General features: G+C 65.1%; 49 protein-coding genes and 1 pseudogene (2 of these 50 only partly in view). 21 read left to right on the top strand and 29 right to left on the bottom strand.

Annotation, left to right across the window (positions count from 1 at the left end; translation table 11 throughout):
- The 4 genes from P5W99_RS30590 to P5W99_RS30575 form a co-directional block, all read left to right on the top strand.
- Positions 1–573: the end of an acetamidase/formamidase family protein gene (locus tag P5W99_RS30590; protein ID WP_434665394.1), read on the top strand. Its footprint begins 1,719 nt before the window's first position; 573 of the gene's 2,292 nt are visible here — the last part of the coding sequence; its start codon lies off the left edge, out of view; it ends in the stop codon at positions 571–573.
- A 160-nt stretch (positions 574–733) separates the two neighbouring features.
- Positions 734–1,099: a tlde1 domain-containing protein gene (locus P5W99_RS30585; RefSeq protein WP_421028019.1), complete on the top strand. Its 366-nt coding sequence runs from the start codon at positions 734–736 to the stop codon at positions 1,097–1,099.
- Complete coding sequence (locus tag P5W99_RS30580; protein ID WP_421027551.1) at positions 1,096–1,458, top strand: hypothetical protein; 363 nt, start codon at positions 1,096–1,098, stop codon at positions 1,456–1,458. The genes P5W99_RS30585 and P5W99_RS30580 overlap by 4 nt, the downstream gene beginning before the upstream one ends.
- Positions 1,459–1,613: 155 nt before the next feature.
- On the top strand, positions 1,614–2,210 hold the full coding sequence (locus tag P5W99_RS30575; RefSeq protein ID WP_421027550.1) for a glutathione S-transferase family protein: 597 nt from the start codon (positions 1,614–1,616) through the stop codon (positions 2,208–2,210).
- A gap of 56 nt (positions 2,211–2,266) precedes the next feature.
- On the opposite strand, the gene P5W99_RS30570 is transcribed toward P5W99_RS30575, so the two are convergent.
- Both P5W99_RS30570 and P5W99_RS30565 read right to left on the bottom strand, forming a co-directional pair.
- Positions 2,267–4,513, bottom strand: a complete 2,247-nt coding sequence (locus P5W99_RS30570) for a molybdopterin cofactor-binding domain-containing protein (protein WP_434664819.1) — start codon at positions 4,511–4,513, stop codon at positions 2,267–2,269.
- Position 4,514: 1 nt separating this feature from the next.
- Positions 4,515–5,036 (bottom strand): (2Fe-2S)-binding protein, encoded by a 522-nt coding sequence (locus P5W99_RS30565; RefSeq protein ID WP_434664818.1) that lies wholly within the window; start codon positions 5,034–5,036, stop codon positions 4,515–4,517.
- 211 nt (positions 5,037–5,247) lie between these two features.
- On the opposite strand from P5W99_RS30565, the gene P5W99_RS30560 reads away from it, so the two are divergent.
- Positions 5,248–6,138 carry a LysR substrate-binding domain-containing protein gene (locus P5W99_RS30560; protein WP_421027547.1) on the top strand — a complete coding sequence of 297 codons (891 nt, stop codon included), beginning with the start codon at positions 5,248–5,250 and terminating at the stop codon, positions 6,136–6,138.
- 42 nt (positions 6,139–6,180) lie between these two features.
- Here P5W99_RS30560 and P5W99_RS30555 read toward each other — a convergent pair whose 3' ends face one another.
- Positions 6,181–7,071, bottom strand: a complete 891-nt coding sequence (locus tag P5W99_RS30555; protein WP_421027546.1) for a LysR substrate-binding domain-containing protein — start codon at positions 7,069–7,071, stop codon at positions 6,181–6,183.
- 207 nt (positions 7,072–7,278) lie between these two features.
- Here P5W99_RS30555 and P5W99_RS30550 point away from each other — a divergent pair, with 207 nt between their 5' ends.
- The 3 genes and pseudogenes from P5W99_RS30550 to P5W99_RS30540 all read left to right on the top strand — a co-directional run.
- A complete protein-coding gene (locus P5W99_RS30550) occupies positions 7,279–8,640 on the top strand; it encodes a nucleobase:cation symporter-2 family protein (protein ID WP_421027545.1) in 1,362 nt (453 codons plus the stop codon).
- A gap of 81 nt (positions 8,641–8,721) precedes the next feature.
- A complete protein-coding gene (locus tag P5W99_RS30545; RefSeq protein ID WP_421028018.1) occupies positions 8,722–10,116 on the top strand; it encodes an amidohydrolase family protein in 1,395 nt (464 codons plus the stop codon).
- A gap of 66 nt (positions 10,117–10,182) precedes the next feature.
- Positions 10,183–10,314 (top strand): annotated as a pseudogene (locus P5W99_RS30540) (DDE-type integrase/transposase/recombinase); the annotation flags it as partial.
- Between the two features lie 205 nt (positions 10,315–10,519).
- Here the strand turns inward: P5W99_RS30540 and P5W99_RS30535 are convergent.
- Positions 10,520–10,822, bottom strand: coding sequence for a DUF4148 domain-containing protein (locus tag P5W99_RS30535; RefSeq protein WP_421027544.1), 303 nt, complete (start codon positions 10,820–10,822; stop codon positions 10,520–10,522).
- Positions 10,823–11,162: 340 nt separating this feature from the next.
- Here P5W99_RS30535 and P5W99_RS30530 point away from each other — a divergent pair, with 340 nt between their 5' ends.
- The 3 genes from P5W99_RS30530 to P5W99_RS30520 are packed head-to-tail and all read left to right on the top strand — an operon-like array spanning position 11,163 to position 17,231.
- Entirely contained in the window at positions 11,163–14,375 is a 3,213-nt protein-coding gene (locus P5W99_RS30530; RefSeq protein WP_434664816.1) for an efflux RND transporter permease subunit, read from the top strand.
- Between the two features lie 9 nt (positions 14,376–14,384).
- Positions 14,385–15,677, top strand: coding sequence for an efflux RND transporter periplasmic adaptor subunit (locus tag P5W99_RS30525; protein ID WP_421027542.1), 1,293 nt, complete (start codon positions 14,385–14,387; stop codon positions 15,675–15,677).
- A 12-nt stretch (positions 15,678–15,689) separates the two neighbouring features.
- Positions 15,690–17,231, top strand: coding sequence for an efflux transporter outer membrane subunit (locus P5W99_RS30520; RefSeq protein ID WP_421027541.1), 1,542 nt, complete (start codon positions 15,690–15,692; stop codon positions 17,229–17,231).
- On the opposite strand, the gene P5W99_RS30515 is transcribed toward P5W99_RS30520, so the two are convergent.
- From P5W99_RS30515 to P5W99_RS30490, 6 genes are all read right to left on the bottom strand, one after another.
- The gene (locus tag P5W99_RS30515; protein ID WP_434664814.1) at positions 17,206–18,621 is read right to left on the bottom strand and encodes a heavy metal sensor histidine kinase; all 1,416 of its coding nucleotides are present in this window, start codon (positions 18,619–18,621) and stop codon (positions 17,206–17,208) included. The two genes, P5W99_RS30520 and P5W99_RS30515, sit on opposite strands and share 26 nt — an antisense overlap.
- Positions 18,621–19,298 carry a heavy metal response regulator transcription factor gene (locus P5W99_RS30510; protein ID WP_421027539.1) on the bottom strand — a complete coding sequence of 226 codons (678 nt, stop codon included), beginning with the start codon at positions 19,296–19,298 and terminating at the stop codon, positions 18,621–18,623. Before P5W99_RS30510 ends, P5W99_RS30515 begins: the two co-directional genes overlap by 1 nt.
- Before the next feature lie 327 nt (positions 19,299–19,625).
- The gene (locus P5W99_RS30505; RefSeq protein WP_421027538.1) at positions 19,626–20,564 is read right to left on the bottom strand and encodes an MBL fold metallo-hydrolase; all 939 of its coding nucleotides are present in this window, start codon (positions 20,562–20,564) and stop codon (positions 19,626–19,628) included.
- Between the two features lie 41 nt (positions 20,565–20,605).
- Positions 20,606–20,950 (bottom strand): zinc ribbon domain-containing protein YjdM, encoded by a 345-nt coding sequence (locus tag P5W99_RS30500; protein WP_421027537.1) that lies wholly within the window; start codon positions 20,948–20,950, stop codon positions 20,606–20,608.
- 59 nt (positions 20,951–21,009) lie between these two features.
- Positions 21,010–21,198 carry a ribbon-helix-helix protein, CopG family gene (locus P5W99_RS30495; protein ID WP_421027536.1) on the bottom strand — a complete coding sequence of 63 codons (189 nt, stop codon included), beginning with the start codon at positions 21,196–21,198 and terminating at the stop codon, positions 21,010–21,012.
- Positions 21,199–21,346: 148 nt separating this feature from the next.
- On the bottom strand, positions 21,347–21,790 hold the full coding sequence (locus P5W99_RS30490) for a hypothetical protein (RefSeq protein WP_421027535.1): 444 nt from the start codon (positions 21,788–21,790) through the stop codon (positions 21,347–21,349).
- A gap of 278 nt (positions 21,791–22,068) precedes the next feature.
- On the opposite strand from P5W99_RS30490, the gene hyfB reads away from it, so the two are divergent.
- The 7 genes from hyfB (at position 22,069) to P5W99_RS30455 (ending at position 30,103) form a co-directional block, all read left to right on the top strand.
- The gene (gene hyfB, locus P5W99_RS30485; protein WP_434664812.1) at positions 22,069–24,078 is read left to right on the top strand and encodes a hydrogenase 4 subunit B; all 2,010 of its coding nucleotides are present in this window, start codon (positions 22,069–22,071) and stop codon (positions 24,076–24,078) included.
- A complete protein-coding gene (locus P5W99_RS30480) occupies positions 24,075–25,025 on the top strand; it encodes a respiratory chain complex I subunit 1 family protein (RefSeq protein WP_421027533.1) in 951 nt (316 codons plus the stop codon). The genes hyfB and P5W99_RS30480 overlap by 4 nt, the downstream gene beginning before the upstream one ends.
- Positions 25,026–25,685 carry a formate hydrogenlyase gene (locus tag P5W99_RS30475; protein WP_421027532.1) on the top strand — a complete coding sequence of 220 codons (660 nt, stop codon included), beginning with the start codon at positions 25,026–25,028 and terminating at the stop codon, positions 25,683–25,685. It abuts the gene before it with no gap.
- Positions 25,678–27,138: a hydrogenase 4 subunit F gene (locus P5W99_RS30470; protein WP_421027531.1), complete on the top strand. Its 1,461-nt coding sequence runs from the start codon at positions 25,678–25,680 to the stop codon at positions 27,136–27,138. Before P5W99_RS30475 ends, P5W99_RS30470 begins: the two co-directional genes overlap by 8 nt.
- Before the next feature lie 3 nt (positions 27,139–27,141).
- Positions 27,142–28,704 (top strand): NADH-quinone oxidoreductase subunit C, encoded by a 1,563-nt coding sequence (locus P5W99_RS30465; protein WP_434664809.1) that lies wholly within the window; start codon positions 27,142–27,144, stop codon positions 28,702–28,704.
- Positions 28,701–29,219 (top strand): NADH-quinone oxidoreductase subunit B family protein, encoded by a 519-nt coding sequence (locus P5W99_RS30460; protein ID WP_421027529.1) that lies wholly within the window; start codon positions 28,701–28,703, stop codon positions 29,217–29,219. The genes P5W99_RS30465 and P5W99_RS30460 overlap by 4 nt, the downstream gene beginning before the upstream one ends.
- Before the next feature lie 155 nt (positions 29,220–29,374).
- The gene (locus P5W99_RS30455) at positions 29,375–30,103 is read left to right on the top strand and encodes a DeoR family transcriptional regulator (RefSeq protein ID WP_421027528.1); all 729 of its coding nucleotides are present in this window, start codon (positions 29,375–29,377) and stop codon (positions 30,101–30,103) included.
- Between the two features lie 72 nt (positions 30,104–30,175).
- Here the strand turns inward: P5W99_RS30455 and P5W99_RS30450 are convergent, their stop codons facing one another.
- The 13 genes from P5W99_RS30450 to P5W99_RS30390 all read right to left on the bottom strand — a co-directional run bounded on the left by P5W99_RS30450 (position 30,176) and on the right by P5W99_RS30390 (position 46,454).
- Positions 30,176–31,213, bottom strand: coding sequence for an ABC transporter permease (locus P5W99_RS30450; protein WP_421027527.1), 1,038 nt, complete (start codon positions 31,211–31,213; stop codon positions 30,176–30,178).
- Positions 31,214–31,285: 72 nt separating this feature from the next.
- Complete coding sequence (locus tag P5W99_RS30445; RefSeq protein ID WP_421027526.1) at positions 31,286–32,806, bottom strand: sugar ABC transporter ATP-binding protein; 1,521 nt, start codon at positions 32,804–32,806, stop codon at positions 31,286–31,288.
- A gap of 85 nt (positions 32,807–32,891) precedes the next feature.
- On the bottom strand, positions 32,892–33,896 hold the full coding sequence (locus P5W99_RS30440) for an autoinducer 2 ABC transporter substrate-binding protein (protein ID WP_421027525.1): 1,005 nt from the start codon (positions 33,894–33,896) through the stop codon (positions 32,892–32,894).
- 93 nt (positions 33,897–33,989) lie between these two features.
- A complete protein-coding gene (locus P5W99_RS30435; RefSeq protein ID WP_421027524.1) occupies positions 33,990–35,048 on the bottom strand; it encodes an ABC transporter permease in 1,059 nt (352 codons plus the stop codon).
- A gap of 39 nt (positions 35,049–35,087) precedes the next feature.
- On the bottom strand, positions 35,088–36,026 hold the full coding sequence (gene rbsK / locus P5W99_RS30430) for a ribokinase (RefSeq protein ID WP_434664806.1): 939 nt from the start codon (positions 36,024–36,026) through the stop codon (positions 35,088–35,090).
- Positions 36,027–36,148: 122 nt separating this feature from the next.
- A complete protein-coding gene (locus P5W99_RS30425) occupies positions 36,149–38,536 on the bottom strand; it encodes an aldehyde dehydrogenase family protein (protein WP_421027522.1) in 2,388 nt (795 codons plus the stop codon).
- Positions 38,537–38,549: 13 nt separating this feature from the next.
- Positions 38,550–39,554, bottom strand: a complete 1,005-nt coding sequence (gene deoC / locus P5W99_RS30420; protein ID WP_421027521.1) for a deoxyribose-phosphate aldolase — start codon at positions 39,552–39,554, stop codon at positions 38,550–38,552.
- Between the two features lie 160 nt (positions 39,555–39,714).
- Positions 39,715–41,370 (bottom strand): FGGY-family carbohydrate kinase, encoded by a 1,656-nt coding sequence (locus tag P5W99_RS30415; RefSeq protein ID WP_434664805.1) that lies wholly within the window; start codon positions 41,368–41,370, stop codon positions 39,715–39,717.
- Positions 41,371–41,422: 52 nt separating this feature from the next.
- A complete protein-coding gene (locus P5W99_RS30410) occupies positions 41,423–42,151 on the bottom strand; it encodes an SDR family oxidoreductase (RefSeq protein WP_421027519.1) in 729 nt (242 codons plus the stop codon).
- A gap of 25 nt (positions 42,152–42,176) precedes the next feature.
- On the bottom strand, positions 42,177–43,433 hold the full coding sequence (locus P5W99_RS30405; RefSeq protein ID WP_421027518.1) for a sugar ABC transporter permease: 1,257 nt from the start codon (positions 43,431–43,433) through the stop codon (positions 42,177–42,179).
- 11 nt (positions 43,434–43,444) lie between these two features.
- The gene (locus tag P5W99_RS30400) at positions 43,445–44,269 is read right to left on the bottom strand and encodes an ATP-binding cassette domain-containing protein (RefSeq protein ID WP_421027517.1); all 825 of its coding nucleotides are present in this window, start codon (positions 44,267–44,269) and stop codon (positions 43,445–43,447) included.
- A 69-nt stretch (positions 44,270–44,338) separates the two neighbouring features.
- The gene (locus P5W99_RS30395; protein ID WP_421027516.1) at positions 44,339–45,397 is read right to left on the bottom strand and encodes an ABC transporter substrate-binding protein; all 1,059 of its coding nucleotides are present in this window, start codon (positions 45,395–45,397) and stop codon (positions 44,339–44,341) included.
- A 160-nt stretch (positions 45,398–45,557) separates the two neighbouring features.
- Positions 45,558–46,454 carry an AraC family transcriptional regulator gene (locus tag P5W99_RS30390; protein ID WP_421028017.1) on the bottom strand — a complete coding sequence of 299 codons (897 nt, stop codon included), beginning with the start codon at positions 46,452–46,454 and terminating at the stop codon, positions 45,558–45,560.
- Between the two features lie 391 nt (positions 46,455–46,845).
- Between P5W99_RS30390 and parS the strand changes: the two genes are divergently transcribed.
- Both parS and P5W99_RS30380 read left to right on the top strand, forming a co-directional pair.
- Positions 46,846–47,364, top strand: a complete 519-nt coding sequence (gene parS, locus P5W99_RS30385; RefSeq protein WP_421027515.1) for a type II RES/Xre toxin-antitoxin system antitoxin — start codon at positions 46,846–46,848, stop codon at positions 47,362–47,364.
- A complete protein-coding gene (locus P5W99_RS30380; RefSeq protein WP_434664803.1) occupies positions 47,361–47,843 on the top strand; it encodes an RES family NAD+ phosphorylase in 483 nt (160 codons plus the stop codon). Before parS ends, P5W99_RS30380 begins: the two co-directional genes overlap by 4 nt.
- A gap of 199 nt (positions 47,844–48,042) precedes the next feature.
- Here the strand turns inward: P5W99_RS30380 and P5W99_RS30375 are convergent, their stop codons facing one another.
- The 5 genes from P5W99_RS30375 to P5W99_RS30355 all read right to left on the bottom strand — a co-directional run bounded on the left by P5W99_RS30375 (position 48,043) and on the right by P5W99_RS30355 (position 56,399).
- Positions 48,043–49,317, bottom strand: a complete 1,275-nt coding sequence (locus tag P5W99_RS30375; RefSeq protein ID WP_421027513.1) for a haloacid dehalogenase-like hydrolase — start codon at positions 49,315–49,317, stop codon at positions 48,043–48,045.
- A 141-nt stretch (positions 49,318–49,458) separates the two neighbouring features.
- On the bottom strand, positions 49,459–50,670 hold the full coding sequence (locus tag P5W99_RS30370) for a PLP-dependent aminotransferase family protein (RefSeq protein ID WP_434664801.1): 1,212 nt from the start codon (positions 50,668–50,670) through the stop codon (positions 49,459–49,461).
- Between the two features lie 105 nt (positions 50,671–50,775).
- The gene (gene amaB, locus P5W99_RS30365) at positions 50,776–52,275 is read right to left on the bottom strand and encodes an L-piperidine-6-carboxylate dehydrogenase (protein WP_421027511.1); all 1,500 of its coding nucleotides are present in this window, start codon (positions 52,273–52,275) and stop codon (positions 50,776–50,778) included.
- Between the two features lie 82 nt (positions 52,276–52,357).
- The gene (locus tag P5W99_RS30360; RefSeq protein ID WP_434665389.1) at positions 52,358–55,315 is read right to left on the bottom strand and encodes an FAD-binding and (Fe-S)-binding domain-containing protein; all 2,958 of its coding nucleotides are present in this window, start codon (positions 55,313–55,315) and stop codon (positions 52,358–52,360) included.
- 37 nt (positions 55,316–55,352) lie between these two features.
- Positions 55,353–56,399: a DUF1338 domain-containing protein gene (locus P5W99_RS30355; RefSeq protein ID WP_421027510.1), complete on the bottom strand. Its 1,047-nt coding sequence runs from the start codon at positions 56,397–56,399 to the stop codon at positions 55,353–55,355.
- 146 nt (positions 56,400–56,545) lie between these two features.
- Here P5W99_RS30355 and P5W99_RS30350 point away from each other — a divergent pair, with 146 nt between their 5' ends.
- Entirely contained in the window at positions 56,546–57,463 is a 918-nt protein-coding gene (locus P5W99_RS30350) for a LysR family transcriptional regulator (protein WP_434664800.1), read from the top strand.
- Between the two features lie 50 nt (positions 57,464–57,513).
- Here P5W99_RS30350 and P5W99_RS30345 read toward each other — a convergent pair whose 3' ends face one another.
- Positions 57,514–57,671, bottom strand: partial view of an NAD(P)/FAD-dependent oxidoreductase gene (locus P5W99_RS30345; RefSeq protein WP_421027508.1) — the final stretch only. The gene runs 1,111 nt beyond the window's last position; only the last 158 of its 1,269 coding nucleotides appear in the window; the start codon falls outside the window, past its right edge; it ends in the stop codon at positions 57,514–57,516.

Raw genomic sequence — 57,671 nt, 5'->3', positions numbered from 1 at the left:
ATTGCAGTGGCGCCGGCCCAGAATGGGTTGATCGACTCCATTCCGCCTTCGAGCTTCGCGGGCAACCTGGACAACTGGCGCGTGACGCGCGGGGCCAGCGTGTTTCTGCGCGTGGCCGTGCCTGGCGCGTTGTTCTCGATTGGCGACCCGCATGCGTCCCAGGGCGACTCAGAGCTATGCGGCACCGCCATCGAATGCTCGCTGACCGGCGATTTCCAGTTGGTGCTGCACAAGAACGGCGAGATCGACCCGAACGCTCCCTTCGCCGACTTGACCTACCCGCTCGTTGAAACCGCGAACGAGTGGATTCTGCATGGCTTCAGTTCTCCGAATCATCTGACCGAGTTCGGGCAAAAGGCGCAAAGTCACATCTACATGAAGTCGACGCTCGACGAAGCCATGCGCGACGCGTTTCGCAAGGCCCGCCGGTTTCTCATGTCCGTCAAGAAGCTCAGCGAGGACGAGGCCGTCACGCTCATTTCGGTTGCCGTCGACTTTGGCATCACGCAGGTGGTCAATGGCAACTGGGGCGTGCATGCGATTATCAGGAAGTCTCTGTTCACGGGCAGGTGATTCGGTGTGTTTGCCTGAATCGCATTGCGAAAAACTGAGTATGCGCATTGAGTTTCGCCCTCCCCGTGGCTCATGTGACGGTGCAAACTGGCAGACTGAGCATCTTTTGAGATACGCTGCGGCGTATTATTTCCGCTCCTGAACCAATTTGGAACTGCTGATGCCGTGGACATACAATCAGCGAACGGGTGAATTGAGTCGCAATGGCACGCTTTATGGGCGAGGCTATTCGGGTCATGGTATCGGCCGCGATAACCCGACGATGGAACGAATAGCCAATACCGGCCCGATTCCCGCAGGAACATACTCGATTAGCGCGCCGTTCATCCACCCGCACTCCGGGAGCTACACGATGCGGCTAACGCCAAACAACGGGACGAACACGCACGGTCGGTCCGGCTTGATGATCCACGGCGACAGCGTTGCGCGCCCAGGCACGGCATCGGAGGGCTGTGTCGTTTTGAATCGTGCTCTGCGCAACCAGATTTGGTCCAGTGGAGATCATACGCTGGAGGTCACGCGATGAAACGCATAATTTTTGCGTTTGTTCTCACCGTGCCCGCGCTGTGCGTGGCGAAGTCGCCGCCTTGCGCTCATTGGCCGACTAAAATGGCCGAAACTGTGCTCATTGATGCAGGCCTGCTCACTCCCGAAAAGCTGGACGACTCGAAGACAACAGCAGTCCGACTCGCATCGGAAAAGACAGGCAAGAATCTGTATCAGCAGGTCTATGACATCACGTTTCATGAGACGGGCGGCCGCACGATTGAGGTCATCACGTCAAGCAAGGCGTCCTCCGAAGAATGTTCGATGGGGAGCGTGGACGTCTTTGTCACTTCCCACAAGTTCAACAGCGACGCTCCAATCAAGAAAGAAGCTCGTTGATTGGCCATTTCGCGCGCACCATGCCCTCAGAGGCATGGACTCGCGCGCTCTATCTTGCAATCGACATTTTCATACTTCGGTGCGTTTGCCTGAATCGCCGCAAAATCCCGCCTTCCGGTACTATTTCGACTCCCGTCCTGCTCCGGAGACAAGCCGTGATTACGCTTTTCCATGCTCCGCATTCGCGCTCGTCGCGCATGATTTTCCTGCTCGAAGAACTTGGCGCACCGTATCAAATCAAGTCCGTCGATATTCGCCGGGGCAACGGCACAGGCGCCGTTGACCCGGCCAATCCGCATCCGCACGGCAAGGTGCCGGTTATCGAAGACAATGGCGCGGTGGTGTTCGAAAGCTCCGCTATTGCCTGCTATCTCACGGACAAATTCCCGGATGCGGGCATCGGCCCGGTGGTGGGCTCGCCGTTGCGCGGCGCGTATCTCACCTGGCTGGCCTATTACGCGGGCGTAATGGAACCCGCGTGGGTCGGCAAGTTCATGGGCATCACGCCGCCGCGCGGCACGGCGGGCTGGGTCGATCCCGACGAAGTCATGGTGCACGTCAACCGCACGCTGCAAAATGGCCCGTATTTGCTGGGCGAATCCTTTTCCGCCGCCGATATTCTGGTCGCCACCACCTTCGCGCTGTTCATGGGCAGCCCGCTGCTCGAACGCACGACATTGCTGGAGGATTACGTCCAGCGCGTCACCAGCCGCCCCGCCTTCGCGCGTGCGCAGACCCGCGAGAATGGCTGAGAACGGCTGGCATGCGTGCTCAAGGCAAGGGTTCTCCTTGCCTTGAGTGCATTCCCCTACGCGTGCATCTGCAAATCGAATGGCGTCTCGCGCAGGCGCTTGCCCGTCAAGCTGAACACCGCGTTGGCAATGGCCGGCGCAACCGACGGGCCCGCCAGTTCGCCCACGCCGCCAGGCTTGCTCACGTCGCCCTGCACGATATGAATGTCGATGTCAGGCATGTCGCTCATCCTCATTACGCGGTAGGTGTCGAAGTTGCTCTGCTGCACGCGGCCGTTGCGAATGTCGATGCGATCGCTCGTGGCATGACCGAGCCCCCACATCAGGCCGCCATAAATCTGCTCCTCCACACCGCCCGGTGACACCGCAATGCCGCAGTCGGTCACGCAGGTGAGCTTCTCGACCACCATGCCATCGCCCTTGCGCGCCACGCGTGCGATCACGGCGATGTAACTGCTATAGGCCTCGTTGGTCGAGATGCCGAGCGCCGTGCCGGCCGGCAGGGGCTGCCCCCAGCCCGCGCGCTTCGCGGCTTCGCGCAGCACCGCAACGTGCCGCGGCCGCTGGCGCATATGCGCGATGCGAAACTCCAGCGGGTCGCGGCGCGCGGCATGCGCGGCTTCGTCCATGATGGATTCCACGGCGAACACGTTCGGGATATAGCTCACCGCGCGATACCAGCCCGTGGGCACGCCCGTCTCATGGCGCACCCAGCCGATGTCGCGATGCGGCGCGCTATAGGCGAACTCCCACTTGTTGATGGCTTCGGTCGTGCTGTAGTCCATGCGGTCCGCGCGGTCGAGGTATCCCGGCTCCCACTGCTCGGGCGAGGCCGGCGAAACCGCGCGCAGTTCCAGCGACGCAAGCTGCCCCTTCGAATCGACCACGGCCCGCGCACGGTGATGCGTGGCCGCGTGGTAATACAGCGCGCGCATTTCGTCCTCGCGGCTGTTCATCAGCTTGACCGGCTTGCCGGTCTTGATCGCGAGCCACGTCACTTCCAGCAGCCAGTACTTCGATTCGCGAGCGCCGAAGCTGCCGCCCGAAACCAGTTCGTTCAGCGTCACCCGATCCTCAGGAATGCTACCGATAACCTCGGCAGCCTCCCGCGCCGAAGACGGCACCTGCAATCCGCCCCAATATTCGATGCCGCCGTTTCTGGCCCAGGCAGTCACATTGACCGGTTCGAGCGGATTCGCGGCCTTGTACGGCATCGAGTACGACGCTTCGATCATTTTCCCGCCCGCCGCTTTGGCCGCGTGGGCCGCTTTGGCGTCGCCGTTCTGGACGGTCGGCACCACGCGCGCAGCGGGATCATTCAGCCATGCGGCCTGGCGCGCCGCCAGCGTGCTGCTGTCGAACGACTCGAAGGGGCTGTCGTCCCATTCGATTTGCAATGCCGCCTGGCCGCGATGCGCGGCCCAGTAATCGTCCGCTAGCACGGCCACGCCGGCCTGATTGCCGCCGAGAATATCGGGCCGCGCGGGAATCCGCAGCACGTCGCGCACGCCCGGAATGGCGAGCGCGGCCTTCGCGTCGACGCTGCGCACGCGGCCATCGATCATGGGCGCGCGCGTGACCACGGCCACGAGCATGCCTGGCAGCGACACATCGATGCTGTACCCGAAGCTGCCGGTGGTCTTCTGCGCGGCATCGCGCTTCTTGCGCAGCTTGCCCACATACTTGAACTCGCCGGGCGCCTTGAGCGCGACGTCTTTTGGCGCGTGCAGCTTCGCCGCGCGGGCGGCGAGCGAACCGTAGGTCGCGCGGCGGCCGCTCGCGGCTTCCACCACGTTGCCGTTGTCGGTCGTGCATGCCGATGCCGGCACACTCCACTGCTGCGCCGCAGCTTCGATCAGCATCGCGCGCGCCGTCGCGCCCGCGCGGCGCAAACGCTCGTATTCGAGCGAGACGCTGGTGCTGCCGCCCGTCGAAAACACTTTCCAGAGCGGATGAATGTACTGCGCAAAGAACGGATCCTCGGGCGTGATCACCTCCACGCGGAACGGATCGACGTCGAGTTCCTCGGCCACCACCGCCGCGAGCGCGGTACGCGTGCCGGTGCCGGAATCGTGCTTGTGGACGACGAGCTTGATCGTGTCGTCGGGCAGCACGCGCACCCATGCGTTGGGCTCGAATTCGCCGCGCTGCGGGTGCGGGTCGCCGCTGATGGTCGGCTCTGCTGCCGCAGCGGCGTGCGCCTCGGGCAGCACGAAACCCACCGCGAGGCCCGCGGCCAGCAGCGCGGAGCCCTGCTTCAGGAAGCGTCGGCGCGCCGCGCCGCGTTGATCGTCGTGGCGCATTTCACGCCTCCTTGCCGGCGTGTTCCGGCGTGGGCGTGGCGGTGGAGGTCACCACCGCGTTCAGCGTGGGGTCGCCCGAAGCGGCCCGCTTGATCGCGCGATGAATGCGTCCATACGTGCCGCAGCGGCACACGTTGCCCGACATCGTCGACACGATGGTGGCGTCGTCGGGCTTGCCATCCTGCGCGAGCAGCGCCGCTGCCTGCATCAACTGGCCCGACTGGCAATAGCCGCATTGCGGCACGTCTTCGGCAATCCACGCGAGTTGCAGCGGATGGCGTCCGTCGTGAGGCAAGCCTTCGATGGTCGTGATGCGCCGCCCGTCCGCCGCCACCGCCGGCAGCATGCACGAGCGCACCGCAGCGCCTTCCAGATGCACCGTGCACGCACCGCATTGACCCTTGCCACAGCCGAACTTCGTGCCGGTGAGCTTGAGGCGGTCGCGCAGCACCCAGAGCAAGGGCATGTCGTCCGGCACATCGTCGATCGTATGCCGGGTATCGTTCACCACTATCGAAATCACGCGCTGTCTCCCACGTTTTCCATGTTATTCCCGAAGTTTTTTCCGCCAGGTTTTTCCCGCTGGATTTTTCCCGTATCGTTGCGGCTTCGGGACGCTTTCAAATCGCTTCGCGTTTTCCAGCGCGTGCCCGCAGACACGGCTGCATTATTGAAAGCCGCCGCGCCAGAAGCCAGCGATCATTTCGTCGATCCTCTGTTAGCCGGACTAACACATGCTCAAGCGCTACCCCTCGATCCAGTCGATGCAGGCCTTCCTGCAAGCGGCGAAAGTCGGCAGTTTCTCGAGCGCCGCGCGCCAGCTCTCGCTCACGCACAGCGCGATCAGCCAGCAGATCCGCTCGCTCGAAGATTTCATCGGCCAGCCGCTGTTCGCGCGCGTGGGCGGGCGCATCGCGCTCACCGACGCGGGCACGCTGTTCGCCAATCAGCTTTCGGCGGGGCTCGAGCAGATCGACCGCGCGATCTCGACCGTCAAGGGGCGGCCCGCCGGGCCTTCCATTACGCTCGACGTCGACCCCGAACTCATGCAGGGATGGTTTCCCTCGCGCTTGCCCGCGATCGTCGAGGCGCTCGACGGTGTCTCGCTGACCGTGCTCTCCGCGTCGCGCTACGACCGCTTCGCGTTCGAGCATGTCGATCTCGCGCTGCGCTACGGGTATGGGGAATGGGAAGGCGTGGACAGCACGCTGGTGTGTCACGACCGGCTCGCGGCCATGGCCTCGCCCGCGCTGCTCGAGCGCCACGGCCTCACGCTGCCGCTCACGCCCGAGCAGGTGCTGACGCTGCCGCTGCTCGGCTACACCAAGCGCTCGTGGATTCCCTGGCTGGAAGAGTCCGGCCTGCCGGGCGTGGAGCCCGACAGCATCGCGGTGCTGGACAATGCGGCGGGGCTGGTGGCCGCGCTAGGCTCGGGGATGGGCGCGGGGCTCGCGCGCGGCCTGCTCGCCGCCGATGCGCGCCGCGAAGGGCGCATCGTGACGCTCAACGCGGTGGAGCTGCCCACCCACTACAACCTCTACGCGCTGTGGCCGCGCGAGCGCGCGGTCCTCGTGGCGCCGCTGGTGAAGGTGATCGGCGAGCTGGTGGCGCGCACGCTCGCATGAATGTCGTCCATCCGGAACTCCGGAACGCTTCTGGATCGAGCCTCAACGCTCCATCTCGGCGGCCACTTCGCGCACCGTGTCGAGAAACGCGTGCAGCACGGGCGAGGTGTCGTCGGCGCGGTAGCGCGCGTGCAGCGAAACGTCGAGATCGGTCTGGGCAAGCTTCACGAACACCACGCCACCCGTTGAGATCTGCTGCGCGGAGGTCGGCAACAGCGCCACGCCAAGCCCCTCCCTCACGAGCGAAAGCAGCGTATGCACCTCCACCACCTCGTGCACGATCTGGGGCGTGAAACGCGCCTTCACGCAAGCGTCCTGAAGCGCGCGCGCGAGCTGCGACTGGCGCAAGCCGAATGAAATGAAGCGCTCGTGCGCGAGCTCGCCAAGGGCGATCTGCTTGCGCGCTGCCAGCCGATGATCGGCCGGCAGCACGGCCATCGCCGTATCGCGGCCGATCGCTTCGCAGCGAATCGCGGGATCGTCCTGATACAGACGAAAGAAGCACACGTCGAGCCGCTTCTCCTTGAGCGCCGAGATCTGCTCCACCGGCGTCATTTCGTTGAGCGTCCAGCGCACCTGCGGATGGCGGCTCGCGAACACGCGCAGCGCGCGCGGAATGGGCGCGACCATGGCCGAGCTGATGATGCCCACCGCGAGATTGCCCATTTCGCCCCGGCCCGCACAGCGCGTGAGATCGATCGCGCGCTCGAACTGCGCGAAGATCAGCGGCACCTGCTTGCTCAGTGTTTTCCCTGCCTCGGTCAGTTCGACGCGATGCTGCGAGCGGATGAACAGCGCCGTGCCCAGCTCCTCCTCAAGCAAACGAATCTGCTGGCTCAGCGGCGGCTGGGAAATGTGCAGCCGTGCGGCTGCGCGGCCGAAATGGAGCTCGTCGGCAAGCGCCGCGAAGTAACGCAAGAGACGCAAATCCATGGGGGTCCATATCGCAAACGTATCAAGATCGAAGGGAAAAAATATTGTACAGAGCGATTTCGTCTTGTGAAACTTCGTCGCAAGCTGCACCCGTTTCTCTCTGGGGAGACCGCGCCCGATTAGTTTATTGCAATCGCAGCATGACTAGAAGTCCGAATTAACTGGCCGGCACGGAATCGGCCGGAATCGAAAATCAGGAGACATGTCATGAACACCGCTTCACATCCCGTCGATAAAATTCTCCCCTGGCGCCAGATGCTCACGCTCGGCATGCAGCATATGCTGGTCGCCTACATCGGCGCGATTGCCGTGCCGTTGATCGTGGCCTCGGCGCTCAAGATGTCGCCCGCGGACACCACGGTGCTCATCAGCACCGCGCTGTTCTGCTCCGGCATCTCGACGATCTTTCAAACCGTCGGCGTCTGGAAGCTTGGTGTGAAGCTGCCGATCCTGCAAGGCGTGGCGTTCAGCAGCGTCGGGCCCGTGATCGCCATCGGCCTCACGCCCGGCATCGGCTTCACGGGAGTGTGCGGCGCGGTGATCGGCGCGGGCCTGTTCACGGCATTCGCCGCGCCGCTGGTCGGCCGGCTGCGGCGCTTCTTCCCGCCCGTGGTGACCGGCTGCATCGTCACCGTGATCGGCATGCAGCTCTTTCCGGTCGCGTATCAATGGGTGGGCGGCGGCGACACCAAGAGCGCGGACTTCGGCTCGCTGCCGTTCCTCGGCGTCACGCTGCTGGTCGCCACGGTGATTCTTCTGATCAACCGCTTCGGCTCGCCGTTCGTGCGCAATCTTTCGGTGCTGATCGGGCTTGTCGTGGGCACCGGGCTCGCCGTCGCGCTCGGCATGGGTCATTACAGCAACGTCGCCGCCACGCCCTGGTTCACGCTGCCCGTGCCGTTCTATTTCGGCAGGCCCGAATTCTCCATCGTGCCCATCGCCACCATGGCCGTGGTGATGATCGTGCAGATGGTCGAGTCGATGGGGCTGTTCGTGGCGATCGGCGACATCGTCGACAAGGAAGTGAGCGAGGAAGACGTCGTGCGCGGCCTGCGCGCCAATGGCGTGGCCAGCGCGATTGCCGGCATGTTCGCTGCGTTTCCGTTCATCGCCTTCATGGAGAACGTCGGCCTCGTGATCCTGACCGGCGTGCGCAGCCGCTGGATCGTCGCGACGAGCGGCGTGCTGATGTGCGCTGTCGCGCTCGTGCCCAAGGTCGGCGCCGTCGTGGCGGCCACGCCTTCGGCCGCGCTCGGCGGTGCGGGCATCGCCATGTTCGGCGTGGTGGTGGCCGCTGGCGTGCAAACGCTCGCGAAAGTGGACTTCGAGAACAATCGCTACAACGTGCTGATCGTAGGCTTCACGATTGCAACCGCGTTGATTCCGGTGATGATGCCGCAGGTGTTCGGCCACATGCCCGAATGGTCGCTGCCCTTCCTGCACAGCGGCGTCGTGATCGCCTGCCTCGTTTCCGTCATGCTCAATGCGCTGCTGAACGGCGTACGTCCCGCCGAACGCACCGGGCACGAGCACGCCGATGCGGCTTGTGCAACGATGGCGCGTGACTGATGCGCGCCTGACACTCACCGGCTCGCGCGAGCGCTACGCGTGCTCGCGCTTCGCCCTCAACACACATAATAAGGATGCCTGATCGTGAACCCAACAACGCCGCCGCCCCAGTCGATTCTGATCCGCAACCCCGCCGCCGTCATGAGCGGCCGCGCCGGTGACCAGGCCCGCCTCGGCCAGGCCGATCTGCGGATCGCCAACGGCCGGATCGAATCGATCGCGCCCAATCTCACGCCGCTTGCCAGCGAACGCGTGATCGATGCGCGCGACTGCGTCGTCTATCCGGGCTGGGTCAACACCCACCATCACCTGTTCCAGAACCTGCTCAAGGCCGTGCCTTCTGGCATCAACGCCGATCTTCAGGACTGGCTCGCCGCCGTGCCGTATCCGCGTCTCGCGCGCTTCACGCCCGAGCTCGCGCGCACGGCTGCGCGGCTCGGCATGGCCGAGATGCTGCTCTCGGGCGTGACCACCTGCGCCGATCATCACTACCTGTATCACGCGCACGGCACCACGGAAACCGGCGACCTGCTGTTCGAGGAAGCCGATGCATTCGGCCTGCGCTTCGTGCTGTGCCGAGGCGGCGCGCTGCAATCGGCGGGCGATCACCCGGGCTTTTCGAAGACCGTGCTGCATCCGGAAACACTCGACCAGATGCTCGCCGATATCGAGCGCCTCAAGTCCCGCTATCACGATGGCAGCGCGGCCTCGATGCGCCGTGTGGTGGTCGCGCCCACCACGCCCACCTTCTCACTGCCGCCCGAACTGCTTCCGGAGCTTGCGCGCGCCGCGCGCGGGATGGGGCTGCGCATGCATACGCACCTCTCGGAAACCACGCGCTATGTCGACTTCTGCCGCGAGCGCTTCGGCAAGCTGCCGGTGGAGTTCGTGGCCGAGCACGACTGGCTCGGCCACGACGTGTGGTTCGCGCACCTTGTCCATCTCGAAGCCAGCGAGATTGCGATGCTCGCCGAATCCGGCTCGGGGGTCTCGCATTGCCCGGTCAGCAACGCGCGCCTCGGCAGCGGCATCGCCCCCGCGCCGCGCATGGCCGCTGCGGGCGTGCCGGTGTCGCTCGCCGTCGACGGCGTGGCGTCCAATGAATCGGGCAGCATGACCCACGAGGCGAACTTCGCGTGGCTCGTGCATCGTGCCGCGCATGGCGCGGCGGCGACCACGGTGGAAGAAGTGGTCCATTGGGGCACGGCCGGCGGCGCACGCGTGCTCGGGCTCGATGCCGTGGGCATGCTCGCCCCGGGCCAGGCCGCCGACCTCGTGCTTTACGACCTCAACGCGCTGCGCTTCGACGGCTTCCATGACCTCGCGGTCGCCCCCGTCGCGGCGGGCGAGCCGGTGCGCGTGCGTCACAGCATCGTCAATGGTCGCGTGGTGGTGGAGAACGGCGAGATTCCTGGCCTCGATCTCGAGGCGCTGCGCCGTGATGCGGCGCAGGGCGTGCGGGAACTGCTGGATTGAGTGTGCGATGGGGCGGGCGCAAGCGTTACGCGCTTGTGCTCGCCTGTGTCATGGATTCAATGGCGGCTTCGTGCGGCGGTGGATCGGAGCGGCCAGACGGTAGACTTCATGCTCCTGGCTAAGCGCGAAGTGGCAGCGGCGAAGGCCTTTTTCAGCAAGGCAATCAAGCATCAGGGCCGGCCGCCGGAGACGGTCACGCGAGAGCGGAGAGATCGAACTGCCCCTTGCGAATGCGATGCCATTTCTACACGAGCTATCGCGAACTCGCCACCTATTTGCACCATATCCATCTAAATGAGCGCCGCCGAATTCCGGGTTGGCACCCGCAAGTGCGCAGCACTTGCACGGCGCCACCAGGCTCAATTGCCGGCGTTGATGACTGTCCATCGGCGCCGGTCGCGGCTTATCTGCCCGAGTCCGACGTGCCTGACATGGCTACGCCGCCGACCGCACCCGCACTGTGATTTGCATTTTCTTGCGCGACGATGGCCTCGGCGTGCTGGATGTCGTTCGGATAATTGATATCCGACGCCTCTGGGCGATAGCCAGCCTGCTCGACACGTACGAGATCGGCTTTGACCTGAGCTCGCGTGACCGGCCCGTTATTCGCGCTGGCCGTATTCGCTACGGCGTTCGACTGGGCAAACGCGCAAACCGGGGCGGCCAGCGCGCAGGAAACGAGCAATGCGGAAATGAGTGCTTTCATGATGTTCACCTTTGCATGAGTGGCCGCTGCATCTGGAAGTGAGACAGCTCCGGCCCGCCTTCGAATAAACAGGTTGGCCGGCACCAGGATGGCCGGCCCCCGCGAAGGTTGACTGCATTCTGGCCACCCGGCGCTGACCCAAAGCTGACGCGCGCATTACGACTTTGTTATCTGCGCAGATGACAAATCCGTAATGTGCGGGTCAGCACGAGGTAAGCGCCCCATTCCCATACTTGCACCCGCTTTTCACCGATTGCGCCGCCCGTCGGCCAGACGCAGCGCCAACACCTGCGGCCCCGGGCGTTTCAGTTCCTGCTTCAGCCTCAAACCGGACACCGTCATGTGGATCGTCAAACTGGCGCTCAGGCGCCCCTACACGTTCATCGTGCTCGCCGTGCTGCTCTTCATCCTCGGGCCGCTCGCGATCATGCGCACGCCCACGGACATTTTTCCGAACATCGACATTCCGGTCGTCAGCATCGTGTGGACGTACAACGGCTTTTCGGCCGAAGACATGGCGCATCGCATCACCTCGAACTACGAGCGCGCCCTTACCTCGGACGTCGACGACATCGAGCACATCGAATCGCAGTCGCTCAACGGCGTGTCGGTCGTGAAGGTGTTCTTCCACCCGGGCGCCGACATCAATCGCGCCATTGCCGAAGCAGCCTCGAACTCCGCATCGATCCTGCGGATACTGCCACCCGGCACGCTGCCGCCGAACATCATCACCTACAGCGCCTCGACGGTGCCCGCGCTTCAACTCGGCCTCTCCAGCGATAGGCTGCCCGAGCAGTCACTCTATGACCTCGGCAACAGCTTCATCCGCACACAACTTGCCACGGTGCAGGGGGCGGCTGTGCCGCTGCCCTATGGAGGCAAGATCCGCCAGATCATGGTGCAGCTCGATCCGAAGGCGTTGCAGGCCAAGGGCCTCGCGCCCATCGACGTCGTGAACGCCGTCAACGCACAGAACCTGATCCTCCCAGGCGGCACGGCCAAGATCGGCACGCGCGAATACAACGTGGAGATGAACGGCAGCACGCAGACAGTCGCGGCGCTCAACGACCTGCCCATCAAGACCGTGAAAGGTGACGTGGTCTATGTGCGGGACGTTGCGCACGTGATCGACGGCTATGCGCCGCAGACCAATATCGTGCGCGCGAACGGCAAGCGCGCCGCGCTGCTCACGGTGCAGAAGACCGGCAGCGCCTCCACGCTCACGATCATTCAGCAGGTCAAAGCGATGCTGCCGAAAATCTCCGCAGGCCTGCCCAGTGCGCTCAAGATCACGCCGCTCTCCGACCAGTCGCTGTTCGTGAAGTCCGCCATTTCGGGCGTGGTGCGCGAGGCGCTCATTGCCGCGTGCCTCACGGCTGCGATGATCCTGCTCTTTCTCGGTAGCTGGCGTGCCACGCTGATTATCGCGGTGACGATTCCGCTTTCCGTGCTCACCTCGCTGATCGCGCTTTCCGCGCTCGGCCAGACCATCAATATCATGACGCTGGGCGGGCTCGCACTCGCGGTGGGTATCCTCGTGGACGATGCCACCGTCGCGATCGAGAACATCACGCATCACCTCGAACGCGGCGCGCCCTTGCACGATGCGATCCTCAACGGCTCAGGCGAGATTGCCGTGCCGACCTTCGTCTCGACGCTCTCGATCTGCATCGTGTTCATACCGATGTTCCTGCTCACGGGCGTCGCGCACTATCTTTTCGTGCCGATGGCCGAAGCCGTGGTGTTCGCCATGTGTGCTTCGTACTTCTTCTCTCGCACGCTCATTCCCACGCTCGCGATGTATCTGCTGCGCGGCCGTTCCCACAACAGCGAGCCTGCACGAGGGCTCGCCGGCAAGCTGAGCCGATTCCAGCAGGGCTTCGAACAACGTTTCGAAGCGGTGCGCAGCCGCTATTGCGCTGTACTGCAAGGGGCCATTGCTCGTCGCCGCCGTTTCGTCGTGATATGGCTCGTCATCTGCCTGAGCTCGCTCGTGCTCCTGCCATTCACGGGACGCGACTTCTTCCCCGCTGTCGATTCGGGCGAAATCCGCCTGCATCTGCGCGCGCCCACTGGCACGCGCATCGAAGAGACCGCACGCATCACCGACGAAGTGGAAGCGAAGATCCGCACCGTGATTCCTGCCTCCGAACAGGCTTCGGTGCTCGACAACATCGGCCTGCCGGTAAGCGGCATCAACCTCACGTACGACTCTTCGGACTCGATCGGCCCCGAGGACGCGGACATCCTCGTCACGCTCACGCCCAAACACAAGCCCACCGCGCAATACGTGGCGACGCTGCGCAACGTGCTCGATACGTCGTTTCCGGGCGTGACCTTCTCGTTCCTGCCGGCCGACATCGTGAGTCAGATCCTCAACTTCGGCCTGCCCGCACCCATCGACGTGCAGATCGTGGGCAACAAGCTGGCGCAGAACCGCGTTGTGGCGAATCATCTGCTCGATCAGATGCGTGGCGTGCGCGGTCTCGTGGATGCGCGCATTCAGCAGCCCGGTGACGAACCCACGCTCAATGTGAATGTGGACCGCACCAAGGCCATGCAGGCCGGGCTCACGCAACGCGATGTCGCGCAAAATCTGCTGATCGCGCTCTCGGGCAGCTCGCAGACCACGCCGAACTTCTGGCTCGATCCGAAGAACGGCGTGAGCTACCCGCTCATGGCGATGGTGCCGCAGTACGACATTCATTCGCTGCAGACACTCGCCAATATTCCCATCACGACGCAGCCCGTCACCGCCAATCCGCAGAACCAGCTCGGTTCGCTTGGCACGGTCTCGCGCAGCGAACAGGAAGCGGTGGTCTCGCACTACAACGTGCAGCCCGTGCTCGACATCTTCGCCTCCACGCAGGGGCGCGACCTCGGCGGCGTGGCCTCCGATGTGACGAAGCTCGTGAATGCCGCGCGCGCCCAGTTGCCGCCGGGCTCCTCGATCGTGATACGCGGCCAGGTGCAGTCAATGAATGCCTCGTTCAGCGGCCTGGTACTCGGCCTCATCTTCGCGATCGCGCTCGTCTATCTGCTGATGGTCGTGAATTTCCAGTCGTGGCTCGATCCGCTCATCATCATCAGCGGCCTGCCCTCCTCGATGGCCGGCATTGCCTGGATGCTCTTCGTCACGCAGACGACGATTTCCGTGCCCGCGCTCACTGGCACGATCCTGTGCATCGGCATCGCGACGGCCAATAGCATTCTCGTGATCAACGCGGCGCGCGAGTCGCTCGCCGCAGGCATGGCGCCGCTCGACGCCGCGCTCGAAGCCGGTTTTAACCGCTTTCGACCAGTCGTGATGACGGCGCTTGCGATGCTGATCGGCATGCTGCCGATGGCGCTCGGTCTCGGCGATGGTGGTGAACAGAACGCGCCGCTCGGACGCGCCGTGATCGGCGGCCTTGCGATCGGCACGCTTTCAACGCTCGTGTTCGTTCCCGTCGTGTTCGGCATGGTCCACGGCTGGCTCGCGAAACGCCGCGCGGCGCGGGCCGGCAACTCCGATGCCGACTCCAACACCGATACCGTCACTCACGTTCAATAAGGAATTCAAATGACCACGCAACCTCCGCCCGAGGATCGCGGCGCCGCGCACGACCCGGATGCGCATGCCGGCTCCGCAATGCCGCCCTCGCCTTCATCATCTACAGCGCCTTCGTCGGGCAGGCGCAAACGTCGTGCACTTGTGCTCGGCGCGGGCTGCCTCGTTCTCGCGCTGCTCGCGGCTGGCATCGTACCCAAGCTCTCCGCGCACAAGGCGCAGGCCGCGCAGGTGGCGGTCCAGCGCGAGCTGATCGTCTCGACGATTACGCCCAAGCCCGCGCCCGCGACTCAGGACCTGCTGCTGCCCGGCGCGGTCACGCCGTGGGCCGACGCATCGATCTACGCACGCACGAGCGGTTATGTGCAGCACTGGTACGCCGATATCGGCGCGCACGTGAAGGCAGGCCAGAGGCTCGCGCAGATCGACACGCCCGAGCTCGACGCGCAATTGCAGCAGGCGCGCGCCGACGAGGCAACGGCGCAGGCCAACTACCGCTTTGCGAGCAGCACCGCACAGCGCTGGCAGACGATGCTGCAGACGCAGTCGGTTGCGCAGCAGGACGCCGATGCGAAAACGAGCGACGCCGCCGCAAAGCTCGCCACGCTGCAGGCCGCGCAGGCCAATGTTGCGCGGCTTCAGGAGTTGGTCGCTTACCAGGACGTGACGGCGCCGTTCGATGGCGTCATTACTGTGCGCAACGTCCAGGTGGGTGCGCTTGTGACCGCTGGCGGCACGCCCGGTCTTGCCACGATGCCCGGCGAACTCTTCCACATAGTGCAGACCGACCGGCTGCGCGTCTACGTAGACGTGCCGCAGGATGACGCGGGCCTCGTCACGCCAGGCACCGCTGTCTGGATCACAACGCAGCAGTATCCAGGGCGCCGCTTTCCGGCGATAGTCGCACGCAGCGCCAACGCAATCGATCCGGTGAGCCGCACGCTGCACGTGGAAGTCGATGTCGACAACCACGATGGGGCGCTCATGCCTGGCGCCTATGCCCAGGTCCATCTCGCGCTCACGACCGCCACGCCCGCGCTCGAATTGCCGGTGAGCGCACTCTTGTTCCGCCCCGACGGCGTGACCGTCGCCGTGGTCGATACCCAGACCAAAGTGCAGTTGCATCAGGTGAGCATCGGCCGCGACTTCGGCACGTACGTTGAAATCGCCACCGGACTCGCCCCCACCGACCGCGTCATCAACAATCCCGGCGATGCCATCGCGAACGGCCAAAGCGTGCGCATGGCGGTCAGTTCCACGGGCACACCCAGCACGGCTACGGGTTCGCCGCACGGCAAGGCATAAGCGAGGTCCATCATGTTCGACATTTGTGCCGCCCCTGTAAGCACGATTCGCAAGATCGTCGCGGCCTGCACCGCAGCAATGCTTGCCGCCTGCACGACGCTGCCGCATTACAGCGCGCCCGAAGTCGCCGTGCCCGCGCGCTACGCGAACGCGCCACAGTCCACGTCCGGCTGGGCCGTTGCGGCGCCCGCCGACGGCAAGCCGCGCGGTCCCTGGTGGACCATTTTCCACGACGCGGAGCTCAACCAGCTCGAAGCGCGCGTAGACGTTTCGAACCAGACCGTGAAGCAGGCTGTCGCACAGCTTCAGAGCGCCCGCGCGATGGTCGATTATCAGCACGCAGGTTACTCGCCCACCGTCACGGCGGGCACTACTGTGCAGCGCTACCGCACCTCGCAGAACGTCGTGGACCGCTCGCTTGCGGGCAAGACGATTCCCGACTATTCGGTGGGCGTGGGTGCGAGCTGGGAGCCTGATCTGTTCGGCCGTGTGAAGGACGCCACGGTGGAGGCGCGCGACAACGCCCAGGCGAGCCAGGCCGATCTCGAATCGGTGCGCCTCTCGGTGGCGAGCGATCTAGCTTCCGACTACTTCGATCTGCGCTCGCTCGATCGCCAAAAGAAGCTGCTGGACGATACCGTAACCGCGTATAGCGCCGCGCTGCGCATTGTCCAGCAGCAGCTCGCGGACGGCGCCATCGATGCCTCGGCGGTCGCGCAGGCGCAGACGCAGCTCGAAAGTGCGCGCACGGCAGACCAGGACATCGACGTGCGGCGCGCGCAGCTTCAGCATGCGATCGCGACGTTGATCGGCGTGCCCGCTTCGACATTCGCCCTGCCACCGCTGGTCGAGCCAGCTGATGTGCCGTCGATTCCCCCGAGCGTGCCGTCCGCGTTGCTCGAACGGCGCCCCGACATCGCCGCCGCAGAGCGGCGCGTGGCCGCCGCCAACGCACGCATCGGCGAGGCGCATGCGGCCTTCTATCCTGACCTCACGTTATCGGCATCGGCCGGACTCGAAAGCACGTTCTTCGCGCCATGGCTCACGGCGCCCAGCCTCTTCTGGTCACTCGGTGCGCAACTCGCGGGCACGCTGTTCGACGGCGGCAGGCGCGAAGCCACGCTCAAGGGCGCCAACGCGCAATACGACGCGTCCGTTGCCGCTTACCGGCAAACGGTGCTCACGGCGTTCCAGCAGGTCGAGGACAACCTGAGCGCACTCGGCACGCTCGCGGGCGAAGCAGACAGCCAGAAGCGCGCGACAGCCGCCGCGCAACTGTCGCTGAAACTCACGACCAATCGCTATCAGGCGGGCGCCGTGAACTATCTCGACGTGGTGACGGCGCAGACCATTGCGCTGCAAAACGAGCGCAACGAAGAGCAGATCGCGCAGCGTCGGCTCGACGCGAGCGTGCATCTGCTCGAAGCGCTCGGCGGCGGATGGGATCGCGAGGTGCTGAAGGGAAAAAGCGAATCGTCGAGTGGCAACGGTAACGCCAACGGCAACGCAAACAGCGGCGGCAAGCCACTCAGCGCCGCGCAAACGAAAGGATGAAGCGCGTGCCGGCGGCGTCGCTTTCCGCACGCGCCGTGCCGCCGTGCAGTGTCATGATCGTGCGCACGATCGCGAGCCCAAGCCCGGCCGAGCCCGCCGCTTGCGGCTCGCTGTGGCGCGAGGCATCCACGCGGTAGAAGCGGTCGAAGATGCGCTCAAGCAGCGCGGCATCGATAGGCGGGCCCGGATTCGCCACCGTGACGTCAAGCGTCATGGGCGTTTGCCCGGCGCTCAGAGTGATCTCGCCACCGTGCGGCGTATAGCGCAGCGCGTTGGCGAGCAGATTGCTGACCGCACGCCGGAACAGCTCTCGATCCGCGCGCAGACGCCCCTCACCCGTCACTCGGATGCGCACGCCGGCCTCGTCGGCGAGACCTTCGAAGTAGTCGGCGATCTGCGTGAGTGCCTCAACGACGTCGAATTCTGCGAGTGTCGTCATGAACTGCGGATGCTCCGCGCGCGCGAGGAAAATCACACTCTCAATCATGCGCGAGAGCCGCGCGCATTCCTCCAGATTCGATTCGAGCAGCGCCTCGTATTCGGGCGACGTGCGCTCGCGTGCGAGCGCCACCTCGGTCGCGCCGCGCAGGTTGCCGAGCGGCGTACGCATGTCGTGCGCGAGATCGGCCGTGTATTGCGACATGCGCTCAAAGCCGCCGTGCAGCCGCTCGAGCATCGCGTTGAGCGACTTCACGAGCGCATCGAGCTCGCGTGGCGCACCGTCCACTTCGATGGACGTATCGAGCCGGTCGACTGTGACCGTCTCCGCGCGCGCGGCCATCTCGCGTAGCGGGCGCAGCGATTCGCGCACGAGCAGCCAGCTCATCAGGAATGCGAGCAGCATGCCTGCAAAACCGAACCCGTAGAGCCGCTCGCGATAGTGGTCGAGCACGCGCCAGCGGTCGCTCATGTCGCGCGCGATCACCACGGTGACGGGCATGCCGTCGGCGAGCGTCGCGTCAGCGGCGAGCCCGCGCACCGGCACATCGCGCGCGTTGCGCCACTCGCGCACGTCGTCTTCCGTGATGCGTTGTGTTGCAACGAGGCGCGACGCCAGCGGCGTGGCGGGAAACTTTTCGTCGGCAACGCGCTGCGTGTTGTGCTCCACCAGGCTCGCACCGTTGGCGCCGAGTATCTCCATAGCCAGCGCGGAATTGCCGAGCACCTGGCTCGTGAGCCGCGGCGCATGCGCGCTTACGTCCTGCGCGTTGTGCAGCTCCCCGGCAAGCCGACGCGTGTGGCGTGCGATCAGCACGATGTCGAGATCGTCTTGCTGCCGGATTTCGCGGCCGAGCGTGAAATAGAGCGTGCTGCCCACCAACGCGAACACAGCAAGCGTGGTGCCCGCGAAACTGAGCGCGAGCGTAGCGGTCAGCGAGCGCGCGGCCATCAGGCGGACTCTTTGATTTCGGCCACGTAGCCCACGCCGCGCACGGTGTGGATGAGCTTCACGGGAAACTCGTCGTCGACCTTGGCGCGCAGGCGCCGGATGGCGACTTCGACTACGTTGGTGTCGCTGTCGAAATTCATGTCCCACACGTACGAGGCGATCTGCGTGCGCGTGAGGACCTCACCCTGGCGGCGCACAAGCAGTTGCAGCAGCGAAAATTCGCGCGGCGTGAGGTCGATGCGTGCGGTGCCGCGTTTCACGCGCCGCCGTGTGACGTCGATCTCGAGGTCGCCCAGCGTCATCACGTCGCTCTCGCGTGGAGGGCCGCGCCGCGCGAGCGTGCGCACGCGCGCGAGCAGTTCGACGAACGCAAACGGCTTGACGAGGTAATCATCGCCGCCCAGCTCCAGCCCCTTGACGCGGTCGCTCACGTCGTCGCGCGCGGTAAGGAACAGCACCGGCGTGGTGTGCGTCGTGCGCAGCACCTTGAGCACCGACCAGCCGTCCATGGCCGGCAGCATCACGTCGAGCACGATCACGTCGTACGTCTCTTCCCTCGCGAGAATCAGGCCCTCGGCGCCATCCGTAGCCACGTCGACGGCGTAGCCCGATTCCTCGAAACCCTTCTTCAGGTAGGCACCCGTCTTGGGTTCGTCTTCGATCACGAGAATCCGCATTGCCGCTCGTCCTTTAATCCGTACGGCTAGATTGTAGGCGCTCCCGGCATTTGGCAACCCATTGGTCGCAAATCCGGAAACCCCGCTCTAGTCTTTTACGCAACCTGACGGTTGCGCGGCGATGAAGGCGTAGCGGTTGTGGTGCAAACAGCAATCAACGAATTGATTAGAGTCCGGACCTGACCGATTTCAGGGCCTGCCATGAGCAAACTGAAGAATCTGGACGGGCTGTTCGCTGGCCGTCACTTTGACCGCGACGTGCTCATTCTTTGGGTGCGTTGGTGCATTCTGGCAATTGACCAAGTGGTGACACGGGGCACTGCCCCGTCACCCAAGCCGGTAAACGCCTTCCTCATCCACAACGACCCGCCTATCGGCCAGCAACTCGGCCAGATGCTGCGAAATCGTCCGCGTCTCGGCGGACACCACCCAAGGCCCTTCGTAGCCCAGCGGATAGAGCAACCGCTGCTCGACGAGTTGCTCCAGCGTCTTTGGCGATTCCCTGAGCCACGCCAGCAGGCGCTGTTCGCGCTCATCGATTTTTGCGCCGAACGCCTGGAGGTCGCGCAAGAAATGCTCGCGGTCGGTATACACACCGCGATGATGCGAAGTGACCCAAACCTTCGCCGGAATGTCGGCAAGCCGCGCGATGCTGCGGCGAAAATCGCGCAGGCTCGAACTACCGTCACCGTAGTAAGGCCCGAAACCCGTCAGGTCGATATCGCCGGTGAAGGCCACGCCCTCGGGCTCGACCAGCAGAACACAGTGGCCGGCGGTATGACCGGGCAGATGAAATGCGCGAATGCGCGACTGGCCGAGATCCCAGCAGGCACCGTCCACATAGCCCTGCGCGTCCGGCCGCGGCGCATAGAAGAAGTCGCGCTGGAGCATGGCCAGCAATGCCGCCTCGCCCTTCACGCCGGCGCCAAGCATGCCATAGGCGCCGATCATGCCGTCCCAACTGCGAATCGCCGGCAAATCGGCCTCGTGCACATGCACAGCGGCGCGAGGAATGCGATGGAGGCCCGCCATATGGTCTTCGTGCACGTGCCCCATCACCACCAGTTCGGTTGCCTCGAATTCAGCGCCGATGTGGTTCGAGACAAGCGGCGTATCGAAAGCCGCGCGCGTGTCCGAGCCGCGAATGAGCACCTGATTGCCATCCGGATACTTACCGCTCATCGCGCCGAACAGCACGGAAACGCGGCCGAAGTCGGCGCGCGCTATGGTGATGGGTGAAGCGGAACTGCCGGGAGTCTGGTCCATGTCGATCCGCCTCTTTCCCGCGTTTTTACCGCGTTTTTTCGTTAGGCCTTCTTGACGAATTCCGACTTCAGGCTCATTGCACCAAAACCGTCGACCTTGCAGTCGATGTCGTGATCGCTATCGACGAGGCGAATGTTCTTCACCTTGGTGCCCATCTTGATCACGCCGCCACCACCCTTCAGTTTCAGGTCCTTAATGACGGTAACGGTATCGCCATCCTGCAGGATATTGCCCGCCGAATCGCGATACACCTTGCCCGCGGGCTCGGCTGCGGCAGCCTCGGCATGCGCGCCCCACTCGTGGCCGCATTCGGGGCAGATATAAACGGCGCCGTCTTCATAGGTGAATTCGGAATTGCATTGCGGGCACGGCGGTAATGCGGTCATGTTCAACTCTCAAGCCTGTTTAAAGCGGTTATTACGTAGTCGGCGGGCGACGCCGGCATTCACCGGCGCGCGCGCGTGCCGACGGTACTCTGCGTCTTGTAGGTCACGCCATGCTGCGCGAGGTAGTCGCGGATCAATTGGCGGACCACCTGCGAGGGCGTCAAATCCTGTGCCGAGCACAGCTCTTCAAATGCCGCCTTCTTCGCGGGGTCGATCAGAATCGTCAGTCGGGCGCTCTTGGTTTCCATCACGCGGGTCTTGGGAGTCCAGTCCAGATATGTTAATCAAATTATAATCGAATCCGGACGCCCGTAGTGGATCGTGGGGCCCGGCCTGCTTCCGGATTGACCGGATCGTAGCGACGGATTGACCCGCCCCCCGTTTTCCCCGCAGCGCTCACGCGCCATCCGCAAGCACGCCAGCCAGAAACTCGCCCAGCCGCGCGTCCCAGTCCGTTTCCCGCGCGTCGATCTCCAGCGTTTCGACGCAGGCCATACGCCCGTCGAAGCGCATGACGCTGTGACGTTGGAGCGGCAGCGTATCGCCGAAGAACAGGCCCGCCTCGTCCAGCAGCAGGCAAGGCTTGTTCCGGTAGCGAGCCGCCATCACCGAAAGCGCGTCCTGAACATGCCGCGCCGATTGCGCCGGATACACGAACACGAGATGCACGCCGGCCGCGTCGAGCCGCTCGCTCAATGCCGCAAAGCGGTGCAGCAGCTGAAACCCACGCCCGCCTGCCCGGCCGACGCCCACGGCCACGAGCCCACGCTCGCCGCCCGCGTCCCGCAAGCGGATCCGTTTGCTCTCATGGGTCAGCAATGGAACATCTACTTCAATCATGCGCCTACTCCCCTGCAACGCTCCCACCTGATCCAACCAAGTGTAATAGCATGTTAATCATCTTAACATCTCATTTAAACGTGCGTGAGGTCGCGCCAGGGGCATTTCGACACCCTCTGGAAACGCAAAATCGATTCTGATAGCATGTTAATGTTGTTAACATTCTCTGTTAACAACATGCGATTCAACGTGTGATTCAGCCCGGCGCTTCGTCCCGAGAGCCGCATGACACCCAGCGCCCACCCACGACTCGCCCAGCCCAGCGGAGACCCGGCTCGATGGAATCTCGTATCGTGATCCAGCTCGCGCTCTGCATCGTTGCGGGCTGGCTGGCGATCGGTTGCGCGGGGCTCGCGTATGCGCGCCGCACGCGCGTGGTGGCGCATGGCCTCTTTCCCGCCGGCGCGCTGCTCGGCGTGCTGCTGTTCGGGCTGGGCGTCTATGCCATGCGCGGCCCGGCGCAAACCCTCGTATTACCCATCGGGTTGCCGGGTTTGCCGTTCCACGAGCGCATCGACGCGCTTTCGGCCTACTTTCTCGCCGTGCTCGGCCTCGTGAGCGCCGGCGTGAGCGCGTTCTCGTCGGGTTATTTCCGCAAGGGCGAAGGCACGCCGCCAGGCCTGCTGTGCTTCGAGTACCACGTGTGCCTCGCGAGCCTCGCGCTCGTGCTGCTCGCCAACGACGCGTACGGCTTTCTCGTCGCATGGGAAATGCTGACGATCTCGGCCACCTTCCTCGTCATGAGCAATCACCGCATCGCCGAGATTCGCGGCGCGGCATTTCTCTACTTCCTGATCTCGCACGCCGGCGCGCTGGCATTGCTGATTTCGTTCGGATTACTACAGGCTGGCACGGGCGACTACACCTTCGACGCCATGCGCGCGCAGCACCTCTCGCCGCTCTGGGCGTCGGTGGCCTTCCTGCTCGCGCTGGCCGGCTTCGGCGCGAAGGCCGGCATTTTTCCGCTCCACGTCTGGCTGCCCGAGGCGCATCCCGCCGCGCCCTCGCCGGTCTCGGCGCTCATGAGCGGCTTCGTGCTGAAAGCCGGCCTCTACGGCATGCTGCGCACGGTGTTCGACCTGCTGCACCTGCAGATCGCCTGGTGGGGCGTACTGATGCTCGCGCTCGGCCTCTTCACCGCGCTATTGGGCGTGGTGTTCAGCGCGATCCAGTCGGACATGAAGCGGCTGCTCGCGTATTCGTCGATCGAAAATATCGGCCTGATGTTCGTGAGCCTCGGGCTGGCCGTGCTGTTTCGCGCGTTCGGCATGAACGGGCTCGCGGCGCTGGCCATGACGGCGCTGCTCTATCAGATCGCGAGCCACGCGGCGTTCAAGAGCCTCTTGTTCGTCGGCACCGGCGCCGTGCTGCACGCCACCGGCGAGCGCAATCTCGGCCGCCTCGGCGGCCTGATTCACCGCATGCCCTGGACCGCCTGGGCCGCGCTCGTCGGCGCGCTCGCGAGCGCCGGCTTGCCGCCGCTCTCCGGCTTCGTGTCTGAGTGGCTGCTGCTGCAAAGCTTTCTGTTTACGCCGGGGCTGCCGAACCCGTTCCTCAACATGGCGATACCGCTCATTGCCGCGCTGATCGCGCTGGTCGCCGCGCTCGCGGGCTACACCATGGTCAAGTTCTTCGGCATCGTGTTCCTCGGGCAGCCGCGCGAAGCGTCGCTGGCCCGCGCGCGCGACGCCGGCCGCTGGGAGCGCGCGGGCTTTGGCTGGTTCGTCGCGGCCTGCGTGCTGCTCGGCCTCATGCCGGTGCAGACGGTGCGCGCGCTCACGCCCGTCGTGCGGCAGCTAGCGGGCGCCGATCTAGGCGCGGCGATGCAGGCGGGTAGCTGGCTGCTGCTCGCGCCCACCGGTGTCGAGCGCGCGAGCTACATGCCCGCCGTTTTCCTCGCGTTTTTCGTGGGCTGCTGCGGGCTCGCTTATCTGCTCGTGCGCCGCTTCTATCACGGACGGCTGCGCCGCGCCGCGCCATGGGCGTGCGGCAATCCGTTCGTGACCGCGCGCATGCAGGATTCGGCCGAGGGCTTCGGGCAGCCGATCCGCGAAATCTTCGCGCCCTTGTTCCGCATCGAGCGCAGCGTGCCGTCGCCGTTCGACGCACAGCCCACTTACCGCGTCACGGCCTCGGATCGCACGTGGGCCTGGATCTACGCGCCGCTCGCGCGCGGCCTGCGCTGGATGGGCGCGCTCGCGGGACGATTGCAGGCGGGCCGCATCGCGGTCTACCTCACGTGCAGCTTTCTCGCGCTCATCACCTTGCTCATTCTGGTGCGCCGATGATCACGCTATCCGGAGCGCTCTCGCAAGGGCTCGAAATTCTGGTGGCGCTAGCCGCCGCGCCGCTGCTCTCGGGCTGGATCGGCGTTTGCCGGGCGCGGCTCCAGGGCCGGCGCGGGCCGAGCTTGTGGCAGCCGTACCGCACGCTGCACAAGCTCTTCAACAAGGAGTCGGTGGTCGCGCTGCACGCGAGCCCGATCACGCGTCTCGCGCCCTATGTCGTGCTCGGCTGCATGACGCTGGCCTGCGCGATCGTGCCCACGCTCTCGACCGATCTGCCGCTTTCGCCGGCCGCCGATGCCATCGCGCTCGTGGGCCTGTTCGCACTCGCGCGCGTGACGATCTCGCTCGCCGCCATGGACACCGGCACCGCATTCGGCACGCTCGGCGCGCGGCGTGAAATGCTGGTGGGCTTTCTCGCCGAACCCGCGCTGCTCATGGTGCTGTTTTCCGCCTCGCTGATCACGCAGTCGACCGGCCTCACGCGCATCGTCGCCACGCTGAGCCACGGCCAGCTCGCCATCTACCCGAGCCTCGCGTTCGCGGGCATTGCGTTCGCCATGGTCTCGCTCGCGGAGAACGCGCGCCTGCCCGTCGACAACCCCGCCACGCACCTCGAACTCACGATGATCCACGAGGCGCTGATCCTCGAATACTCGGGCCGCCATCTCGCGCTGATCGAGTGGGCCGCGAGCCTGAAGCTGTTCGCCTATTCGTGCATCGGCCTTGCGCTATTCGTGCCTTGGGGCATTGCCGAAACGGGCAACCCGCTCGCGCTGCTGCTGGCCGTGCCCGCGCTGTTCGCCAAGCTGTTCGCGGGCGGCGCGCTGCTCGCGCTGGTGGAGACGCTCAACGCGAAAATGCGGCTCTTCCGCGTGCCCGAGTTTCTCGCCACGGCTTACCTGCTCGCCGTGATCGGCATGCTCGTCCATTTCCTGCTGGGGGCCTGAATGCACGCCCTCGCCACGCAGATCATCAACTTCCTCGCCGCGATCCTGCTGCTCATCTCGTTCGCGATGCTGAGCCAGCGGCGCATTCTCGCGCTGATCCATCTCTACACGCTGCAGGGCGTCACGCTCGTGCTGGCCAATCTCGTGCTCGGCTACGTGACCGCCGACACGCACCTCTATATTTCCGCGTCGCTCACGTTCGTGCTCAAGGTCGGGCTGATTCCCTGGCTCCTCTACCGCATGGTGCGACGGCTGAACGTCACGAGCGACGTGGAGCCGCTGCTCAACATTCCCGCCACGCTGCTCACGGGCATCGTGCTCGTGGTGGTGGCCTTCAACGTGGCGCTGCCGGTCACGCAGTTCGCCGCGTCAGTGGCGCGCGGCACGCTCGGCATCGCGCTCGCCTGCGTGCTGCTCTCGTTCATGATGATGATCACGCGCGCGAAGGCGGTGCCGCAGGTGATTGCGTTTCTCTCGATGGAGAACGGACTCTTTTTCGCGGCGGCGGCCGCCACCAACGGCATGCCGATGATCGTCGAACTCGGCGTCGGGCTCGACGTGCTCGTCGGCATGCTGATCCTCGGCGTGTTCATGTTCCAGATCCGCGAGCAGTTCGACAGCCTCGACATTCACCGCCTGGAAGAACGCAAAGATGAATAGCGCCTGGATACTCGCGGCTGTGCTCGGCCTGCCGCTCCTCGCCGGTGCAAGCCTCGCGCTCGTGGGCGCACGCCGCCTCGCGCCGGACCTGAACGCCGCCTTCAGCCTGCTCACGCTCGCAGCCGCCCTCTGGCTCGCACAGCGAACCATGACGCAAGGCCCGTCGTTCGCGTTCGGCCATGCGTTTCACGTCGACTCGTTCAATGCGTTTCTCGTGGCGCTCACCGCGCTGATCGGCTGGACCACGGCGCTCTTTTCGAAGCCGTATATGCGCGTCGAGCGCGAACGCGGCCGCATGAGCGCGAACCGCACGCGGCTTTATCACGCCATGTACCAACTGTTCGTCTTCGCAATGCTGCTCGCGCTGCTGACCAACAACATGGGCGTCCTGTGGGTAGCGATGGAAGCCGCGACGCTCGCGGCCGTGCTGCTGGTGGCGGTCTATCGCACGGCGGCCAGTCTCGACGCCGCCTGGAAGTACTTCATCCTCTGCGGCGTGGGCATCGCGCAGGCGCTGTTCGGCACGATCTTGCTGTATCTCGCCGCGAGCCGCGTGCTGGGCGGCGACGACGCGCTGCTGCTCACGAGCCTGAACGCCGCCAAGGCGAGCCTCGACCCCGCCATCGTGTCGCTGGCATTCGTGTTTTTGCTCATCGGCTATGGCACCAAGGTCGGCCTCGTGCCGATGCACAACTGGCTGCCCGACGCGCACGCCGAAGGCCCGACGCCGATCTCCGCCGTGCTCTCGGGCCTGCTGCTCAACGTGGCGCTTTACGCGGTGCTGCGCTGCAAGGTGCTCGCCGACGGCGCGCTGCAAAACGGTTTGCCCGGACACCTGCTGGTGGGCTTCGGACTCGTTTCCGTGCTGCTCGCGACGTTCTCGCTGTTCAGGCAGACCGACGCCAAGCGCCTGTACTCGTTCTCCTCGATCGAGCACATGGGCATGATGACGTTCGCGTTCGGCCTAGGCGGCCCGATGGCGACGTTCGCGGGGCTGCTGCACATGAGCGCGCACGCGCTGATCAAATCGGCGATTTTCTTCAGCGTCGGCCATGCCGCACAAAAAACCGGCACCCAGGCGATCGCTGGCATTCGCGGCCTCGTGCGCACGAGCCCCGTGGTCGGCTGGGGCATGGTGCTGGGCACGCTCGCGATCCTCGGCATGCCGCCGTCCGGCGTATTCGCGAGCGAATTCCTGATTCTCACCACGGCGCTGCAAACGCTGCCGTGGACCGTGCCCTTGCTGATGCTGGCGCTCGTCGTGGCCTTCGCGGTCATTTTCCGGCGCATGCAGGGCATGGCGTTCGGCGAACCCACGGCGCGGCGGCTCGAATACCGCCCGGCGCTGCTGCCGGTGTTCGTTCATCTGGGCATCGGGCTCATGCTCGGGCTCTACATTCCGCCCTGGCTTGCGGCGTGGTATCGCGCGGCCGGCGCCGTACTCGCAGGTTGAGCGATGCGCATCGATACACTCCACTCGCGCGGGCTCGCACGCCTCGCCACTTTCGCCGATGCGCCAGCGGCGCTCATCGCGCAAGTCGACGCCGCTGCATGGTTGAGCCTGGCCGCCGAAGTCGACGCAAGCGGCGGCCGCCTGATCTCGATCTGGGGCGACGAGCGCCACGACGGCACCCTCTCCGTCAACGCCGCCTACGCCGTCGAAGACGGCTTGCTATGGGTCCGGCTGACCGCCTGCGATGCATCGTCGGGGGCCGCCGCGTACCCCGACCTTTCGGCGCTGTTTCCCTGCGCGGTGCGCATGCAGCGCGCCGTCCACGATCTGACCGGCCTGCGCGCCCATGGCGCCGGCGACGTGCGACCGTGGCTCAATCACGGCAACTGGCCCGCCGACTATTTCCCGCTGCGCCGGGCCGCATCGGGCACCGAGCGCTTCGAATCGAACGAGGCCGATTACGCCTTCACGCGCGTGGAGGGCGAAGGCGTGCACGAAATCGCGGTGGGGCCGATCCACGCGGGCACCATCGAGCCCGGACACTTCCGCTTCTCCGTGGTCGGCGAAAAAGTACTGCGGCTGGAAGAGCGGCTCGGCTACGCGCATCGCGGCATCGAGCGCCTGTTCGAGCGCACGCCGGCGCTTTCCGGCCATCGCGTGGCGGCCCGCATTGCCGGTGACAGCAGTGTCGCGTTTGCATGGGCGTATTGCATGGCGCTCGAACGCGCGCTCGGCACGACGATTCCCGCACGCGCGCAATGGCTGCGCGCGCTGCTGCTTGAACGCGAGCGCGTCGCCAACCATCTCGGCGACCTGGGCGCGCTCGGCAACGACGCCGGATTCGCACTCGGGCTCGCGCAGTTCTCGCGTCTGAAGGAGGACTGGCTGCGCCTGAACGAGCGCGCATTCGGCCACCGCTATCTATTCGACGCGATCGCGCCCGGTGGCGTGGCGCGCGATCTCGACGCGCAACAAGCCAGCGCGATCGTCGCGCAGTGCGAGCACATCGAGCACGAAGTTCACTCGATGCAGCGCATCTATGACGATCACGCCGGATTGCAGGACCGTTTCGCGAAAACCGGCACGCTCGCGCCCGCCGTGGCGGCACGGCTTGGCGTATGTGGCCTCGCCGCGCGGGCAAGCGGATCGACGATGGACTTGCGCGTGGACCACGGCCCCACGCCGTACCGCGAAATCGGCGCGCGCCACGCCAGCGACGAGCGCGGCGACGTGGCCGCCCGCGTGGCGCTGCGCTTTCGCGAGGTGGACGAATCGCTACGGCAGATTCGCGCCATCATCGCGGGACTGCCGGACGGCGGCGTTGCCGTGCAGCCCCGCACCACCCGCACGTCCTCGTTCGGAGCGGGCTGGATCGAAGGCTGGCGCGGCGAGGTGTTCGTCGCGCTGGAAACCGCGGAAGACGGCATGCTGGCCCGTTGCCACTGCCATGATCCGTCGTGGCAAAACTGGCCCGCGATCGAAGTGGCGATCATCGGCAACATCGTGGCCGACTTCCCGCTGATCAACAAATCGTTCAACCTCTGTTACGCGGGGCACGACCTGTGACGTGGCAACTTCTCAAGCGGATCGCCAACACCCGCGCTCCCGCACAATCGCTGCCGGACGGCGGCGACGACTGGCGCACCCAGGCCCAGCAACTGCATCAGCAGATTCTCGACGTGCTCGGCCGCGCGCTGTGCATCCGGCAAATCGATGCGGGCTCGTGCAACGGCTGCGAGTTGGAGATTCACGCGCTCGGCAACCCGTACTACAACATCGAGGGATTGGGGATCCGGTTTGTAGCGAGCCCCCGCCACGCCGATATGCTGCTGGTGACGGGGCCGCTCGCGCTGAATATGCGCGAAGCGGTGCGGCTGGCTTACGAGGCCACGCCCGCGCCCAAGCTGGTTGTAGCGGCTGGCGAGTGTGCCTGCACCGGCGGCATCTTTAAGGATAGCTATGCAGTTTGCGGTGGGCTTTCGCAGCTAGTTCCCGTGGACGTGAGCATTCCGGGGTGCCCGCCTGCGCCGCTCGAACTGATGAAAGGCATTCTCGCGGCGCTGAGGGCTTCGGGAGCGTGACGACAGCGTAGCCACACACAGGCAAGGCCAAATCGCCTGGCAACCGTCCGGCTTGCTTGTTATAATTCGATCACGCGCACGACACAAATGTAACGTTCGGCATTTGCAGGCGGTTGCCGACGATTGCCATCGCGCTCTGCCGAACCACCTACTTCATGACCAAAACCGACCGGCTGCGCACCCTTGCCGACGCGCTCGCCAAGCATAACGTCATGCATTTGCGGGATGCAGCCAGCGTGCTTGGCGTCTCCGAAATGACGGTGCGGCGCGATATCGCCGCCCATCCGGAACGTTTTACGTACCTGGGCGGCTATATCGTGAGCGCCCAGGATGTGCCGAACACGGGCGGCTATTCGCTCGAACACGAAAAAGACCACTTCGCGCAGGCGAAGGCAAAGGCCTCCGCGCACGCGGCACGGCTCATCGGGCAGAACGACACCATTTTCATCGACTGCGGCACGACGCTCGCCGCGCTCGCGCGGCTCCTCCCATCGCAATTGCAGATCACAGCCGTGTGCTATTCGCTCAACGTGGCCGAGATTTTGCGACGCATGCCGAACGTGCGCATGATTCTGCTGGGCGGCGTGTACGTGCCGTCATCGGATTCGTTCTCGGGCGAAGAAAGCCTCGAAATGTTGAAGCGCATGGGTATCAACAAAGCGTTCATTTCGGCCGGCGGCGTGGACGCCGCGCGCGGCGTGACGTGCTGGAACGCCCACGAAGTGCCGCTCAAGCAGGCCGCCATGAGCAGCGCCGTCGAAAGCCATCTCGTTGTTGACGCAAGCAAATATGGCGTGGTCAAAGCGTGGCGCTTCTCGCAGATGGAAGACTTCGCTTCGATCATCACCGAGAAAGGCCAGACGCTGCGCGCGCGCGGCGCGTGAGGCCAACTACCCGCGGAATAACTACCCGCGCCACGCACTCACTACACGGGCCGCGCGCTGCAACGCACAGGCTCAGCCGCGCCGGCGCAACGCGAACAGCGTGCCGGCCACCAGAATGAACGCGCCCACAATCACCTTCTGCCAGGTGCTCGGCACGCCTATCAAAATGAGCACATTCTTGACTAGCGTAACCAGCGCGACACCCAGCAGCGTGCCCGCCACGGTGCCGCTGCCGCCCGTGATGCGCGCACCGCCGAGTATCACGGCGGCAATCACATCGAGCTCCGACCCCACGAGATCGAACGGATTCGCCAGCCGCGTATTCGACACGTGCAGAATGCCGGCCACGCCCGCCAGAAATCCCGTATAGCCGAATACGAAGACCCGTATCGCGCGCAGGTTGAAGCCTAGCCGCTCCGCAATTGCCGTGCTGCCTCCCATCGCATACACGCCGCGCCCCATCATCGTGCGATTGAGCAGCCACCACGTGAGAATCGCGGCCGCCACGAGCGCGAGCGCGGAGACCGGCAGCACCGCATGCAGCCCGTCGGCCGTCTGGTACGCGATGAGCGGCGTCCGGCCAAAGTGGTCCATGCTGTGCGGAATGTTCATGAAGAAGGTCGTGCCGATGAAAGTCAGCAGCAGTCCGCGATAGAGATATTGCGTGCCGATCGTCACGATCAGCGAGGGCGCCTGCAGCCGGTGCACGAGCACGCCGTTGATCACGCCGAGCACGATGCCGCCCACCGCGCCCGTGAGCAGAATGAGCACGAACGGGGCATCAGGCCACCAGGCGAACACGGCCTTCGTGATCGCGTACATGGTGAGCGCGCCGATGGCCGTAAACGACACGTCGATGCCGCCCGATGCCAGCACGACAAGCGTGCCGAGCGCGAACAGCGAGGTGATGGTTGCCGAGTGCAGCAGGTCGAACAGCGTGGCCCACTGGAGAAAGCGCGGGTTGATCGACGCGACGATCACGCAGGTCAGGACGATCAGCGTGAGCGTGAACCACTCGGGATTGCGGGCGAGTTTTGCACGCCAGTTGAGCGGCAAGGTCTGGCGCGCGACTTCGACGGTGTTGGATGGCGTGCTCATTGTCTGATTCATGCTCGTGCGGGATCCGTCAAACGTTATGCGAGTCTCGGCAAGTGTTTCGGCCAGCTGTTTCAAACCGCTGCTTCAAGCCGCTTCGGCAAGCAGCGCGCGATACAACTGGGCCTCGGTCAGCCCCTCGGCGCGGTAAGCATCTGCGAGGCGCCCTTTACGCATCATCAGCACGCGGTCGCAGTTCTGCAGCAGTTCGGGCAGGTCGTCGCTCACGAGCAGAATGCCGATGCCGCGCTGCGAGAGCCGCTGCATGATGCGATAGATAATGTCTTTCGAGCCGACGTCCACACCCACGGTCGGGCCGTGCAGGATCAGCACGTGCGGGTCGATGGCGAGCCAGCGGCCGATCAGCACGCGCTGCTGGTTGCCGCCCGAGAGCGACTGCACCGCCTTCTCCACGTCCGGCGTGGCGATCTGCAATTCCTTCACGGTGTCTTCCGCCAGGGCGCGAGCCCGCGCGCGGTCGATCTGCCCGAAGCGATCACGCAAGCCTGCGATCATTGCCGTGATCACGTTGTCGCGAATCGGCTTGTCGAGAAAGAGTCCTTCGTTGAGACGGTCCTCCGGGACATAGCCTATGCGCGCGCGCCGCGCGTCGCCCGGTGTCGCAAGCTTGATGATGCGGCCTTCCAGCACGATCTCGCCGGCGTCGGCGGGCGCCACGCCGGCAAGCGCGCGCGCCAGCTCGTTGCGGCCCGAGTCGAGCAGCCCCGTGATGCCGAGAATCTCGCCCCGATGGAGCGTGAACGACACCTCGCCGAACTGACCCGCGCGGCCCAGGCCACGAACGTCGAGCAGCACTTCTGCAGCCGGCGCTGCGGCTCGATAACGCTCGAGGGAAAGCGCGCGCCCCGTCATCAGTTCGCTCAGCTGCGCCTTGGTGTAGTTGGCGATAGGGCCTTGCGTGACTTTCTGGCCATCGCGCAGCACGATCACCTCGCCGCCGATCGCGTAGCACTCGTCGAGCTTGTGGCTGACAAACAGCACGGTCACGCCCTGCGCCCGCAACTGGCCGAGCACGGCAATCAGGTTGGTCACTTCCTTCTGCGTGAGCGAGGTGGTCGGCTCGTCCATGATGACGAACTTCGCCTCGCTCGCTATCGCCCGCGCGATGGCCACCAGCTGGCGCGTCGCGAGCGGCAGCTGCTCGATGAGCGTGGCCTGGAAGTCGGCGTCGCCCGGCAGGCCAACGGCCTTGAGCGCGCGCGCGGCCGTTTGCGCGAGTTCGCGGCGGTCGAAGGTGCGGGCAAGGCGTCCGCCGTGCTCGGCCAGTTCGGCCGTGAGCCCCACATTTTCGGCAACGCTCATGTTCGGCAGCAGCGATAGATCCTGATAGACGGTTTCGATGCCGGCCGCGAGCGATTCGAGCGGCGAGAGCCGCGCATGGCGCTCGCCGTCGATCACGAGCTCGCCTTCATCGGGCGGCTGCGCGCCCGAGATGATCTTGATGAGCGTGCTCTTGCCGCATCCGTTCTCGCCGAGCAGGTGGTAGATCTGGCCGCGCTCGAACGTGAGCGTCACGCCGCGCAGCGCGTACACGCCGGTAAAGCGCTTGTGCACGTCAAGCACCTGCAATAACGGTTCTGAAGCCATATGCTGACTCTTCGCGAGTGGGTTTTGGCGTGATGGTGAGGCACGCGCCCGTTCGACGAACGTTGCGCGCGCCACCTTCTCCCGATCAGAAGTTGTATTGCTTGTAGTTCGACTTGTCGACGCTGACCCAGCCCTGGCCGCGCACGATAATGCCCTTGCCCGGCCCCTTCGACACCGTGACCTTTTCATAGCCGGGCAGCCCGAGATTCGCGCCGTTCTCCACCGTCTTGCCGTCGATCAGCATCTTCGCGATTTTGTTCATCGCCTCGCCGGCAAGCTTCGGGTCCCAGAACGCAATGCCGTTGATCGCCCCGCTTTCGAGGTACTTTCCGGCCTCCGTCGGCAAGCCCGTGCCATAGACGCAGATCTTGCCCTGCAGGCCCGCTTCCTCGACGGCGCGGCCAATGCCGATCACGTCGAGCGAGGACGAGCCCTGGAAGCCCTTGAGGTCCGGGTGCTTGCGCAGCACTTCCTTGGCTACTTCGTAGGCGTGCTCGCCGTCGTTGTTGGTCTCGAGATTCGTCTCGACGAGCTGCATCTTCGCGAACTTCTTCTTCGCGTTGTCGATGCCGCCATTGGCCCATTGCACCTGCGAGCGGCTGCCGAGCGAGCCGACCATAGTCGCCCATTTGCCTTCGTCGTGCATGCAGGCGGCGAGGCGGTCGTTGAGCGCGGCGCCGTAGGCAGAATTGTCGAACGCCTCCACGTCGACCATCGTGTTCTTCGCGTTGTCGGCCTCGTGCGTGACCACCTTGATGCCGCGATCCATCGCCTTCTTCAGCGCCGGCTCGAGCGTGGGCGGATCATACGGCACGACGGCGATCGCGCTGACCTTCTTCGCGATCAGGTCGTCGATGATCTTGAGCTGCTGCGCGGCATCCGCGCGGCCAGGGCCTGTCTGGTACACCGTGATGCCCGGATTGTCCTTGCCGAACTCCTTGACGCCGTCGTCCATGCGATTGAACCAGCTGATGCCGGTCACCTTCACAACGGTCACGATCGTCGGATTTTCCGCCGCATACGCAACGGCCGCGGCGCTCGCCGCGAGCGCGCAAGCCGTGAGTGCCACGCTGAGTCTCTTGAAGTTCATGTCGGATGTCTCCTTTTTTGTTCGCTGTCGCCCCGAAATGATTGGCGACGGACCTCCGAGGCGCGAGGCCCGCCTGCGGCACGGTCCAGCCGGTCAGCCCGATGCCCGTCCTTTCTGCCCTTTCTCGCCGGACCGCGCGGCGGGCGGCGACCCCGTGAAGCCGAAAATCGCGCGCACGCGCTCGCCGCCCGCGAACGCGAGCGAGAGCAGCAGCAGAAAGCCCCAGGCGCAGTCGCCAAAAAATTGCGACACGCCCATCAGGTTGAAGAGGCTCGAAAGGAACTGCAGCACCGTCGCGGCGAAAAATACGCAGATGATGCGTCCGTAGCCGCCCGCCGGATTCACGCCGCCCATCACCGCAATCAGAATCGCAATCAGCAGATACGAATTGCCGTAGTCCCATTTCGCGCTGAGCGTGTGCGAGACGCTCACGAGGCCGGCGAGCGAGGCGAGCACGCCGCACATCGCATAGGTCGTGATCAGCATGCGCGCGCGCGGAATGCCCGCATAAAAGGCCGCGCGCTGATTCGTGCCCATCAGATAGAGACGCAGCCCGAACGGCGTGCGCCTGAGGAGCCACCCTAGCAGCACGACCACGGCGACGAACAGCAGGAACGAAATCGGCACCTGGAAAAACGTGCCGTTGCTGATATCCGCAAGCGGCTCGACATAGTCCACGTGCACCGAGGCGCCATTGCTGAGCGCCACGGCAAAGCCCGTGAAAAGCAGCTGCGTGCCGAGCGTGCACAGAATGGGCGTGAGCCCGAGGCGCGCAATCACCACGCCGTTGAGCAAGCCGCCAAGCAGCCCCATGCCCACCACGATTGCGCAAAAGAGCGCCGTATAGAGCGCGGGCGAGTCGTCGCCGCTCACGAGGCGCGGCACCACCAGCGCGGCGATCATGCCGGAGAGGTTCGCGAGCCCCACGCCGGAGAGGTCGATGCCGCCATTGCCCGAGAGCATGGAGAGCATGATGCCGAGCGCGAGCAGGGCGACTTCGGGAAGTTGCGCGCTCATCGACTGCAGATTGTCGATGCCGACGAACTGGCCGCGCGACACCCACACCGCGACCAGCACGACGAGCAGGTTCACCACCAGCAGGAAGTTCAACTGCCGGTCGCCGAACCAGCGGGCCAGGAGAGCAGGCTTCATGGACCTCGTCCTTTGCTGTGAAATTGCAGCGTTCGATGCTCAATGCGCCGCGGCGCTGCACTGCGCGAGCATCGCGTCGACTTCCTCGCGTCGCGGCATGGAGGGCGCCGTGCCCGGCCGCGTCACGGAAATGCCGGCGAGCGCGCAGCCGAAGCGGGTGGCAGAGAGCGGATCCTCGCCGCGCGCGAGCGCGGCGGCAAAGCCGCCCGTGAATCCGTCGCCCGCGCCCGCGGTTTCCACTACCGGGCCGCAATGGAATGCCGGCAGCAGCACCGAAGCATCGCGCGCATGGAGCAGCGCACCCGCTTCGCCCAGCGTCACGATCACTGCGCCCGCGCCTTTCGCAAGCAGCACGTCGGCTGCGCGGCGCGCGTCTTCGGCGTTGTGGACTTCGATGCCCGTCAGCGCTGCGGCCTCGGTTTCATTGGGCGTGACGTAATCGCAGAGCGGAAAAATGTCGTCGGGCAGCGGCATGGCCGGCGCCGGATTGAACACGGTCTTCACGCCGTGGCGGCGTGCCAGCTCCAGACCGCGCCGCGCCGCCGCGAGCGGCTGCTCGAGTTGCGTCACGAATACCTGGCAGACCGCAATATCGGCCTCGATCGCGTCGGCGTCGCCGGGCTCCATCGTCCCCGCCGCGCCCGCCGCGACGATGATCGCGTTCATGCCGGTCGTATCGTCCACGAAGATGTGCGCGGCTCCCGTGGCAAGGCCTTCCACGGCCCTTGCGCGCGCCGTAATGCCTTCGGCGGCCCAGGTGGCGCGCGCGATCTCGCCGAACGCATCGTTGCCCACCCGCGTGCAGAACACCACCTGCGCGCCCGCGCGCGCTGCCGCCACCGCCTGATTCGAGCCCTTGCCGCCCGGCCCCATCGCGAACGCCGATCCGGCGAGCGTTTCACCGATCATCGGCATGCGGCTCGCGCGGAACGCGAGATCGGTCACGTAGATGCCGAGTATGACGACGCGCCCGCTCATCGCCGCGGCTCCTTCGCGCGCGGCGCGCGGGCGTCAAGAAGCGGATGCAGACTCTTCAGCATGTTGTCTCCTTGTCGGACAGCTGGCGCTCAGTTGGCGTCCAGTTGGCGCTCAGATGGCACTCAGTCGCCGTACGGTATCCAGATGTTCTTCACTTGCACGGCCTGGCGCAGGATCGCCAAACCGGCGCTGGTCCGCTCGAACCAGTCCATCTGACGGCCATGATCGACGAAGGTCCGCTTGAGATTGCCCACCGATTCTCGCTCCACGAGTGCCGAGTCGGCCGCCGGGCCGAAGCACCAGAGCGCGTCCACGTCGTCGTGCCGGGCGAGCGCCGGCAGCAGCGCTGCGCGCTCGCCGGTCAGGATGTTCAGCGCGCCTGCGGGCACGTCCGATGTTTCCACAACCTGATAGAAGTCCGTGGCGGCAAGCGGACACGCCTCGCTCGCCAGCGCGACCACGCGATTGCCCATCGCCAGCGCAGGGGCGATCAGCGAAACGAAGGCGAGCAGCGGCGCTTCGTCGGGGCAGGCAATGCCGATCACGCCCAGCGGTTCGTGCATCGCCAGCGCAACGCCGCGCAAGGGCGGCGTGCGCACCGCGCCATCGAATTTGTCGGCCCATGCTGCGTAGCTGAACAGACGGTCGATAGCCGCCTCCACTTCGCGCTGCGCCGCGTGCGCGTCCTGGCCAGCGCGACGCACAAGCTGCCGGGCGAATTCCCCGGCGCGCGCACTCAGGTTCTCCGCGAGGTAGTAAAGCACTTGGGCGCGGCCGTGCGCGCTCATCTGCGTCCACTTGCTCGCGCCGCGCGCGGCCGCTACCGCATCGCGCACGTCCTTGCGGCTGCCCGCGCCGACTTCGCCCACCCATTCGCCACGCGGCGCGAACACGGCATGCGAGTAGCCGCTATCGGGCCGCACTTGCTTGCCGCCAATGAAAAGCTTGGCAGTACGATCCAGTTCCGATCCCGAACTCGCTGCCGTAGCGTACAGCACGTCCGCTTTCGTTTCGCGCGGCACGCGCATCGGCAACTGGCTCCAGGCAGCGGGCTTCAAATATTCGTACACGCCCTCTCGCCCACCCTCGCGGCCGAAGCCCGACTCTCGGTAGCCGCCAAAGCCCACGCTCGCGTCGAACAGATTCGTCGCGTTGATCCACACCACGCCGCATTGCAGCCGCGGCGCGATGTCGAGCGCGCGGCCGATGGTCTCGCTCCACACGCTCGCGGCAAGTCCATAACGCGAGTTATTCGCAAGCGCCACCGCCTCTTCGGGCGTGCGAAAGCTCATGGCCGCGAGCACGGGTCCGAAGATTTCCTCCTGCGCGAGCGTCGATGCGGGCCCGACTCCGGTCACGAGCGTGGGCGGATAAAAGCAGCCGACAGCGGGCAGTTCGACTTCGTGCGGCTGCCAGATGCCGCAGCCCTCGCGCCTTCCTGCCTCGACCAGCGTCTCGATGCGTTCGAGCTGCACCGGATCGACGATCGCGCCGATGTCGATGCCCTTGTCGAGCGAAGGCCCCACGCGCAGCGTCGCCATGCGGCGCTTGAGCTTCGCCAGAAAGCGCGCTTCGACGCCTTCCTGCACCAGCAGGCGCGAACCGGCGCAACACACCTGCCCCTGGTTGAACCAGATGGCGTCCACCACGCCTTCCACGGCACCGTCGAGATCCGCGTCGTCGAAAACGATGAACGGCGACTTGCCGCCCAGTTCGAGCGTGAGTGATTGACCCGTGCCTGCCGTCGCGATGCGGATGGCGCGGCCCACTTCGGTCGAGCCGGTAAAGGCGATCTTGTCGACGCCGGGATGCGCGGCGAGCGCGGCGCCCGTGCTGCCATCGCCCGTCACCACGTTGAGCACGCCCTTCGGCAGCCCCGCGCGATGCGCCAGCTCCGCGAACAGGAGAGCGGTGAGCGGCGTGTACTCGGCGGGCTTGAGCACCACGCAGTTGCCAAGCGCGATGGCGGGCGCCACTTTCCACGCGAGCATCAGCAGCGGGAAATTCCACGGCACGATCTGGCCAATCACGCCATGCGGCGACCAGCCAGTTAGTTCGTCATCCTGAAGTTGTGCCCAGCCCGCATGATAGAGGAAATGACGCGCGACCAGCGGCACGTCGATGTCGCGCGCTTCGCGAATCGGCTTGCCGTTGTCGAGCGCTTCGAGCACCGCGAACAACCGGCTATGCCGCTGCACCATGCGCGAGAGCGCGTAGAGATGCCGCGCGCGCGCCGCTCCCCCCATCGCGAACCATCCGGACTGCGCCGCGCGCGCCGCGGCAACGGCGGCGGCCACGTCGGCCGCATCGCCCTGCGCCACCGCCGCGAGCGTTTCGCCCGTGGCCGGCGCGCGCACCTCGAAACGCGCGCCTGACTCGCGCCCGCGCCACTCGCCGTCAATGAAATGCCCGAATTGCGCCTCGTGCTGCGCCAGCCACGCGCGCACGGGCTGATCGTCCTCGGGCACGGGACCGTAATCCATGGTTCGAAAATACTCGGCTACGCTCATCGGTCTGATCTGCTCAGGCTAGGGGGTGGCGGTGATAGGCCGAATAGCGGCCGCTCACATGGTGTTCGAGCTGCCGCTCGATATCGGCGAGCAGGCTCGACGCGCCGAAACGGAACAGCTCGGGCTCAAGCCACGCACGCCCCAGCTCTTCCTTCATGAGGATCTGGTACGCGAGCGCGGTTTTCGCGTTCGATACCCCGCCCGCAGGCTTGAAGCCCACCCGTGCGCCAGTGCGATCGCGGTACTCGCGGATCATGCGCACCATGACGAGCGACACGTCGAGGGTCGCGTTGGTCCCTTCCTTGCCGGTGGACGTCTTGATGAAATCCGCGCCCGCCATCATGCAGACCATCGACGCCCTGGCGATATTCGACAGCACGCGAATGTCGCCGGTGGCGAGAATCGCCTTGAGGTGGGCATCGCCACAGGCGGCGCGAAACTCGCGCACCTCGTCGTAGAGCGCTCGCCAGTTGCCCGTCAGCACATGCTCGCGCGTCACGACGATATCGATCTCCCGCGCGCCGTCCGCCACCGAAGCTTCGATTTCCCTGAGCTTGAGCGCGTGCGGATTGAGGCCTGCCGGAAACCCCGTGGAGACCGCAGCCACAGGAATGCCGCTGCCCGCCAGCGCATCCACGGCGGCGGCCACGAACCGGTGGTAGACGCACACGGCGCCGGTGGCGATCGCCTCGGGCGCAAAGCCGAGCGCCGCGAGCAGGTCTGCGCGCACGGGACGGCGCGCCTTCGAGCAAAGGCGGCGCACGCGGCCTTCGGTGTCGTCGCCGTTGAGCGTGGTGAGGTCGATGCAGGTCACCGCCTTCAGGAGCCAGGCGGCCTGGGCGTCTTTCTTGACGGCGCGGCGCGTGCCCAGCGTGGCGGTGCGCCGCTCGACAGCCGACTGATTGACGCGCAACCCATCGAGCCACGCCGCATCGAACGCCACACCGGCATTGCGTGCGGCGCGCCCGGCAACTGCGCTATGCAACGCGACAAGCGAATTCGTTGAAGCTTCTGACATGGACAGGGCGTGAATTTGTGGGATGCACATCAAATAGCGTTAGCTTTCTCTCATCGATCCTATACCGATGAAATAATCATGACAACATCAGTTACAATCCTGTCTGGGCGTCTATCGCCCGATCACACAAAGCTGCGGCCTTGCAGCGCCTATGAAGCAATCAGGCCGGCGTCTGGCGAATGGCCCTCGCGAGGTCCTGCAACTGCCTGAACGCCGCATATCGCGCGTCGTGCAGCGCGGCAATCTCGCCGGTCGCGGGCGAATGGATCGTGCCGATCCGCGACATGCGCGACATCGCCTGTTGCAGGTCGTCGAACAGGCCGGCCGCCACCGCGCCCAGCATCGCGGCACCCAGCAGCACGGGTTCCTCCGCCTCGGTCACGAGCACCGGCGTGGCCGTCGCGTCGGCCAGCAACTGGCTCACCAGCCCCAGCCGCCCCGCGCCGCCGCTGATCACAATGCGCTCGACCGGCGCGCCCGCCGCCGCCTGGGCTTCGATGATCTGGCGCAGGCCGTAACCAATGCTGCAGACACCCGCCACATAAAGCGCGACGAGACTCTCGAGGTCCGTCTCCATGCCCAGGCCCGCGATGACCGCCCTCGCGTGCGGGTCGGCGAACGGCGCGCGATTGCCGAGGAATTCGGGCACCACATGGAGGTCCCGTGCCAGCCTCACCGCCCCCGAAAGCGAGTCGGACGCCTGCACCGCCAGCCCCGCGAGCATGGCGGGCAGCGACTGGCCGGCCTGTGCCGCGCGAGCCTGCATCTCGTGCGCCAACGGATGCATGCCGATGAGCCGCTCGATCGCCGCGCCGGTGACCGATTGCCCACCTTCGTTCAGCCAGGTCTGCGGCACCATCGCCGAAAAATACGGCCCCCACACGCCGGGCACGAAGACCGGCTCGCGCGTGGTGGTCATCGTGCACGACGAGGTGCCGAACACGTAGGCAAGACAGGCCTCGGGCGCGCCATCGGCGCCCACCGTGCCGATGCCGCCCGCGTGCGCATCGATCACGCCGGCGGCCACCGGCGTCCCCGCCAGCAGACCGAGCTCGGCTGCGGCTTGCGGCGTCAACCCGCTCCCGAGCGACGTCCCCGGTTCGACCACGCGCTGTCCGATGCGCGCGAAGCCCTCGTCGGCGAGCGCGCCCAGCCCCACCGTGCGAAAGTAGCTCTCGTCCCAGCGCCGCTCGTGCGCGAGATAGGTCCATTTGCAGGTCACGGTGCAGGTGGAGCGCGCCAGATCGCCACTCGCGCGCCACGTGAGGAAATCGGTCAGGTCGAAGAACTGCCACGCGGCCTCGAACACGTGCGGGCGATGCTCCAGCAGCCACAGCAGCTTCGGGGTCTCCATTTCCGGCGAGATCGTGCCCCCGACGAAGCGCAGCACCTCGTGGCGCGTCGCGTTGATGCGGTGCGCCTGATCGACGGCGCGATGGTCCATCCACACGATGATGTCGCGCTCGACGTCTTCCGTGGGCCCGACGGGCAACGGCCGCCCGCCTTCGCCCAGCACGACCAGCGAGCAGGTCGCATCGAAGCTGATGCCGGCGATGGCGTCCGGCGCGAGCGCAGCCGCCGCCAGCGCATCGCGCACGGCGCTGCAGACGGCGTGCCAGATCTGCGTGCTCGACTGCTCGACGATCGAGCCGCTCGAATGAAACACGCTGATGTCGTGCTTCGCCGACGCCGCCATGACGCCGTTCGCATCGAAAACGCCGGCGCGCGCGCTGCCCGTGCCCACGTCCACGCCGATCACGTAGCGCGCGCCGCGCGCAGCGCCCGATGCCGCACTCTCCAGGTTCGCTGAGGTCATTGCAGTGGGTCTGTCCGATGAGGTGAGGAAGCGATGCTATGAGCGGGGCCGCTCAGAGATCCACGCTGTTGGGCAGGATCACGAGATCGCGAATGGTCACGTTGCGCGGCCGCGTCAGCATGAAGACGACCGCATCGGCGACCTCCTTCGGCTGCATCAGACTGCCGGCGGCCAGGGCTTCCTCCATCTTGGCCTGCGGCCAGTCGTCGAGCAGCGCCGTGACGACCGGGCCGGGCGCGACCGCCCCCACCCGCACGCCATATTTGGCGACCTGGCGGCGCGTGGTGTGCACGAAGGCCTGCACGGCGAATTTGGACGCCGTATAGATCGGCTCCCACACGACCGGCACGATGCCCGCGATCGAGCTCGTGAACAGGATGTCGCCCGTGCGCTGGGCGACCATGTGCGGCAGCACCGCGTGAACGCTGCGAAACGCCGCGTTGATGTTCAGGTTCAGCATGCGATCCCATTCGTCGGGGTTGCCGCTCACCACCTCGCCGCCGATATAGGCGCCCGCATTCGCGTGAAAGATGTCGAGTCCGCCGCCTAGCTGAAGGATCTTCGGCAGCATGCCCGACACCTCGGCGCCCTGCAGCAGATCCACCTGCAAGGGCAGCGCATTCGGCCCCAGCTCCGCACAGCAGGCATCCAGCCGGTCCTTCGCGCGGTCGATCAACACGACCTTTGCGCCCTCCCCGACCAGTGCGCGGGCGCACTCGAAGCCGATACCCGACGCCGCTCCGGTAATGGCGGCCACTTTCCCCTTCATGGATTCAGACATGAACGACTCTCCAGGATGCATGGGATTACGCGCGGCCGTGCGTGACACGCGAGCGGCGCGCCAGCGAATCGACGATCACCGCAATGGCGAGCACCGCGCCGGTGATCATGAAACGCAGCGACGAAGACAGATTGAGGAGCGTGAGACCGCTTGCGATCGACTGGATCACGATGATCCCGAGCACCGCGGACCAGGCGCTGCCGCGCCCGCCGAACAGGCTGGTGCCGCCGATCACGGCCGCCGCGATGGCGTTGAGGTTGACGTCGCCGGTGCCGGCCTGCTGGCTCGCCGAGGCAAGGCGCGCCGCCGTGAGCACGCCGCCCAGCGCCGCCAGCGCCGCGCACAGCACGAAGGCGCTCGTATAGATGCGCCGCACATTGATGCCGGCGCGCCGCGCGGCTTCGCGATTGCCGCCCACGGCGTTCATCGAGCGCCCCCAGCGCGTGCGCGTGAGCGCGTAGTTCATCGCGACCGTCAGCCCGAGAAACACGCCGAACATCAGCGGCACGCCGCGCCCCTGGTCGAGATAGGACACCACGAGTTCGAGAAACAGCGTCATGAGCGCCGCACGCACGAGCAGGCCGCTCACCGACGGAGCCGAGAGACGGGCGGCGCGGCGGCGTTCACGCGTGCGCAGTCCGAGCACCACCATCGCAAGCCCCGGCAGCAACGCCAGCCCGTGCGAGACAACGGCAGGGATGATCATCAGTTGACCGAAATTCACCATGGTCGAGCCGTATGGCAAGTTGATCGAGCCATCCGAGCCGAGCACGTAGAGTTGCATGCCGAGTATCGCCAGCAGCCCGGCAAGCGTCGACACGAAACTCGGCATGCCCAGGCGGTTCAGCAGCAGCGCGTAGAGCGCGCCGATCACGCCGCCGACGACGATCGCGGCGGCAATGGTCAGCCACACCGGCCAGCCCTCGTTCACCCACAACAGTCCCAGCAGCGCCGAAGCGAAACCGCTCATCGACCCCACCGAAAGATCGATTTCGCCGACCAGCAGCACACAGACAATGCCAAGCGAAATGACGCCGACCGTGGAGCAATCGAACAGCAGATTCACGAGGTTGTTGGCGGACAGAAAAACCGGGTTCAGGCTCGTGAACACCGTCCAGATGATGATGAGGCCGACGATGACCGGCAGCGACCCGAGGTCGCCCGAGCGGATCCGGTCGACGAAAGCGGAGAGGCTTTCTCCCACGCCGCTCGCATGCTTGACACGCACATCGCTGCGGTCGAGCAGCGGGGGCGGCGTGGCGCCCTGTGTTTCCTTGCTCATGATCGTTCCTTTCATTGCGCGTCGTGCCTGGCGTTCTGCTCGGCTGCCCGCCGTCCGGCGCGGCGCGACACCGCGTTTTCGGTGGCGCCCGTAATGGCGGCGACCAGCTCCGCATTCGAGGAATCGGGATAGAACACGCCGTTGTTGCGGCCGAGCCGCAATACGACGATGCGGTCCGCCACGGCGCGCACGTCCTCCATGTTGTGGCTGATCATGATGACCGCGTGGCCGCGCTCGCGCACGCGCTCGATCAGGTTCAGCACCTCGGCCGTCTGGGCCACGCCGAGCGCCGCCGTGGGCTCGTCGAGCATGATCAGCTTCGGGTCCAGCAACAGCGAACGCGCGATCGCCACCGTCTGGCGCTGGCCGCCGGAGAGCGAGGCCACCACGTCGCGCACATCGGGAATGCGCGCCGACAGTTCGTTGAGCAGCGTCCACGCGCGCACTTCCATCTGCACTTCGTCGAGGCGCATCGGACTCAGCTCGCGGCCAAGAAAAATGTTGGCGACGACATCGAGGTTCTCGCACAGCGCGAGGTCCTGAAACACCGTCGCAATGCCGAGGTCGAGCGCCGTGGCCGGATCGGTCAGCGTGACCGGCTGGCCGCGGAACGTGATCGTGCCCGCGCTCGGTTGATGGACGCCGGCCAGCACCTTCACGAGCGTCGATTTGCCGGCGCCGTTGTCGCCCACGAGGGCCACCACTTCGCCTGCGTGGACGTCGAGTTCGATGTCCGTGAGCGCGGAGACCGCGCCGAAGTGCTTCGAGATGCCGCGCAGACTCAGCACGAGTTCGCCCCGCGCGGCACCGGAATTCTCGATCATGGACTCAGTCATGAACTTGCCTGCTCTCTGTAAAGCCCGGGGGACGGCTGCCACCGCGCCCCCATCGGTCTGCATCGCTAATCAATTCGCGATGCCAAGCTTCTTGCAGCCGTCTGCGTAGCGCCCGGCGCACAACTCCTTCGCGCTCGTAAAGCCCTTGTCGACCACCTCGGCCTTGAGGTTCTTCGCGGTGATGACGGCCGGCTTGAAGAGCTGCGACGGCGTGTTGAAGAGCGTCGTTTCGCCCTTGGGCTTCTCGCCAGAAAGGAAGCCCACGGCGACCTTGGCCGCGGCAGCCGCGACGATCTCGCTCGGCTTGAGGATCGTGTTGTACTGGTCACCCGCCACGATCAGCTGCAGGCCAGCGAGCGTCGCGTCATTGCCGGTCACGGGCGGCACCGGATTGACGCCGGCCGCCTTGAACGCGGCGATGGTGCCGCCCGCCGTGCCGTCGTTGGCGGCGACCACGCCGACGATCTGCGAGCCGAAACGCGTGATCTGCCCGCTCACCCATTGCTGGGCCTTGGGCGGCGCCCATTCCGGCGTGTCGTATTCGGACAGCGTCTTGTAGCCGCCGCCTTCCAGCCCTTCGTGTATGCCCTTCCTGATCAGGCCCGCCGCCGCATCGGTGGGCGAGCCGTTGACTTCGAGCACGCCGCCCTTGCCGCCCGCCACGCCCACGTCTTTCAGGTGCTGCACGAGCGATTGCGCAATCGATTTGCCGATCTCCTCGTTGTCGAACGAGACGTAATAGTCCGCGGGCGTAGACGGCACCGGCCGATCGTAGGCAATCACCTTGATCCCCTGGCTTTGCGCCATATGCACCAGCGAAGCCGCCGCCGTCGAGTCGACCGGATCGAGCACGATCACCTTCGCGCCCTGCGCGATCACCGAATTGAACTGTTGCTGCTGGGTCGAGGCATCGGCATTCGCGTTCTGGTACAGCACCTTGCAGCCGGCGCAGAGCTTCGCCATTTCCGCCTTGAAGCCGGGGAAATCATGCTGCTCGTAGCGCGTCGACGCGTGGTCGGGCATCAGGAACGCCACCGTGCCGCTGGGCGCGGCGAAGGACGCGGTCGCACTGGTCAGCGCCAGGCCAGACAGTGCGGCGCCGATCAGATGGGTCGAGAGTCGGGTCATTGCTTGTCTCCATGATTTGACATATGCCGGCGCAGCGCCGGTGGACCACCGGTAAAGCTTTTCCACGCCGGGCGCGCGGGCCCGGCGGGACGGTGCGAATGAGACGCCAAACCTGCACGAAACCTGCGCCGTCACGGCGCCGCGCGCATGCAGCCGGTCATCAGGCGGCGCTGGCGACGCTCGCCACGCTGGCGACGTTCAGGCGCTGCCACGAGCGCCAGCGCGACGGCGACATCCCTTTGATCAGCAAAAACTGCCGGTTGAAATTCGAGAGATTGTTGAAGCCGACCCGATAGCAGATATCGGTGATGCTCAACTCGTCGGACAGCAGCAGCTGGCACGCGAGATCGATGCGCAACTGGTTCACGTACTGCACGAACGGCACGCCGGTGTGCCGGCGGAAATAGCGCGAGAAAGCGCTGACACTCTGCCCCGCGAGCGCGGCCAGATCGGTCTCGCGCAGTTCCTGCGAGAGGTTCTTGCCGATGAACGTCAGGACGTGATTGATGCGCGAACCGGCATAGCGCGCCGGATCGGCGCGATACGCGGCGCTCGCGAGCTTTTGCGGCTCGGCACTGCGCAGCAGCTGTTCGAACAGCGCAATGAACAGCATGACGCGGCGCAGCCCTTGCGCGCCAACCATCTCGCGCAGGATCGGCTCGACGGCGGCCCCGGTCTCCGGCGCAAACAGCAGGCCGCCGCGCGATGCGTCGAGCAGCGGCTCCACGCGCCGGAATTCCGGAAACGCATCGAAGGTGCGCGTCACGAACGCGGTATCGAACTGCAGGACGAGGCAACGTTCGTCGACGCACTCGCCTTGCGGCACGCTGCTGACCCAGTTATGCGGCAGGTTCGGTCCGACCATCACGAGGTTGCCCGGCGCGAAGTTGCCGATGTGATCGCCGACGAAGTACTTGCCCGTCGTAGCCGTGACGAGGTGGATCTCGTACTCGGGATGGAAATGCCAGCGCACCGTGCGCCAGGGATAGCCATGCGCCCAAACCTTGAACGACTCGGCGGCCGGAACCGCGACCAGTTCCAGGTCGGGCTGGCCCATCCTGGGCTGGTCGATCCGCGCGTGGCCCGCATCCCGGTGTGTCATCGCATCCTGCCTGGATAGCATGTGTCTTCCTCCTGCGGCGATCCGTTCTTTGTTGTGTGGCTCAGGAAATCGACGAGCGACCGCCATGCCTGAAAATTACCCGGCCCCATGCCGATCGGCTACTAAAAATAAGACGCCAGACCGATACTTTTTTGCATAAGGGAAACCCCGTAGCGGCGCCGATGTCAATTTTTGTGCAACGCAGCGGTGGCGCGTCACGGGAGGCCGTGGACACCCGCGCCGCTCACAGCCGGCATAGTGGCTTCTCAAATGAGAGTTCCTTGACCTCCGTTCAAGAGAATTCTAAAATGGGAGCAATACCGTTCCCATTTGGGAGAACCACCTTATGGCCCTGAATCAACCCTCTGGCCGCCCGGCGGCCACGCGGCCGGCCGCACGCCCGGCTGCGACCCATGCCCGCAAGTCGCTGGTCGCCTCGGGCCGCGCCGGCGCCCGCCATGACGATATCGAAACGTTCCTCGTCCGATTCGATCCGCTCGAGCAGCGCCGGCAGATCCGCGAAGGGATGGAAGCGGCCATCATCGAGCGCGTGGCGAAGAACCTGCTGCACGTGCCGGTCCAGACGCTGCTCGCGCATCTCAATCTGCCGAGTTCGACAATCCTGCGCAAAATGGCGCGCGAGGAGCGCCTGTCGCCCGCCGAGTCGGATCGCGTCGCACGCGTGCTGTACGTGCGTCAACTCGCGATGGAAGTGTTTGAGGATGCGGCGCTGGCCGCCGAGTGGATGCAGCGATCGAACGCCGAACTGGGCGGGCTCTGCCCGCTCGAAGTGCTCGACTCGCAGCCCGGCTACGACCGCGTGCGCGAAATTCTGCTGCGCGTCATCCACGGCGTGTCTGCATGAGGCTTTACCGCCTCGCGAAAGAAAGGCGCGGCTATTACCGTGCCGACGACCTGAGCGGCAATGGCGCGGCGCTCGCCGGCGGCCGCTGGAACCCGCGAGGCATGCGGGTGCTCTATACCTGCTGCCATGCCTCGACCGCACTGCTCGAGGCGCTGGTGCACATGGCGGGCTTGTTGCCGGCCAGCGGCTATTTCCTGGTGACGCTGGAGGTGCCGGACCCGGTCTACGCCAACGCGTTCGTGCCCCGGCTGCCGGAAGGCTGGGCGGACCTGACGCACGAACCCGCGCAAACAAGAGCGCTGGGCCGGCAATGGCTCGAAGCGGGCGAGCAACTGGGGATGCGAGTGCCGTCGGTCGTTTGTCCAAGCGATTTCAATCTGCTGCTGAACCCGATGCATCCGGAAATGGAAAGCGTCAAGGTCATCAGCACCGAACCCTTTACGCTGGATCCACGCCTGTTCGGCCAGACGACGCGATGAATCCGATGTCGACGGCCCGCGCATCGACGCGGCCGTCCGAGGCGCCCCGCCGATCACGCTTGCTCACGGACGCTCAAGCCCCCCCGCTGATTCAACCGCGCGCGCGTAATCGCCTCGATCTGATTGAGCGCGTAGTCGACCTCGAACGCCGTATCGCGGCAGTCTGCCCCTCTTCATAACCGGGGCAGACTGCCATGCATCACGCCAGCAGCTTCCGTTCCGTCTTCCCGTACTTCACCGACTTCTCATCCGGAATCATCAGCCCGGTGCGCTCGTCGCGGCCCTGCAAAATGAAGCGCGCGTCGGGGTTGCCGATCTGCTCGGCCGCGAGCTTGCTGTCCGCGCCAATCTCGCCCTTCTTCATCCGGTTCACGATCACGCCGACCGCGGTGTCCTTGAAGTCGCGCAGCATCCACGCGTCGCCGTCGCTGTCGCCGAATACGAGCAGCGGGCCATAGCCCTTCTTCGACTGCAGTTCGCCGCGAATGCCCGCGGTTTTTCCCGGACCGTAGTTGAAGTACCAGCCGCGCTTGTAATCGCTCGTGTATTTGCCGTCCTGCATCTCCAGACGCATGCCGATCACATTCTCCGGCGGCACGCCGTAACCGTAGTTCGGATGACCGGCGAATACGCGCACGATGTCGTCGAGCGAAGCGGTGCTCACATACACCTCTATTCCGTTCGCGCGCAGCGTATGCATCACCGCACGAATTTCCTCATGAATGCGCAGGCCGTGAAAATGCTTGTCCGACACGACACCGGCCTTGCCTGGCAGCGTCTTCGGGCTTTCATACGCAACCTTGCGCAGCGCGTCGCCGATCCCGTGATCGTTCGACGCGGCCGCCATCGCCTGCACCTCGGCAGGCGTCATGTTCCTGTAGAAGTAGATGATCCACTTGTAGCCGACTTCGAGCGGATGCGTATCGCAGATCGCGTCGTACATGAAGTACAGCTTCGCGCGGAAATCCTTGAACTGATCGGTTTCCTGGATCGCTTCGAGGCTCTGGTCGCCCGCGAGGCCCTTATAGTTCGCATGCAGCCAGCGGTAATCGGATTCGACGTCGGCGGCGAGGTCCTCCATCGTCACCGGCTTGCCGTCCACCGTCGTATAGTCCTTCATGAACGGACCCTTCGGCACGTCCTTCCACATCACCTGGACGAATTCATCCGGCGTCAATTTGTACTGCAGATGATTGATCTGGTACATCAGCAACGCTTCTTCGCAGTCGTTCATGATGCACGTATTGTCCCAATCGAACACCGCGTATGGACGACGATTCGGGTTGTATTGCCTGCTTCTCACGCCGTGCTGGTCGAGCACCGACTGCAGGCGCGCCGCGTTCAGCGGCGACCAGCGGGCCGGATCTAGCGCGTCGGCCGTCGGCTTCCCGGCTTCAGCCGCGCCTGCCCGGGTGCCAAGCGCACCGGCCGCGGTGGCGACGGCAATGGTGTTCAGAAACTTGCGGCGTTGCATAGTCTCTCTCCGTGAGTATGACGGCTCCGCGCTGGACGAGTGCGCGTGCACACGAAAATATGACGGAAATATGACAACACCTTATCGCCGTGCGACACCAAGCTGTCTGCTAACGACATTATGCGAATGCGCTAGAACCCACTATGACGGCCTTCTTGCTCTCTGCACCGCGTCATGAGCCCGCTTCATTCGACGCGCGCCTTCCCTGATCGCCTCCATGCCTGGCGCGGCAAACGAAAGCCGCAACGAGGCGCGATCCGCCGCATCGGCAAAGAAGGCCTTGCCGGGTACGAAAATAACCTTCTGCGCAATCGCCTGCTCCAGCAGGTCCGATGCGTCAATGCCCGGCAAGCGGGCCCACACGAACATGCCGCCCTCGGGTTGTTGAAACTCGATGGCGTCGCCGAGTTCCTCGCGCAGCGCCGCGCACAACTCGTGGCATTTCACGCCGTATGCCGCCGTTATTTTCGGCAGATGAGGTTCGAGCGCGCCGGCCGCGAGGTATTCGGCCGCCACCGCCTGAGTCCAGGGTGAGCTGCAAAGATCGACCGTCTGTTTGGCAATCATGCAACGCCTCACGATTTCTCGCGGGCCCACCATCCAGCCCACGCGCAACCCCGGCGCGACGATCTTGGAGAGGCTCGCGAAATGCACGACCCAGTCGCGCGCGCCGTCGATGTGCTCCGCTTCGGCGAGCAGCGAACGCAGCGGCGCGCCAGCAAAGCGCAGATCGCCATAGGGATCGTCCTCGACCACCACGAAGCGGTACTTGACTGCCAGCGCGAGCAACGCGCGCCGCCGTTCGGCCGACAGTGTCGCGCCGGTGGGGTTCGCAAAGGTCGGCACCGTGTACAGCAGCTTCGGTTTGCCGCACGCGCCCGACTCCAGCAGCGCCGCGAGCTTCTCCACCTGTATCCCCTGCGCATCGATCGGAACCGTCACGATCTTCGCGCGCTGCAACCGGAACGCCTGCAAGGTCGCGGGATACGCAGGCTCTTCGGTGAGCACCACGTCGCCGGGTTCGACCAGCACGCGCAGCAGCAAATCGAGCCCCTGTTGCGAGCCGGTGGTCGCCATCACTTCGTCGGCTTCGCATACTGCGCCGCGCCGGCCCATCAGCGCCACGATTTCACGCTTGAGCGCCGGCAGCCCGTCGGTAGGCCCGTATTGGAGGCACTGAACCGCCGGGTCGTAAGCGCGCTGCGCCGCGAGCCGCAAGCCTTCCACATCGAACAAATCGCTGGCCGGGTAGCCGCCCGCGAACGAAATCATGCCGGGCTCCCCGAGGTATTTGAAGAGCTCGCGAATCGGCGAGCCGGAGGGCTGCTGGAACGGAGAAGTGAACTCGTACATGGCGTCGTTCGGGAAAGGTGAAGAAGCGGTGAATGAATGGGAGCGGCGGCACTCCGTCGTCCGGCGAAAACAGCCAGACGGCGTAACCACCGGTTAAAAGCGGTTTCAGTCGATGTTGAAATCGATGCCTTGCGCGAGCGGCAACGCCGACGAATAGTTCACGGTATTGGTCGCTCGGCGCATGTAGCCCTTCCACGCATCGGAGCCCGATTCGCGCCCGCCGCCCGTTTCCTTTTCGCCGCCGAATGCACTGCCGATCTCGGCGCCACTCGGCCCGATGTTCACGTTCGCAATACCGCAATCGCTGCCGCTGGCCGAGAGGAAACGCTCGCTTTCGCGCATGTCCATCGTAAACACGCACGACGAGAGACCATGATGCGCAGCGTTGTTGGCCTCGATGGCCGCGTCGAAATCGCTGTACTTGAGCACGTAGAGGATCGGCGCAAAAGTTTCCGTCAGCACGATCTCCGTTTGCGACGGCATCTCGACAATCGCGGGATGCACGTAGAAGCCCTCCTCGTTGCCGCTCACGACGTGGCGCTCGCCGCCGTGCACCTTGCCGCCTTCGGCCCTGGCCTGCGCGAGCGCCGCCTGCATGCGGCCGAACGACTGCTCGTCGATGAGCGGGCCCATCAGCGTGCCCTGCTCCAGCGGATTGCCAATGGCCACCTTGCCGTAAAGCGTCTTGAGGCGCTCAACCGTCTTGTCGTAGACGCTCTCATGCACGAACAGCCGGCGCAGCGTCGTGCAGCGCTGGCCCGCGGTACCGACCGCCGAGAAGAGAATGCCGCGTAGCGCCAGTTCGAGGTTCGCCGTATTCGAAACGATACCGGCGTTGTTGCCGCCGAGTTCGAGAATCGAGCGGCCGAAGCGGCGCGCCACTTCGATGCCGACGGCACGGCCCATTTCGGTGCTGCCGGTCGCGCTGACGATGTTCGAGCGCGGATCGGCCACGAGCTTTTCACCAACTTCGCGTCGACCGTTGATCAGAATCGTCAACCCCTCGGGCGCGTCGCCGAACTCTTCGAGGGCTTCCTGGAGAATGCGCTCGACCGCGAGCGCGGTGAGCGGCGTCTTTTCGGAAGGCTTCCAGATCACCGCATTGCCGCAAATGAGCGCGAGTGCGGCATTCCACGACCACACGGCCGCCGGGAAATTGAATGCGGAGATAACCGTGCAAACACCCATCGGATGCCACGTTTCCGCCATGCGATGGCCGGGACGCTCCGAAGCGATGGTCAGGCCGTAAAGCTGCCGCGAGAGACCCACCGCGAAATCGCAGATGTCGATCATTTCCTGGACTTCGCCCAGGCCTTCCTGAAGAATCTTCCCGGTTTCGAGCGTGATCATGCCGCCGAGCGCCTGTTTCTTCTCGCGCAGCTTGTTGCCGAGAATGCGCACGAGTTCGCCGCGGCGCGGCGCCGGTACGTTGCGCCACGTTTTGAACGCGGCCTGTGCCTTGTCGAGCAAGGCATCCACGTTGGCGAGCGGCTCGCTCGGAACGCGACCGATCAATGCCCCGTCGATCGGCGAGTGAACGGCGATATCGCCCGTCTCCACCAGATGTGCAATGCCCAGATCCTTGAGAAGATTCGATGCTTTCATGCTAAGACCTCTAGATAATTCCAATTCGGAAAATCGACGACGGGACCGGATGCCCGGAAAATTCGATAACGCTCAAATCGCTTCAAGCCGTTGCCTCGACGCGTTCGGGTGCGTGCCCAGGTGCGTGCTCGGGCACGCGCGCGTGCAGCCCCTGCTGCGCGCCAGCGAGCGATCGCAACGCCAGCTCTGCGATATGCAGCGTGTGCCGCCCAGCGCCTTGCGCGATCTGCTCGCGGCAACTGAAGCCATTCGTCACGACCAGGGTCTCGCGTGGCGCCTGCCGCACGAGCGGCAAGAGCTTGTCCTCGCCGATCCTCATCGACAGCTCGTAGTGGTCGGCGTTGAAGCCGAACGAGCCGGCCATGCCGCAACAGCCGGTGTCGAGAAGCGTCCAGCGCACCCCCAGTTTGTTCAACAAGGCGGTTTCGCCCTTCATGCCGAACAGCGACTTTTGATGACAATGCCCATGCACCATCACATCGGCGTCGAGCGACGGCCATTCGAATGGCGCCTTTGCGACGAAATCGGAGAACAGGAAGCTTTGCTCCGAGAGCCGCCGCGCAATCTCGTTGGTCGGGAGCTGCCTCAGCAACTCGTCCTTGAACACCGACAGGCAACCCGGTTCGAGCCCGATCACGGGCACACCGCTGCGGATTTCGTCTGCGAGCTCTTCGACAATGCCGGTCAGCAGCGCGCGCGCCTCATCCAGCAGGCCGTAATCGTAGAGCGGCCGGCCACAGCAAAGCCGCTTGCGGGGCAGCACGACCTCATAGCCGACGCGCTCGAGCACCTCCATCGCAGCCATCGCGACCTGCGGCGAGAAATGATCGTTGAAGGTGTCGACCCAAAGGATCACCTTCTGGCGAGCCCCATTCGAACCGGCGCCGGATGCCGTGCGCTTCCTGTCGCTCAGCGCCCTGAACGACTTCGGCGCGAAAGCGGGAAGCTCGCGCTCCGCTGCCACGCCCGCGATCCATTTGCCGAGGCGGGCCAGCGGCGGCGCAGACATCGCGAAGTTTGCAAGGCGCGGGAGACGGCTCGCCCAGGGCGCCCATTGTCCGATGCGCCCCATGAACATCGCTTGCCTCGGCCGACGATTATTTTCATAGTAGTGCGACAGGAACTCCGCCTTGTACGAAGCCATGTCGGTATGCGTGGGGCAATCGGACTTGCACCCCTTGCAAGCGAGGCATGCGTCGAGCGCCCCTTTGACTTCCTTGCTGTTCCAGCCGTCCGTAATCACCTCTCCCTGGAGCATTTCCCAGAAGAGATGCGCGCGGCCGCGTGTCGAGAAGCGCTCTTCCCGGGTGGCGCGAAAGCTCGGGCACATGGTGCCGCCATCGAGCGAGCGGCACTTGCCCATGCCGATGCAACGCTCGACCGCACGCTGCATGCCGTCGCCTTCCGGGCTTTCGAAGGTCAGCTTCGTCGTCAGCGTGACGGGCTTGTACGACGGCCCCATGCGCAGGTTCTCGTCGGCACGATAGGCGTTGACGACCTTGCCGGGGTTCAGGCGATTCGCCGGGTCCCAGATCGCCTTGAACTCCTCCATTGCCTGCATGATCTCGGGACCATACATGATCGGCAGGAACTCTGCCTTGGCCTGGCCGTCGCCATGTTCGCCCGAGAGCGAGCCGCCGAAATCCACGACCAGCTGCGCGGCTTCGCGAAGGAATCCTCTCCATTTGACGACGCCTTCGGCCGTGCGGATATCGAAGGTGATGCGCGCGTGCACGCAGCCGTCGCCGAAATGGCCGTACAGGCAGGTTTCATAGCCGTAGCGATCCACCAGCGCCTGGAAGTTGCGCAGGTAGTCGCCAAGCCGCTCCGGATCGACGGCGGCATCTTCCCAGCCCACCATCGGATCGGGCTTGCTGGGATCGATCGAGAGCGAAACGGCAGAAGCACCCGTTTCGCGAATCGACCAGATCCTCTGCTGCTGCGCCTTCTCCGCAACGACATAGCCACTCACGTCCGGGCCCGCCTCGCCCGCCAGGAAATAGCGCTCCGCGGCTTTTGCCTGACGCGTCGCGTCCTCCATCGAGTCGGCTCCGAACTCGAGCACGACCCACGCGTCGCCGGGCGGCAGCAGCGCAATTTCCTCGCTCTTGAGGCCGCGCGCCTGCAGGCCGCGCACGATGCCGCGATCGAGCCCTTCGATGGCGATCGGATTGAAGCGCGTGAAGTGCGGCACGGCGTCGGCCGCGACATAGATGTCCTTGAAGCCGAGCAACAGCAGCACGCGGCATGCGGGGCTATGCACGAGCCGAACCTTCGCTTGCAGCGTGATCGCGCACGTGCCTTCGGTTCCCACGAGCGCACGCGCAACGTTGAAGCCGTTCTCAGGCAGCAACTGGTCCAGATTGAAGCCCGACACGCGGCGCTTGATTTGCGGGAACTCGTTGCGAATATAGTTTGCGTAGCGGTCGCGCAATGCGCGCAGGCGCCGATAGATTTCGCCGCGACGGCCGCCCCCGGCGATGATCGCGTTCAGTTCGCTTTCGCTCGTCGGCCCGACCCAGAAGCGCGCGCCGTCGTACGTCAGGACCTCCAGGGCCTCCACGTTCTCCGCCGTCTTGCCCGCCATGACCGAATGCGCGCCGCATGAGTTATTCGCAATCATGCCGCCGAGCGTGCAGCGGCTATGCGTCGCCGGGTCCGGCGCGAACGTCAAGCCGTGCTCCTCGGCAGCATCGCGAAGCGAGTCGCAGATCACGCCGGGCTCCACGATCGCCGTTCTGGCGACCGGATCCACGGCAACGACCCGGTTGACGTATTTGCTGGCGTCCGCCACCACCGCCACGTTCACGCACTGGCCGTTTTGCGACGTGCCGCCGCCACGCGTCAGGAACGGAACGTCATGGCGCTTGCAAACCGCCACTGCGGCGACAAGGTCTTCCACGTCGGCGGGAACAACCACGCCGAGCGGAATTTGCCGATAGTTCGAAGCATCCGAAGCGTAGAGCGCCTTCGACCCGGCGTCGAAGCGGACCTCGCCGCGCAGCGAGCGGCGCAGATCGGCTTGAACGCCTTGCAGCATGTCTTCGCTGGCCAGAAACGGAGTGGCGGCTTTCAATTTACGTCCCGGTGTTGGCGGTGTTCGCGGTGTTGGCGGTCATCTTGAAGATGCCGGTGGCATTGCCGGCGTCGAAGCGCAGATCGGTCTCCCACTGGCGCGTGGCCTGATTAAAGGTGCGCTTGCGCGTGATGAACTCATAGAACGAGCCCGGCACCTCGCGCTTCACTGTGCCGCCATCGCTCTGGCGTAGATCGCGCAGGACGATATCGGCGCGATACGCCGTCTGGAACACGCGGCCCGAGCGCGAGCGCTCGACATCGGGCTTCATCGGCCGGCCCTTCGCCTTCTCGTCGTCGGAAAGCTTGAACACATCGGCAACACGATCGGTCGCATGGTTGAACGCATTGCCCTCCGTCGAGATCCACGCCATTTCGGCCGATTCGCGCAACAGGGTTTCGTAGTCGTCGACGCTCGGCGCATCGTGCTGACGCGCAAATGCGCCGACGATCACGGGCAGCAGTTCCTGCGCTGTTTCGAGCGGCAAATGGCCGTCGCGCGCGAGCTCGAAAAGCTGCGAGCACGCGAGCGGCGTGAGCGGATCGCGCGACGAGCTCAGCACGTTGGACACGGCCTGCTGAAATTCCGGCGAGAAGCGCTCCGGATGCAGTTCGCTGACGAAGAACTGTGCGATCTCGTCGGGCGCGTCCTCGTGAACATAGGCGCGCCCCGTCATGCCGAGCTTGTCCAGCGGGTAGCGGCCATTGAGCTTGAAGCCGAGCGGCAGCAGGATGCGCGTGAATGCGGCCTCGCCGGGCGGCAGCGCGCCGCTCTGCGCCCAGCGCACCGTGCGCAGCGCGCCATGGTCGAAATACACCGAACCACCCTGAGCAATCGCGTCGTTGGTGTAATTGCGGCCGTTGGGTGATCGCTCGAGCAAATCCTCGAACAGCGCCATATTCATCGCTTGCGCCAGTTCGGCACGCGTGACGATGCCGTCTTCCCATTCCTGCAGCAGTGCAGGGATGTTCAGCGTTGCGAAGAGACGCCCGGTCTTTTCCGCGCCGAGCAAATTGTGCAGCAGCCTTTCAACATTCGAATTTCTCATTGCCATCTCCCAGATCACAGAAAATCGGGCGTGGGATTTATTCATTCCCCGCAGTACGCCTCGCAGTGCATCTATAAATTATTCAAAACGCCGCGCCCGCCGTAAAGTGACATAAAATTAGCAGTCGATGAGTTTTTGGAACTAACATGCGTAAATTCCGGATCCCCAACATGAGCGCGCTGATCGCCTTCGAGGCGGCCGCGCGGCATGAAAGTTTCACTCAGGCCGCCAAGGAGCTCTTTCTCACGGAAAGCGCCGTGTCCCGGCAAATCGCCACGCTCGAATCGGGCCTCGGCGTGCGCCTGTTCGTGCGCGCCAAGCAGCGCGTGGTCCTGACCCGCGCGGGCAAGCTCTACGGCATGCAGGTGCGCCGCTCGCTGGAAAATCTCGACAAGGACACCCTCTCGATCATCGTGCACGGCAGCGGCGGCGGTTACCTCGAACTCGCGGTTTTGCCGACCTTCGCTTCAGAGTGGTTAATTCCGCGCATGAAAGACTTCAACGACCGCACGCCCGACGTGCGGATCAACATGGGCGTGCGAACAGACACGTTTTCGTTCGACGAATCGCATTTCGAAGCCGCGATTCACTATGGGAAACCCACGTGGCCCGGCACGACGTCCGACTATCTGTTCGGCGAAGAAGTGGTGCCTATCTGCTCGCCGGGCCTGCTGAAGAAGCCGATCAGGAAAGCGCATGAACTGCTTGCGTACCCGCTGCTCCACTCGACCACCCGGCCTCACGGGTGGTCGCAATGGTTTGCCTCGCAGGGGGTCGAAGACAACGCCACGATGCAGGGCGTTCGATATGAACTGCATACGATGCTCACCGCAGGCGCGGCGGCAGGGCTGGGCATCGCACTCGTGCCCCGGTTCCTCGTGGAAGGGCAGCTCAAGCACCTGGGCCTCGTGATTCCGTTCGAATCACCCGCGGCGCAGAATGCGGGTTCGGATGCCGCCTACTATCTCGTCTATCCAACGGAGCTCAGCCACGGCAAACCGCTCGAGGCGTTTCGCGCGTGGCTGCTGGAACAGGCCGGGGCATACGCCGGCATCGAGCGCTAGCGCACCCAGCCGGCTGACGGCTTCGTGCAGGAACAGAGCGTTTGGCGCGCTCAGCGCCGGTATGAGGCGAGCGCGTCGCGCGCCTGAAATGCGGTGTAGGTGAGCTGCGCGGCCGCGAGCCCGGCAAGGCCGAACGTGCGTGTCAGGCCAAACGCGGCGAAACCGTCCGGCACCGCCTGGCCCAGCGCCAGCGCATCGGCGAGCGTTT

The organism is Paraburkholderia sp. A3BS-1L (assembly GCF_051125215.1).
Classification (GTDB): Bacteria; Pseudomonadota; Gammaproteobacteria; order Burkholderiales; family Burkholderiaceae; genus Paraburkholderia.
Note: the sequence above shows the minus strand (reverse complement) of the source record. Positions and strands in the feature narration are given on the sequence as shown.

Coding starts and splice junctions, on each gene's coding strand:
- P5W99_RS30585 (WP_421028019.1), top strand. CDS start 734: ATGCCGTGGACATACAATCAGCGAACGGGTGAATTGAGTCGCAATGGC.
- P5W99_RS30580 (WP_421027551.1), top strand. CDS start 1,096: ATGAAACGCATAATTTTTGCGTTTGTTCTCACCGTGCCCGCGCTGTGC.
- P5W99_RS30570 (WP_434664819.1), bottom strand. CDS start 4,513: ATGCGCCACGACGATCAACGCGGCGCGGCGCGCCGACGCTTCCTGAAG.
- P5W99_RS30560 (WP_421027547.1), top strand. CDS start 5,248: ATGCTCAAGCGCTACCCCTCGATCCAGTCGATGCAGGCCTTCCTGCAA.
- P5W99_RS30555 (WP_421027546.1), bottom strand. CDS start 7,071: ATGGATTTGCGTCTCTTGCGTTACTTCGCGGCGCTTGCCGACGAGCTC.
- P5W99_RS30550 (WP_421027545.1), top strand. CDS start 7,279: ATGAACACCGCTTCACATCCCGTCGATAAAATTCTCCCCTGGCGCCAG.
- P5W99_RS30535 (WP_421027544.1), bottom strand. CDS start 10,822: ATGAAAGCACTCATTTCCGCATTGCTCGTTTCCTGCGCGCTGGCCGCC.
- P5W99_RS30530 (WP_434664816.1), top strand. CDS start 11,163: ATGTGGATCGTCAAACTGGCGCTCAGGCGCCCCTACACGTTCATCGTG.
- P5W99_RS30525 (WP_421027542.1), top strand. CDS start 14,385: ATGACCACGCAACCTCCGCCCGAGGATCGCGGCGCCGCGCACGACCCG.
- P5W99_RS30520 (WP_421027541.1), top strand. CDS start 15,690: ATGTTCGACATTTGTGCCGCCCCTGTAAGCACGATTCGCAAGATCGTC.
- P5W99_RS30515 (WP_434664814.1), bottom strand. CDS start 18,621: ATGGCCGCGCGCTCGCTGACCGCTACGCTCGCGCTCAGTTTCGCGGGC.
- P5W99_RS30510 (WP_421027539.1), bottom strand. CDS start 19,298: ATGCGGATTCTCGTGATCGAAGACGAACCCAAGACGGGTGCCTACCTG.
- P5W99_RS30505 (WP_421027538.1), bottom strand. CDS start 20,564: ATGGACCAGACTCCCGGCAGTTCCGCTTCACCCATCACCATAGCGCGC.
- P5W99_RS30500 (WP_421027537.1), bottom strand. CDS start 20,950: ATGACCGCATTACCGCCGTGCCCGCAATGCAATTCCGAATTCACCTAT.
- P5W99_RS30495 (WP_421027536.1), bottom strand. CDS start 21,198: ATGGAAACCAAGAGCGCCCGACTGACGATTCTGATCGACCCCGCGAAG.
- P5W99_RS30490 (WP_421027535.1), bottom strand. CDS start 21,790: ATGATTGAAGTAGATGTTCCATTGCTGACCCATGAGAGCAAACGGATC.
- hyfB (WP_434664812.1), top strand. CDS start 22,069: ATGGAATCTCGTATCGTGATCCAGCTCGCGCTCTGCATCGTTGCGGGC.
- P5W99_RS30480 (WP_421027533.1), top strand. CDS start 24,075: ATGATCACGCTATCCGGAGCGCTCTCGCAAGGGCTCGAAATTCTGGTG.
- P5W99_RS30475 (WP_421027532.1), top strand. CDS start 25,026: ATGCACGCCCTCGCCACGCAGATCATCAACTTCCTCGCCGCGATCCTG.
- P5W99_RS30470 (WP_421027531.1), top strand. CDS start 25,678: ATGAATAGCGCCTGGATACTCGCGGCTGTGCTCGGCCTGCCGCTCCTC.
- P5W99_RS30465 (WP_434664809.1), top strand. CDS start 27,142: ATGCGCATCGATACACTCCACTCGCGCGGGCTCGCACGCCTCGCCACT.
- P5W99_RS30455 (WP_421027528.1), top strand. CDS start 29,375: ATGACCAAAACCGACCGGCTGCGCACCCTTGCCGACGCGCTCGCCAAG.
- P5W99_RS30450 (WP_421027527.1), bottom strand. CDS start 31,213: ATGAATCAGACAATGAGCACGCCATCCAACACCGTCGAAGTCGCGCGC.
- P5W99_RS30445 (WP_421027526.1), bottom strand. CDS start 32,806: ATGGCTTCAGAACCGTTATTGCAGGTGCTTGACGTGCACAAGCGCTTT.
- P5W99_RS30440 (WP_421027525.1), bottom strand. CDS start 33,896: ATGAACTTCAAGAGACTCAGCGTGGCACTCACGGCTTGCGCGCTCGCG.
- P5W99_RS30435 (WP_421027524.1), bottom strand. CDS start 35,048: ATGAAGCCTGCTCTCCTGGCCCGCTGGTTCGGCGACCGGCAGTTGAAC.
- rbsK (WP_434664806.1), bottom strand. CDS start 36,026: ATGAGCGGGCGCGTCGTCATACTCGGCATCTACGTGACCGATCTCGCG.
- P5W99_RS30425 (WP_421027522.1), bottom strand. CDS start 38,536: ATGAGCGTAGCCGAGTATTTTCGAACCATGGATTACGGTCCCGTGCCC.
- deoC (WP_421027521.1), bottom strand. CDS start 39,554: ATGTCAGAAGCTTCAACGAATTCGCTTGTCGCGTTGCATAGCGCAGTT.
- P5W99_RS30415 (WP_434664805.1), bottom strand. CDS start 41,370: ATGACCTCAGCGAACCTGGAGAGTGCGGCATCGGGCGCTGCGCGCGGC.
- P5W99_RS30410 (WP_421027519.1), bottom strand. CDS start 42,151: ATGTCTGAATCCATGAAGGGGAAAGTGGCCGCCATTACCGGAGCGGCG.
- P5W99_RS30405 (WP_421027518.1), bottom strand. CDS start 43,433: ATGAGCAAGGAAACACAGGGCGCCACGCCGCCCCCGCTGCTCGACCGC.
- P5W99_RS30400 (WP_421027517.1), bottom strand. CDS start 44,269: ATGACTGAGTCCATGATCGAGAATTCCGGTGCCGCGCGGGGCGAACTC.
- P5W99_RS30395 (WP_421027516.1), bottom strand. CDS start 45,397: ATGACCCGACTCTCGACCCATCTGATCGGCGCCGCACTGTCTGGCCTG.
- P5W99_RS30390 (WP_421028017.1), bottom strand. CDS start 46,454: ATGGGCCAGCCCGACCTGGAACTGGTCGCGGTTCCGGCCGCCGAGTCG.
- parS (WP_421027515.1), top strand. CDS start 46,846: ATGGCCCTGAATCAACCCTCTGGCCGCCCGGCGGCCACGCGGCCGGCC.
- P5W99_RS30380 (WP_434664803.1), top strand. CDS start 47,361: ATGAGGCTTTACCGCCTCGCGAAAGAAAGGCGCGGCTATTACCGTGCC.
- P5W99_RS30375 (WP_421027513.1), bottom strand. CDS start 49,317: ATGCAACGCCGCAAGTTTCTGAACACCATTGCCGTCGCCACCGCGGCC.
- P5W99_RS30370 (WP_434664801.1), bottom strand. CDS start 50,670: ATGTACGAGTTCACTTCTCCGTTCCAGCAGCCCTCCGGCTCGCCGATT.
- amaB (WP_421027511.1), bottom strand. CDS start 52,275: ATGAAAGCATCGAATCTTCTCAAGGATCTGGGCATTGCACATCTGGTG.
- P5W99_RS30360 (WP_434665389.1), bottom strand. CDS start 55,315: ATGCTGCAAGGCGTTCAAGCCGATCTGCGCCGCTCGCTGCGCGGCGAG.
- P5W99_RS30355 (WP_421027510.1), bottom strand. CDS start 56,399: ATGAGAAATTCGAATGTTGAAAGGCTGCTGCACAATTTGCTCGGCGCG.
- P5W99_RS30350 (WP_434664800.1), top strand. CDS start 56,546: ATGCGTAAATTCCGGATCCCCAACATGAGCGCGCTGATCGCCTTCGAG.